General features: G+C 72.0%; 48 protein-coding genes and 1 pseudogene (1 of these 49 cut by a window edge). 22 read left to right on the top strand and 27 right to left on the bottom strand.

Annotated features, from left to right (window positions below; all coding sequences use genetic code 11):
* Window positions 1-743 carry the 3' portion of a substrate-binding domain-containing protein gene (locus ACIQCJ_RS17670; protein WP_355348987.1) on the top strand. It extends 343 nt beyond the left edge of the window, so only the last 743 of its 1,086 coding nucleotides appear in the window; its start codon lies off the left edge, out of view; it ends in the stop codon at window positions 741-743.
* A 127-nt stretch (window positions 744-870) separates the two neighbouring features.
* On the opposite strand, the gene ACIQCJ_RS17665 is transcribed toward ACIQCJ_RS17670, so the two are convergent.
* Complete coding sequence (locus ACIQCJ_RS17665) at window positions 871-1,266, bottom strand: YkvA family protein (protein ID WP_402711851.1); 396 nt, start codon at window positions 1,264-1,266, stop codon at window positions 871-873.
* Window positions 1,267-1,613: 347 nt separating this feature from the next.
* On the opposite strand from ACIQCJ_RS17665, the gene ACIQCJ_RS17660 reads away from it, so the two are divergent.
* Window positions 1,614-1,913 carry a WhiB family transcriptional regulator gene (locus ACIQCJ_RS17660; RefSeq protein ID WP_401858158.1) on the top strand — a complete coding sequence of 100 codons (300 nt, stop codon included), beginning with the start codon at window positions 1,614-1,616 and terminating at the stop codon, window positions 1,911-1,913.
* Here the strand turns inward: ACIQCJ_RS17660 and ACIQCJ_RS17655 are convergent.
* From ACIQCJ_RS17655 to ACIQCJ_RS17645, 3 genes are all read right to left on the bottom strand, one after another.
* Window positions 1,894-3,777, bottom strand: coding sequence for a RecQ family ATP-dependent DNA helicase (locus tag ACIQCJ_RS17655; RefSeq protein ID WP_402711850.1), 1,884 nt, complete (start codon window positions 3,775-3,777; stop codon window positions 1,894-1,896). The genes ACIQCJ_RS17660 and ACIQCJ_RS17655 overlap by 20 nt on opposite strands.
* Before the next feature lie 242 nt (window positions 3,778-4,019).
* The gene (locus tag ACIQCJ_RS17650) at window positions 4,020-4,286 is read right to left on the bottom strand and encodes a GlsB/YeaQ/YmgE family stress response membrane protein (RefSeq protein WP_355348999.1); all 267 of its coding nucleotides are present in this window, start codon (window positions 4,284-4,286) and stop codon (window positions 4,020-4,022) included.
* Between the two features lie 274 nt (window positions 4,287-4,560).
* Window positions 4,561-4,908 carry a chaplin family protein gene (locus ACIQCJ_RS17645; RefSeq protein WP_391049870.1) on the bottom strand — a complete coding sequence of 116 codons (348 nt, stop codon included), beginning with the start codon at window positions 4,906-4,908 and terminating at the stop codon, window positions 4,561-4,563.
* Between the two features lie 348 nt (window positions 4,909-5,256).
* On the opposite strand from ACIQCJ_RS17645, the gene ACIQCJ_RS17640 reads away from it, so the two are divergent.
* Window positions 5,257-5,448, top strand: coding sequence for a DUF4236 domain-containing protein (locus tag ACIQCJ_RS17640; RefSeq protein WP_188283018.1), 192 nt, complete (start codon window positions 5,257-5,259; stop codon window positions 5,446-5,448).
* A gap of 41 nt (window positions 5,449-5,489) precedes the next feature.
* On the opposite strand, the gene ACIQCJ_RS17635 is transcribed toward ACIQCJ_RS17640, so the two are convergent.
* Complete coding sequence (locus ACIQCJ_RS17635; RefSeq protein WP_391161838.1) at window positions 5,490-5,867, bottom strand: MmcQ/YjbR family DNA-binding protein; 378 nt, start codon at window positions 5,865-5,867, stop codon at window positions 5,490-5,492.
* 201 nt (window positions 5,868-6,068) lie between these two features.
* Here ACIQCJ_RS17635 and ACIQCJ_RS17630 point away from each other — a divergent pair, with 201 nt between their 5' ends.
* Entirely contained in the window at window positions 6,069-6,479 is a 411-nt protein-coding gene (locus ACIQCJ_RS17630; RefSeq protein ID WP_402711849.1) for an SsgA family sporulation/cell division regulator, read from the top strand.
* 14 nt (window positions 6,480-6,493) lie between these two features.
* On the opposite strand, the gene ACIQCJ_RS17625 is transcribed toward ACIQCJ_RS17630, so the two are convergent.
* Entirely contained in the window at window positions 6,494-7,516 is a 1,023-nt protein-coding gene (locus ACIQCJ_RS17625; RefSeq protein ID WP_355349114.1) for a DUF6745 domain-containing protein, read from the bottom strand.
* 91 nt (window positions 7,517-7,607) lie between these two features.
* On the bottom strand, window positions 7,608-7,934 hold the full coding sequence (locus tag ACIQCJ_RS17620; protein WP_402711848.1) for a hypothetical protein: 327 nt from the start codon (window positions 7,932-7,934) through the stop codon (window positions 7,608-7,610).
* Between the two features lie 195 nt (window positions 7,935-8,129).
* Here ACIQCJ_RS17620 and ACIQCJ_RS17615 point away from each other — a divergent pair, with 195 nt between their 5' ends.
* The 6 genes from ACIQCJ_RS17615 to ACIQCJ_RS17590 all read left to right on the top strand — a co-directional run bounded on the left by ACIQCJ_RS17615 (window position 8,130) and on the right by ACIQCJ_RS17590 (window position 14,304).
* Window positions 8,130-9,092, top strand: a complete 963-nt coding sequence (locus tag ACIQCJ_RS17615) for an STM4015 family protein (protein ID WP_391161836.1) — start codon at window positions 8,130-8,132, stop codon at window positions 9,090-9,092.
* A 130-nt stretch (window positions 9,093-9,222) separates the two neighbouring features.
* Window positions 9,223-10,539, top strand: coding sequence for an STM4014 family protein (locus tag ACIQCJ_RS17610; protein WP_402711847.1), 1,317 nt, complete (start codon window positions 9,223-9,225; stop codon window positions 10,537-10,539).
* Window positions 10,540-10,579: 40 nt separating this feature from the next.
* The gene (locus tag ACIQCJ_RS17605; RefSeq protein WP_391161835.1) at window positions 10,580-11,386 is read left to right on the top strand and encodes an STM4013/SEN3800 family hydrolase; all 807 of its coding nucleotides are present in this window, start codon (window positions 10,580-10,582) and stop codon (window positions 11,384-11,386) included.
* Complete coding sequence (locus tag ACIQCJ_RS17600) at window positions 11,383-12,852, top strand: STM4012 family radical SAM protein (RefSeq protein WP_402711846.1); 1,470 nt, start codon at window positions 11,383-11,385, stop codon at window positions 12,850-12,852. The genes ACIQCJ_RS17605 and ACIQCJ_RS17600 overlap by 4 nt, the downstream gene beginning before the upstream one ends.
* A 10-nt stretch (window positions 12,853-12,862) precedes the next feature.
* Window positions 12,863-13,765: an STM4011 family radical SAM protein gene (locus ACIQCJ_RS17595; protein ID WP_402711845.1), complete on the top strand. Its 903-nt coding sequence runs from the start codon at window positions 12,863-12,865 to the stop codon at window positions 13,763-13,765.
* Window positions 13,766-13,854: 89 nt separating this feature from the next.
* Complete coding sequence (locus ACIQCJ_RS17590) at window positions 13,855-14,304, top strand: MarR family transcriptional regulator (protein ID WP_391161832.1); 450 nt, start codon at window positions 13,855-13,857, stop codon at window positions 14,302-14,304.
* A gap of 21 nt (window positions 14,305-14,325) precedes the next feature.
* On the opposite strand, the gene ACIQCJ_RS17585 is transcribed toward ACIQCJ_RS17590, so the two are convergent.
* Window positions 14,326-15,894 (bottom strand): UxaA family hydrolase, encoded by a 1,569-nt coding sequence (locus ACIQCJ_RS17585; protein WP_402711844.1) that lies wholly within the window; start codon window positions 15,892-15,894, stop codon window positions 14,326-14,328.
* Window positions 15,895-16,275: 381 nt separating this feature from the next.
* A complete protein-coding gene (locus tag ACIQCJ_RS17580) occupies window positions 16,276-18,387 on the bottom strand; it encodes an MFS transporter (protein ID WP_402711843.1) in 2,112 nt (703 codons plus the stop codon).
* Window positions 18,388-18,900: 513 nt separating this feature from the next.
* Here ACIQCJ_RS17580 and ACIQCJ_RS17575 point away from each other — a divergent pair.
* Window positions 18,901-19,779 (top strand): SMP-30/gluconolactonase/LRE family protein, encoded by an 879-nt coding sequence (locus tag ACIQCJ_RS17575; protein WP_402711842.1) that lies wholly within the window; start codon window positions 18,901-18,903, stop codon window positions 19,777-19,779.
* A gap of 51 nt (window positions 19,780-19,830) precedes the next feature.
* Here the strand turns inward: ACIQCJ_RS17575 and ACIQCJ_RS17570 are convergent, their stop codons facing one another.
* The 7 genes from ACIQCJ_RS17570 to ACIQCJ_RS17540 all read right to left on the bottom strand — a co-directional run bounded on the left by ACIQCJ_RS17570 (window position 19,831) and on the right by ACIQCJ_RS17540 (window position 27,135).
* Complete coding sequence (locus tag ACIQCJ_RS17570; protein ID WP_401312504.1) at window positions 19,831-20,766, bottom strand: LysR family transcriptional regulator; 936 nt, start codon at window positions 20,764-20,766, stop codon at window positions 19,831-19,833.
* 268 nt (window positions 20,767-21,034) lie between these two features.
* On the bottom strand, window positions 21,035-21,799 hold the full coding sequence (locus ACIQCJ_RS17565) for an SDR family NAD(P)-dependent oxidoreductase (protein ID WP_402711841.1): 765 nt from the start codon (window positions 21,797-21,799) through the stop codon (window positions 21,035-21,037).
* Complete coding sequence (locus ACIQCJ_RS17560) at window positions 21,796-22,554, bottom strand: SDR family NAD(P)-dependent oxidoreductase (RefSeq protein ID WP_402711840.1); 759 nt, start codon at window positions 22,552-22,554, stop codon at window positions 21,796-21,798. Before ACIQCJ_RS17560 ends, ACIQCJ_RS17565 begins: the two co-directional genes overlap by 4 nt.
* Window positions 22,555-22,621: 67 nt before the next feature.
* Window positions 22,622-23,632 carry an ABC transporter permease gene (locus ACIQCJ_RS17555; RefSeq protein WP_391049893.1) on the bottom strand — a complete coding sequence of 337 codons (1,011 nt, stop codon included), beginning with the start codon at window positions 23,630-23,632 and terminating at the stop codon, window positions 22,622-22,624.
* Complete coding sequence (locus ACIQCJ_RS17550) at window positions 23,625-24,629, bottom strand: sugar ABC transporter substrate-binding protein (protein WP_402711839.1); 1,005 nt, start codon at window positions 24,627-24,629, stop codon at window positions 23,625-23,627. The genes ACIQCJ_RS17555 and ACIQCJ_RS17550 overlap by 8 nt, the downstream gene beginning before the upstream one ends.
* The gene (locus ACIQCJ_RS17545) at window positions 24,626-25,672 is read right to left on the bottom strand and encodes an ABC transporter permease (protein WP_402711838.1); all 1,047 of its coding nucleotides are present in this window, start codon (window positions 25,670-25,672) and stop codon (window positions 24,626-24,628) included. The genes ACIQCJ_RS17550 and ACIQCJ_RS17545 overlap by 4 nt, the downstream gene beginning before the upstream one ends.
* Complete coding sequence (locus ACIQCJ_RS17540) at window positions 25,669-27,135, bottom strand: sugar ABC transporter ATP-binding protein (protein WP_402712124.1); 1,467 nt, start codon at window positions 27,133-27,135, stop codon at window positions 25,669-25,671. Before ACIQCJ_RS17540 ends, ACIQCJ_RS17545 begins: the two co-directional genes overlap by 4 nt.
* Here ACIQCJ_RS17540 and ACIQCJ_RS17535 point away from each other — a divergent pair.
* Window positions 27,053-27,277 (top strand): hypothetical protein, encoded by a 225-nt coding sequence (locus ACIQCJ_RS17535; protein WP_402712145.1) that lies wholly within the window; start codon window positions 27,053-27,055, stop codon window positions 27,275-27,277. The two genes, ACIQCJ_RS17540 and ACIQCJ_RS17535, sit on opposite strands and share 83 nt — an antisense overlap.
* A gap of 251 nt (window positions 27,278-27,528) precedes the next feature.
* Here the strand turns inward: ACIQCJ_RS17535 and ACIQCJ_RS17530 are convergent, their stop codons facing one another.
* Complete coding sequence (locus ACIQCJ_RS17530; RefSeq protein ID WP_391161825.1) at window positions 27,529-28,983, bottom strand: ricin-type beta-trefoil lectin domain protein; 1,455 nt, start codon at window positions 28,981-28,983, stop codon at window positions 27,529-27,531.
* Between the two features lie 445 nt (window positions 28,984-29,428).
* Between ACIQCJ_RS17530 and ACIQCJ_RS17525 the strand changes: the two genes are divergently transcribed.
* Complete coding sequence (locus ACIQCJ_RS17525) at window positions 29,429-30,901, top strand: serine hydrolase domain-containing protein (RefSeq protein ID WP_402711837.1); 1,473 nt, start codon at window positions 29,429-29,431, stop codon at window positions 30,899-30,901.
* Window positions 30,902-30,937: 36 nt separating this feature from the next.
* On the opposite strand, the gene ACIQCJ_RS17520 is transcribed toward ACIQCJ_RS17525, so the two are convergent.
* The 4 genes from ACIQCJ_RS17520 to ACIQCJ_RS17505 form a co-directional block, all read right to left on the bottom strand.
* Window positions 30,938-32,224 (bottom strand): cation:proton antiporter, encoded by a 1,287-nt coding sequence (locus ACIQCJ_RS17520; RefSeq protein ID WP_355349063.1) that lies wholly within the window; start codon window positions 32,222-32,224, stop codon window positions 30,938-30,940.
* Window positions 32,225-32,286: 62 nt separating this feature from the next.
* Window positions 32,287-33,729, bottom strand: a complete 1,443-nt coding sequence (locus ACIQCJ_RS17515) for a cytochrome P450 (protein WP_402711836.1) — start codon at window positions 33,727-33,729, stop codon at window positions 32,287-32,289.
* Entirely contained in the window at window positions 33,723-34,802 is a 1,080-nt protein-coding gene (locus ACIQCJ_RS17510) for an alpha-hydroxy acid oxidase (protein ID WP_402711835.1), read from the bottom strand. The genes ACIQCJ_RS17515 and ACIQCJ_RS17510 overlap by 7 nt, the downstream gene beginning before the upstream one ends.
* Entirely contained in the window at window positions 34,799-36,502 is a 1,704-nt protein-coding gene (locus tag ACIQCJ_RS17505) for an NAD(P)-binding domain-containing protein (RefSeq protein ID WP_402711834.1), read from the bottom strand. The genes ACIQCJ_RS17510 and ACIQCJ_RS17505 overlap by 4 nt, the downstream gene beginning before the upstream one ends.
* 295 nt (window positions 36,503-36,797) lie before the next feature.
* On the opposite strand from ACIQCJ_RS17505, the gene ACIQCJ_RS17500 reads away from it, so the two are divergent.
* On the top strand, window positions 36,798-38,327 hold the full coding sequence (locus ACIQCJ_RS17500; RefSeq protein ID WP_402711833.1) for a class I adenylate-forming enzyme family protein: 1,530 nt from the start codon (window positions 36,798-36,800) through the stop codon (window positions 38,325-38,327).
* Window positions 38,328-38,428: 101 nt separating this feature from the next.
* On the opposite strand, the gene glgX is transcribed toward ACIQCJ_RS17500, so the two are convergent.
* The 6 genes and pseudogenes from glgX to ACIQCJ_RS17470 all read right to left on the bottom strand — a co-directional run bounded on the left by glgX (window position 38,429) and on the right by ACIQCJ_RS17470 (window position 48,102).
* Window positions 38,429-40,543 (bottom strand): glycogen debranching protein GlgX, encoded by a 2,115-nt coding sequence (glgX, locus tag ACIQCJ_RS17495; protein WP_402711832.1) that lies wholly within the window; start codon window positions 40,541-40,543, stop codon window positions 38,429-38,431.
* Between the two features lie 206 nt (window positions 40,544-40,749).
* Window positions 40,750-41,793, bottom strand: coding sequence for a zinc-dependent alcohol dehydrogenase family protein (locus ACIQCJ_RS17490; protein ID WP_402711831.1), 1,044 nt, complete (start codon window positions 41,791-41,793; stop codon window positions 40,750-40,752).
* A 103-nt stretch (window positions 41,794-41,896) separates the two neighbouring features.
* Complete coding sequence (locus ACIQCJ_RS17485; RefSeq protein ID WP_402711830.1) at window positions 41,897-45,604, bottom strand: alpha-N-acetylglucosaminidase TIM-barrel domain-containing protein; 3,708 nt, start codon at window positions 45,602-45,604, stop codon at window positions 41,897-41,899.
* A gap of 265 nt (window positions 45,605-45,869) precedes the next feature.
* Window positions 45,870-46,228 (bottom strand): annotated as a pseudogene (locus ACIQCJ_RS17480) (transcriptional regulator); the annotation flags it as partial.
* 313 nt (window positions 46,229-46,541) lie between these two features.
* Window positions 46,542-47,579 carry an alcohol dehydrogenase catalytic domain-containing protein gene (locus ACIQCJ_RS17475; RefSeq protein ID WP_402711829.1) on the bottom strand — a complete coding sequence of 346 codons (1,038 nt, stop codon included), beginning with the start codon at window positions 47,577-47,579 and terminating at the stop codon, window positions 46,542-46,544.
* Window positions 47,580-47,706: 127 nt separating this feature from the next.
* Window positions 47,707-48,102, bottom strand: a complete 396-nt coding sequence (locus ACIQCJ_RS17470; protein ID WP_402711828.1) for an alpha-L-rhamnosidase C-terminal domain-containing protein — start codon at window positions 48,100-48,102, stop codon at window positions 47,707-47,709.
* 172 nt (window positions 48,103-48,274) lie between these two features.
* On the opposite strand from ACIQCJ_RS17470, the gene ACIQCJ_RS17465 reads away from it, so the two are divergent.
* From ACIQCJ_RS17465 to ACIQCJ_RS17430, 8 genes are all read left to right on the top strand, one after another.
* On the top strand, window positions 48,275-48,553 hold the full coding sequence (locus ACIQCJ_RS17465; protein ID WP_355349093.1) for a hypothetical protein: 279 nt from the start codon (window positions 48,275-48,277) through the stop codon (window positions 48,551-48,553).
* 204 nt (window positions 48,554-48,757) lie between these two features.
* Entirely contained in the window at window positions 48,758-49,684 is a 927-nt protein-coding gene (locus ACIQCJ_RS17460; RefSeq protein ID WP_401858730.1) for a hypothetical protein, read from the top strand.
* A 563-nt stretch (window positions 49,685-50,247) separates the two neighbouring features.
* Window positions 50,248-50,988 (top strand): hypothetical protein, encoded by a 741-nt coding sequence (locus ACIQCJ_RS17455; protein WP_401725747.1) that lies wholly within the window; start codon window positions 50,248-50,250, stop codon window positions 50,986-50,988.
* Between the two features lie 247 nt (window positions 50,989-51,235).
* The gene (locus tag ACIQCJ_RS17450) at window positions 51,236-51,997 is read left to right on the top strand and encodes a GPP34 family phosphoprotein (protein WP_402711827.1); all 762 of its coding nucleotides are present in this window, start codon (window positions 51,236-51,238) and stop codon (window positions 51,995-51,997) included.
* Window positions 51,998-52,122: 125 nt separating this feature from the next.
* Window positions 52,123-52,383: a DUF5133 domain-containing protein gene (locus ACIQCJ_RS17445; RefSeq protein ID WP_391161810.1), complete on the top strand. Its 261-nt coding sequence runs from the start codon at window positions 52,123-52,125 to the stop codon at window positions 52,381-52,383.
* A gap of 131 nt (window positions 52,384-52,514) precedes the next feature.
* Window positions 52,515-52,697, top strand: a complete 183-nt coding sequence (locus ACIQCJ_RS17440; RefSeq protein WP_401725744.1) for a hypothetical protein — start codon at window positions 52,515-52,517, stop codon at window positions 52,695-52,697.
* Between the two features lie 333 nt (window positions 52,698-53,030).
* A complete protein-coding gene (locus ACIQCJ_RS17435; protein WP_402711826.1) occupies window positions 53,031-56,003 on the top strand; it encodes an MGH1-like glycoside hydrolase domain-containing protein in 2,973 nt (990 codons plus the stop codon).
* Window positions 56,004-56,267: 264 nt separating this feature from the next.
* On the top strand, window positions 56,268-57,524 hold the full coding sequence (locus ACIQCJ_RS17430; RefSeq protein ID WP_391049934.1) for a peptidase S8: 1,257 nt from the start codon (window positions 56,268-56,270) through the stop codon (window positions 57,522-57,524).
* Window positions 57,525-57,671 lie beyond the last annotated feature (147 nt).

The following is a 57,671-nucleotide window of genomic DNA, read 5'->3' as shown; positions in this document are numbered from 1 at the left end:
TGCAGGCCGCGGTCGACAAGGGCATCAAGGTCGTCGCGTACGACCGCCTCGCGCAGGGTCCGGTGTCCGCCTACGTCTCCTACGACAACGAGAAGGTCGGCGAGTTGCAGGGGCAGGCGCTGCTGGACGCCATGGGTCCCAAGGCCGTTCCCACCTCGAAGATCGTGATGATCGACGGCGACCCGGCCGACCCGAACGCCGCCGCCTTCAAGGAAGGCGCGCACAAGATCCTCGACGGCAAGGTGAACATCGCCTACGAGCAGTCGGGTCTGTGGAAGGACACCGTCGCCAACCAGAAGGTCACCGCGGCGATCACCCAGCTCGGCAAAGCCGCCATCGCCGGTGTCTACTCCGCCAACGACGCCATGGCGGGCGGCATCGCCACCGCCCTCAAGGGTGCGGGCATCAACCCGCCGCTGACCGGTCAGGACGCCGAACTCACCGCGATCCAGCGGATTCTGGCGGGCACTCAGACCAGCACCGTCTACAAGGCGTACAAGCCGGAGGCGGACGCCACCGCGCAGATCGCGATCGACCTGCTGAACGGCAAGGACGTCAAGTCCGTGGCCGACGGCACCGCCAAGAGCGGTTCCGGCCAGGACGTCCCGGCGAAGCTGCTGGACGCCATATCGGTGACCAAGGAGAACATCAAGGACACGGTCATCAAGGACGGTCTCTACACCACCGCCCAGATCTGCACCGCCGAATTCGCCCAGGCGTGCAAGGACGCCGGCATTCAGTAGGAGACGCCTCGAGCGGGACGCGCATCCGACGGATGGCGCGTCCGGCGAGAAACCTCCGGCAGCGGTTTCGACCGGCCGGGTCAGGGGCGCGTACCGCGTACGCCGTATCCCTCGGCCCGGCCGGTGGTCACACCGCCGAACCCTTCGGGGGCAGCACGCCGCCGCGCGGACCGTCGGACTCCCAGCTCACGAAGCGCCCCGACTCGCGGACCAGACCGGTCATGAACCACAGCACCACCGCCGAGTCGTCCGTCCACCCGAGAACCGGGATGACGTCCGGGATCGCGTCCAGCGGCGAGACCACGTAGATCGCCGCCAGGACCGTGAAGGCCAGCAGCTTGGCGCGCGACAGGCCCGGATAACGGCGGTGCAGTACCGCGCTGACCAGACGCGGTGTCGCCACCAGCCGCCGGAACAGGCCCGGTTCGCCCGGGCGGCGCGTTTCGCGGTACAGGCCCCACGCGGAGCGGCCGGTGCGCAGCGGCACGGGCGCCCTGCTCGGCTTGCGGTCGCTTCTGGCCATGGCGGCGGCTCCTTCAGCGTACGGACGGACATGGATACGGGGCGAGGCCGAGTGGAGACCTGACGGTTTCCGGTCCGGCGGAGACCTCACGGCCTCCGGTCGATCGGGAACCTCCCGGCCTCACTGTCACCGCCTACCCCCGATCCGGCCGTGCGTGACGCCGCCACGCCCGACGGGAGGCGTCCGAGAGCGAATCGGGTCATCGGGTTGTCGGATGTCCGTAAGGCTTCGGGCGCCGCCGCCCTCACAAACTCCTCACGTTGAGCGCCGACCGCCTGGGCAGGCGAGTACCCATGGGCCCGGTACGTGGGCCCGACACTCCGCACCCGACGAAAGGCGGTGTCTCCGTGAGCTGGCAACACCAGGCCGCATGCCGCACCGAGGACCCCGAACTCTTCTTCCCCGTGGGCAACGCCGGACCGGCCAAACTCCAGGTGCAGAAGGCCCAACGGGTCTGCGCGGACTGCCCGGTCAGGGAGACCTGCCTGAGCTACGCCCTCGACATGGGCGAAAGCCTCGGCGTGTGGGGCGGCACCAGCGAGGAGGAACGCCGCACCCTGAAACGTCGGAGGTCTCGGCAGCAGGCCGCGGTGGCCCGCGCGTCGTCGGGCACCGCGGAGCCGCATGTCACGCACCGCGCCCCTTGACCGGCGTCAGCAGATCCCGCTCCCGGACGACGGACAGCGACAGGGTCCGGTATCCGGCGGATTCGAAGAGCACGGTGACCGTGTCGTCCGCGACGCCCATCACCTCGCCCTGACCCCATTTGTCGTGCAGGACCCGGACGCCGGGCGCGTACCGGCCGTGCGAAGCGGCCGCGGCCCCGGCGTCCGGCCGTCCGCGGTCGCGGCGCCAGATACGTGCCCGGCTCCCGCCCCGCGCGGCTGCCGCGGCTGACTCCCGGCCGCCGGAACCGGACTCCGCGTCCTGTCGGGAGTCGCCCCGCGAGCCCGTACCGCGCAGGACACCCGCGTGACGGTCCCTTTCGGGGGCCGGGGCGCCGGGTCCGGTCGCCGAACCGCACGTGTCGCAGTTGCCGCAGCCTCCGGGGAGCGCCTCGCCGAAGTAACCCAGCAGGAACGCCCGCCGACAGCCGTCGGTCTCCGCGAAGCCGCGCATCATGTCCACGCGGGACTGCTCCAACTGCCGGTGGCTGTCGGCGGTTTCCAGCGCCCGCTCCACCGCGGCCTTCCGCGCCGAGGCCGCCGCGCACTCCGGCGTCAGCGACACCTTCCCGTCCGCCGCCGTACGGACCGCGCCCGCCTGCCCCAGCAGATTGAGGACACCCGTCAACCGGCTCGCCGTCAGGCCGGTGTCGCCGCGCAACGCCGTCACGGAGACCGCGGCGGGCTCCTCGGCAGCCTTCTTCCCGGCCGCCTTGCCCGTCGTCCGCCCGGCCGACCGCTCGGCGAGCTGGTCCGCGACCAGGGTGAGGGCCTCGGCGTCCGGGCGGCTGGAGGAGAAGAACCGCCGCAGCCCCAAGTCCTGCGGCCGGTAGGCCATGTATGCCCGCGCCGGTTCCCCGTCGCGGCCCGCGCGGCCGATCTCCTGGTAGTACGCGTCGAGCGATCCCGGCACCGAGGCGTGCACCACGAACCGCACATCGGGCTTGTCTATGCCCATGCCGAACGCCGAGGTGGCCACGACGACCGCCAACTCCCCGCGCTGGAAACGGTCCTGGACGGACGACCGCTCCGCGGCGCGCAACCCCGCGTGGTACGCGGCGGCGGACACCCCCGCCTCCCGCAACTCCTCGGCGTACGACTCGGATTCGCGCCGGGTCGCCGTATAGACGATGCCGGAGCCGGTCTCGGCGCCGACGCGGTCGAGGACCGCGCGCCGCTTGGCCTTCTCCTCCTGGAAGTAGCCGACCGCCAGATGGATGTTGGGCCGGTCGAACCCCGCGATGACCTCCTGGGCGCCGCGCATGCCCAGCAGTTGAAGGATCTCCGCGCGGACCGGCGCCGCCGCGCTCGCGGTGAGTGCCAGGACCGGCGGGCGGCCGATCCGTTCGCGTACGGCGCCCAACCGCAGGTAATCAGGGCGGAAGTCGTGGCCCCAGGAGGAAACGCAGTGCGCCTCGTCCACCACGAACAGCGCGGGACGGGCCTGCTTCAGCCGCAGGATGACGTCCTCCCTGGCCAGTTGCTCGGGCGCGAGGAAGATGAAGTCCAGGTCGCCGCTCTCCACCCGGTCCCAGGTCTGCGCGTTCTCCGCGTCGCGGTGCGTGGAATTGACCGATGCCGCGCCCGGTCCTTCGCGCTTGAGCAGCCCCTCGACCTGGTCGCGCTGGAGGGCGATCAGCGGGGACACCACGACCGTCGGGCCCTTCAGCAGGACGCCCGGCACCTGGTAGACCGCCGACTTCCCGGCACCGGTCGGCATCACGACGATGACGTCCTGGTGCCGCATCACCGCCTTCATCGCCTCCAGTTGCGGCGGGCGCAGGCTCGGCCAGCCGAACACGTCACGTGCGCAACGCCGTAGCCGACGGGCGGTCGATCCGAACATGCTGCTCCCTGCGGTCGTGGTGGTTGAGGCGGTCGGTCGATGAAGGTCGGCCGATGAAGGTCGGGCGTTGGAGGGGGAGGGCGCCGGGGCGGTGTCGTGGGTGCGGGTGACCGTCGGCGGCGCGATCGGGCAGACGGAAGGCGCCCTTCCCGGGGTCGGGTTCCATGCGGAACTCCTCAAGGAAAGGCGCCTGCGTTCATATCATCCGGATGCCGGGTGTGGCCGGGACCAGGACTCATGGATCACCGACGGCGCGGGCTCGACCTGTCGAGAGCGGCGATGCCGACAGCGGCCAGACCGATCTGGATGAGCCACTCGATCCAGTCGACTCCGCTGGTGTCGTCGACGTTGAGACCGTGGGCGATGGCGGCTCCGATGATGGCCGCCACGATGCCGATCAGGATGGTCCAGATGACGCCGATGTGCTGACGGCCGGGGACCACGAGCCGACCGAGCACGCCAATGATAATGCCGATGATGATGGCGCTGATGATGCCGGAGATCTCCATGACGTCCCTTCTTGTCGTACGTGGCCACCCACGTGCGTTCTCGGGGGTCGTCTGCCCTTGAAGGACGCGAACACGCATTCGGCCCCGGGCGAGGGGGAGTTGGGCCCAAAGGGGTGCTTCACGCGGCCGGGTCCGAGGGGTTCGGGCCCGCGGCCTCCCGGCGTGAAGCGTTCCGGCGTGCGGTGTTCCGGCATGGAGCGTCCCGGCATGGAGCGTCCCGGCCGCCGGCCCTTGCGGGCGGCGACCGGGACGGGGTGCTCAGGAAGCGGTCCGACTACTTGCAGTCGTCCTTGGCCTCGGGGTGCCAGACGTGACCCTCGTGGCCCCAGTGGCCCATGCCGTCGTGGTTCGCGCCGTCCCAGCCGGCGCTCTCGTGGTGACCGCCGCCGTTGTAACAGGTGTTGCCGAAGGCGGGGTTCAGCGCGCCGATCAGGTTGATCGAGTTGCCGCAGGCGTTGATCGGCACGTCGATCGGGACCTGGATCAGGTTGCCCGACAGGACGCCGGGCGAGCCGATGGCCGCGCCGGTGGCGTCGGCGTCAGCGGCGGCGACGCCGCCACCGGCAAGCACGATCCCGCCGACGAGCGCGGCCAGGACGGCGCCGTTGCGCATGAGCTTCATGGGTACTCCTTTGGTGCTGGTGGTCTGCACTGAGCCCACCGGCATGCGGAGTGTGATCATCCGCCTTACCGGTGTCCGCACTCAGAGTTCGCCACCCGTCGTCGGCCCGGTGGCTGCCGCGCCCGCAAGTCACTCGTCCGGACGGCAGCGAACACCGCTCCCCGAGTGAGCCCGCGGCCCGACTGCGCCGGACGGCTCTGCCGAACGCCTCTGCCGAACCCCTCGGCCCGGGGCCTCGGCGGTATCGAACGGTCGGAACGCGGGCGGACGGCGACGGTTCAGGAGTCGTCGGGGTGAGGCGGTGTCAGCTGGGCAGACGAGCCGACAGGCCAACCACCGGAGGACATCATGCCGCTGACGTTCCGTAAGTCGTTCCACATATTTCCCGGCGTACGTATCAACGTGAACCGGAAGTCGCTGTCCCTCACGCTCGGACGCAGAGGCGGCGCGCACCGCACCTGGTCGACCACGGGACGGCGGACGACCTCCGCGGACCTGCCGGGCCCCTTCGGCTACCGGCACACCGACCGGCGCAAGTGATCGGCGCGGGCGACCCGCCCCGCCGGTCTCGGAGACCCGTCTCAGAGACCGGATTCCCGCACGAGGGCTCGCGGCGCCTGGCAACGCCAGGCGCCGACGAGCAGCGCCCGCAGCTCGTCCTCGGCGACGGCCTTGAGCCGTACGAGCACGGCGGGGAATCCGTTGTAATGCGGCTCGGTGAAGAACTTCGCCGGGTCTGATGCGAGGAGCGCCTCCTTCTCCTCCTGGCCCGCGACCCGGACGGCCACCACGTCGGTCCGCGGTACGCGGGCCTGCTTCGGGTCGGTCCGCTCCAGCCACACCCAGGCGAATTTCTTGTGCCTGCCGCCGTTCGGCACCGATACGGACATCCCGTCGTCCGCCGCCACCGCCTCCGGCAGGGTCAACGCGATCCGGCGCACATCGTGATGATCAGCCATCTCCGCATCCTCCATGGAATGCGGGTGCCCGCGCCCGTGGTGGCCATGCCCCGCCGGGAAATCCGCCGGGCGGCGTACCGGCGGCCGGTATGTGAGCGGCATGTGATCCGCGGGCGGGGGCACACGGAGCCTCAGAGGTCGAGGACCTGTCCGGTAGTACCGCCACCGGCCGCGTCCCGTCGTTCGGCGAAAAGAGACTCGATGCCCGACTCCTGCTGCCACACGGTGACGGCGTCGATGCCGCTGCCCAGCGGCCACCGGCTGCGGATTCCGGCGTGGATGGCCTACGACCCGCAGGACTGCCTCGCCGTGCGGATGACCTTCGGCCTCGGCGGCCCCGAGACCGCCACCTGGATCTTCGCCTGGGACCTGCTGGCCAGGGGCCTGACCGGAGCCGTCGGCCTCGGCGACGTCCGGGTCACGCCCTCGGCCGGAACCGGCTCGCGGCTGCTGATCCGCCTCGGCCGTCCCGGCCAGGACGCCCGCGTCGAACTGGACGCCGCCCCCGTGCGCCGCTTCGTCTCCTTCGCCCGGGAGCGCGCCCCGCTCGACGCCCGGACCGTCCGGTCCGCCCTGGACGCCGAGCTCTCCCGCATCGTCGAACGCGCCTAGGGCCTGTCCGGCGGTCAGGTCTGGCGCAGCGGCACGTAGGTGTCGGCGGTCAGGCCGAAAGTCCAGGCCACGCCCTCCTTCGCCGTGCTGGTGCCGGGCGGCACCCGCAGCCAGTACGTACGGCTCGTGCCGTCCGGCTCCGGTGTGGAGTTGACGACCTCGACCATCGTCACGTCCTCGTCCCCGGTCAGCGCGATCCGCCAGAGGATGCCGGTCTCGTCCCGGTGCACGGGGACCGCGCCCGACTCGGTCAGATAGCGGTCGTAGCCGTAGTGCTCCAGCATGACGCGGCGCAGCTCCGCGTTCTCCTCGCCGCGTATCCGCTCCGGCGTGAGGGTGCCCAGCTCACGCAGGAACTCGGCGGGGACCGGCATGCCGCGCCAGGCGTGCAGCGCGAAGCCGTCGGGGAAGGCGAGCGCGGGACCGTCGGCCCGGTCGAGGCGGCCCGCCTCGTCGCGGTGCAGCTCGGCGGGGCGCTCGCAGACGATCGCGACCCGCTCGTACGGCCACCACCAGCCCGCCGAGCGGGCGACCGCCGCCAGCCCGTCCAGCGGGGAGCCCTCCCGCGTGTCGAACGCGCACAGCCAGGCCGCCTCGTGCTGACCGAGGACCGCGTCGAGCAGCAGCAGCCGGATCTCCGGCTCCTCCTTCCGCCCCCGCGCCAACTCCTCGACCACACCGGCCCTGATCCGGCCCGCCAGCGCCTGCGTCCCCTCCCACAGCCGCGCCCCGGTCGCGTTCCACCGCTCGCTCCAGCCCGCGGGGCCGAGCGCCGCGTGCAGCCGGGCCCGCTCCGCGGCCCACGGCCGCCCGCGCACCTCGTCCCGCACGCTGTGACCCTTGCCGCGCGTCCCCTGAAGCGCGGCCTCCGCGCGCAGCATCGCCACGGCCGCGCGCGGCGATCCGGCCCAGCGGACGCGCTCCGGCTCCGCGAGCCCCGCGCGCCGGTACGCCAGCCGCACCCCCGCCTCGGCCGCCGCGCGGTCCGCGGATCCGGTGGCCACGGCGGCCTGCCTCCACTGCTCGACGGTCGACATGCCGTCCCCTCCCATGAGTTCTGCTCCCTGCCCTCGACGTGCTGTCCTGCCGTGCCCGCGTGCCCGGACCCCGGGCGCCACCGCGGGACGCTCAGTCGGCGACCACGCGGACCGAGCCCGGTACGTACTCCCGCTGCCGCACCACGCGGTACCAGCCCTTGGGCAGCGATATCGCCGCGTGCTCCTCGTGCAGGACCCGTCCGCCGTCCGGCAGATGCAGCAGCATCGGCGCGAACGGGGCCGGCGGGCTGAAGAGCCGTCCCGGTCCCATGACGGCGTGCGCGTGACCTGTCACCTCGCCCAGCGCGAGGACGAGCCGGCCGCGCGCGTCCCGCGGCTCCTGCGGCGCGTCGTCCATGTGCGGCGGCAGCGCCGACTCCTCGGTCGGCGCGATGAGCACATCACCCTGCCGGTACATCGCTCTCCCTCCGCGCGGCGCTCCGTGCACCGCGTCGACACCGACCGTAGGCGCGGGGTCTGACAACGGCTCAGAGTCGGCCCGGCCGCAGCCGTTGTCAGTGCGGCTTGGTAGAACTTGCTCACACATCGGCCGGTGATCGCCGCGGCCGAATTCGTACGGCCGTCGAATGTCGAACGTCAGGAGCAGGCGGACATGACCATCGGGAACCACATGCGGGAGCTGCACGGCCTGCCCGCCTTCGACTTCCCCGGACCCGACGACAAGGGCACCGACCTGCCGGAAGCGGACGCCGCCGCCTGGCGGATCGGCGTCGACTCCTACGACAGCGAGGAGAAGTGGGAGGACGCCTTCGCCCGGTTCACCCAGGCCGTCGACATCACGCGGGTGCGCGCGCTGATCGTCGGTTCCTGGAGCGAAGCCTACGAGAGCGGACCGGAACCGCTGATCGCGGCCATCTTGTCCGTGAAGGACCGACTGCCCGCGCTGCGGGCCCTGTTCCTCGGCGACATCGTGGGCGAGGAGTGCGAGATCTCCTGGATCAACCAGGGCGATGTCACCCCGCTGCTCGACGGCTTTCCCGAACTGGAGTCGTTCGGGGTACGCGGCGGACAGGACCTGGCCTTCCCCGCCGTGACGCACGCCCGGCTGCGCTCGCTCACCGTCGAGACCGGCGGCATGCCCGCGCAGGCCGTCCGCGGCATCGCCGCCAGCGACCTGCCCGCGCTGGAACACCTCGACCTGTGGCTCGGCACCTCCGAGTATGGCGGGGACAGCGAGATCACCGACCTGGCACCGTTCCTCACCGGCGCGCTGCTGCCCAAGCTCCGCTCGCTGGCCCTGCGCAACAGCGAGATGCAGGACGAGATCGCCGCGGCCCTCGCCTCCGCGCCCGTCGTGGCCCGGCTGGAGACCCTCGATCTGTCGATGGGCGTGCTGACCGACGAGGGCGCCACGGCGCTGCTCGCGGGCCAGCCCCTCACCCACCTCAAGACCCTCGACCTGCACCACAACTACCTCACCTCGCCGGTCGCCCGGCGCCTGCGGGAAGCCCTCGAACCGTCGGGCGTCCACGTCGAACTGGACCGCGACGACGCCGACGAGGAGGTCGATGACGACGACGAGACCGTGTGGCGTTTCGTCGCCGTCGGCGAGTAGCCGGTCGTTCCGTCAGTCGTCCAGCCGGTCGCCGACCGGCCGATGACCACCGTCGGGCGGCGGACCGGTGACCGGTGACCGTCCATCAGCGCCGGGCACGTGGGCGACCAGGGGAGAGGGGGAAGGTGACGTGAGAGACGAACCGCGCTTCGCGGTCGTCGGCAACCCGGAGAACCGGCGGGTCGGTCTCTTCGCGCGCGCCGCGACCGAGGCCGGGCTGCCCGCGCCCCGCGTCGTGCCCTGGCGCGACGTCCTGCGCGAGGGCGGCGCGACCTTCGCGGCGGACGAGGTCGTACGGCTCGACTCGCCCGGTGAGGACGCCGAAGTGGACTGCGCGCTGCGGGACATGGACGACCCCACGCGGGTGGAGGGCAGCGCCCGCTGGTACGCCCGATTCACCGCCGTCGTCCGCACCCTGGACGGCGGCAGGCGGCTGGACGACCCGGACGAACTGGCGGTGCTGTTCGACAAGCGGTGCTGCCACCGGAGGCTGGCCGAGGCCGGGGTGCCCGTGCCCGCCTCGCCCACCTCGGGTGCCGCCGCCCCCGCGGTGCGCGGCTGGGCCGACGTACGGGCGCTGATGCGCGAGCACGCCATGCCGCGCGCCTTCGTCAAACTCGCGCACGGATCGTCGGCCTCCGGGGTGCTCGCCGTGGAGACGGCGGCCGGCGGGCGCGTCCAGGCCACCACGTCCGTCGAGTCGGCGGACGGACGTCTGCACAATTCGCTGCGGGTGCGCCGTATCACCCGCGAGACCGAGATCGCCGCGCTGGTCGACGCGCTCGCACCGGACGGCCTGCACATCGAGCGCTGGCTGCCCAAGGCGTCGCTGCACGGGCGCGTCGCCGACCTGCGGATCGTGGTCGTCGACGGCCGCGCCACGCACGCCGTGGTGCGCACCAGCCGCTCGCCGCTCACCAACCTCCACCTGGGCGGCGCGCGCGGCGACCTCGGCGCCGCGATCGAAGCCGCGGGCGTCCGGTGGGAGCAGGCGCTGGAGATCTGCGAGCGGGCCGCCGCCTGCTTCCCCGGCACGCTGTGCGTCGGCGTCGACCTGCTCCCCGCGATCGGCTGGCGGCGCTTCGCGGTCGGCGAGGTCAACGCCTTCGGCGACCTGCTGCCGAGGCTCACCGGACTGCCGGGCAGCGGAGCGGAGGGCCTGGACACCTACGCCGCCCAGATCGCCGCCGTACGCGCCCGCGCCGCGTCGCCGACCGGAGTCCGGCCACCGTACGCACCGGCCGCGTACGAACGGAGCGCGTACGAACCGGTCGCGTACGAACGGAGCGCGTACGAACCGGCCGCCGATGCATCCGCCGCGCCCGTACCGGCGCCGCACGAACCAGCCCCACCCGTACCGGCACCGCGCGGCGCGGCGCGGCACGTACCAGCAGGCCACGAACCGTCGCACCACCAAGCGCCGAGGACCCGACATGCGACCCTCTGACGCGTCCGCGCCCGCCCTCCTGGACGGCGGAGGCCCGGACATGAACGAGGTCGTGGGCCGCGACGACCTCCTCCTGATCACCCTCGACACGCTCCGCCACGACGTCGCGGCCGAGTTGGCCGCGGCCGGCCGCATCCCGCATCTGGCGCGCCATCTGCCGGGCGGGCGCTGGGAGGAGCGGCACGCGCCCGGCAGCTTCACCTACGCCTCGCACCAGGCGATCTTCGCCGGATTCCTGCCGACCCCGGCGGCGCCCGGACCGCACCCCCGGCTGTTCGCCGCGCGCTTCGCCGGGAGCGAGACCACCGAGGCGGGCACGTACGTCTTCGACACGCCCGACCTGGTGTCCGGGCTCGCGGCGGCCGGATACCGCACCGTCTGCATCGGCGGCGTCGGCTTCTTCAACAAGCGCGGCGCGCTGGGCGACGTCCTGCCGGGACTGTTCCAGGAGAGTTACTGGGAGCCGGAGTTCGGCGTCGCCTCGCCCACCTCCTTCGAGGCGCAGGTCGCGCGCGCGGAGCAGGTCGTCGCCGAACTGCCCGCCGACCAGCGGCTGTTCCTCTTCCTCAACGCGTCCGCGCTGCACCAGCCCAACTGGTTCCACACACCGGGCGCCACCCGCGAGGCCGGTGACACCCGCGCTACGCACGCGGCGGCGCTGGAGTACATCGACCGGCACATCGGACGTCTCTTCCACGCCATGGCGGCCCGCCGCCGCTGCTTCGCCATCGTCTGCTCCGACCACGGCACCACCTACGGAGACGACGGCTACACAGGTCACCGCCTCGGCCACGAGGCGGTCTGGACGGTGCCCTACGCCCACTTCTTCCTGGAGCCGTCCTCATGAACGCGCCGATCACCACGACCACACCGACCAGCACGACCACCACGACCACACCGACCAGTACGACTACACCGACCGGCACGACCACACCGGTCTCCACGGCGACGCCCGCCGACGCGCCGTCCCCTGACCAGCCCGCGCCCCCCGCCGACAGTCCCTACCAGAGCTACGTCTACGCGTATCCGCACAAGACCGCCTACCGCCCGCTGCCCGACCGGCCCGCGCTGAGCGGCCTGTGGCAGGCGGAGCCCAAGGACGCGCTCTCGCTCTATCTGCACATCCCGTTCTGCGAGGTCCGCTGCGGATTCTGCAACCTCTTCACCCGCATCGGCGCGCCCGGCGAGCTGACCACCCGCTATCTCGACGCGCTCGACCGGCAGGCCACCGCCGTCCGGGACGCGCTCGGCGACAGCGAGCCGCTACGGTTCGCCACCGCGGCCTTCGGCGGCGGCACCCCCACCTTCCTGACGGCCGCCGAACTGGAACGGCTCTGCGACATCGCCGAGCGCCGGATGGGCGCCGACCTGCGCGCGATCCCGCTCTCCGTCGAGGCGTCGCCCGCGACCGCCACCGCCGACCGGCTCGCCGTCCTCGCCGACCGCGGCGCCACCCGGCTCAGCCTCGGTGTCCAGAGCTTCGTGGACGACGAGGCGAAAGCCGCCGTACGGCCCCAGCGCCGCGCCGACGTCGAAGCCGCGCTCGCCCGCGTCCGCGACGCCGGTATCCCGGTCCTCAACATCGACCTCATCTACGGCATCGACGGCCAGACCCCGGCCAGTTGGCGCACCTCGCTGGAGGCCGCGCTGCGCTGGCGGCCGGAGGAGCTGTACCTCTACCCGCTGTACGTACGGCCGAAGACCGGCCTGGAGAGCCGCACCGCCGTCAGCGACCCGGCCTGGGACGAGCAGCGGCTGCGGCTGTACCGACAGGGCCGCGACCACCTCCTGACGCACGGCTACGAGCAGGTCTCCATGCGGATGTTCCGCCGGGCCGACGCCGCGCCCCAAGGGCCCGACGACCACGCCTGCCAGACCGACGGCATGATCGGCCTCGGCTGCGGCGCCCGCTCCTACACCTCCACGCTGCACTACTCCTTCGACTACGCCGTCGACATGCGCGAGATCCGCGCGATCATCGACGAGTACACCACCACCGACGACTTCACCCGCGCCGCCCACGGCCGCCGGGTCGACGCCGACGAGGCCCGCCGCCGACACCTGCTCCAGTCGCTGCTGCAAGCCGACGGCATGCCCCTGGCCGACTACCGCGACCGCTTCGGCACCGACGCCCACGCCGACTTCGCCGCCGAGATCGACCGCTTCGCGGCCCGAGGCTGGCTCGACGACGAGGCCCCCGCGACCGGCCGCATACGGCTGTCCCCCGAAGGACTCGCCCACTCCGACGCCCTCGGCCCCGAACTGTTCTCACCCCGGGTCCGGGCGGCGATGGCCGCGTACGAGCTGAAGTGAGGACGCCGCCATGGATCTGACGCTGCTCTACCGCGGCCCGCTCGCCTCGTGCGACTACGACTGCCCGTACTGCCCCTTCGCCAAGCGCCGCGACAGCCCCGCGCAACTGCGCGCCGACCGCGCCGCGCTCGCCCGCTTCGCGCACTGGGCGCGAGAGCAGCGGGGCGACCGGCTGTCCGTGCTGTTCACCCCGTGGGGCGAGGGCCTGGTCCGCTCCTGGTACCGGAACACCCTGGCCGAGCTGTCGCACGAGCCGCACATCGACCGGGTCGCCATCCAGACGAATCTGAGCTGCCGCACCGACTGGCTCGCGGACGCCGACCCCGGCACCCTCGCCCTGTGGTGCACCTACCACCCCGGCCAGACCCCGTACGACCGCTTCCTGCGCAAGACCCGCGAAGTGGCCGACCGCGGCGTCCGGTTCAGCGTCGGCGTCGTCGGGCTGCCGGAACACCTCGCGGACGCGGCCCGGCTGCGCGCCGCGCTGCCCGGCCACGTCTACCTGTGGGTGAACGCCGCCGAGGGCCACACCTACACCGACGCGGAAGCCGACGCCTGGACGGCCCTCGACCCGCTCTTCCCCTACAGCCGCCACCCGCACCGCTCGGCCGGCCTGCCCTGCCGCACCGGCGAGTCCGTCCTGTCGGTGGACGGCGACGGCACGGTCCGCCGCTGCCACTTCGTCCGCGCCGAACTGGGCAATCTCTACGACGGCTCCTACCGGGCCGCCCTGGCCCCCCGCCCCTGCCCGCTGGCCGTCTGCGACTGCCACATCGGCTATGTCCACCTGGAGTCGCTGCCGCTCTACGACGTCTTCGCGGGCGGAGTCCTGGAGCGCGTCCCCGCGGACCGCACGGCCACCGCGCCGGAAGCGGGCGCCGCGGGCGGCAGGGCCCTGCCGCCGCTGATCTGACCCGCCGTCACCCTCGGAGGCCGCGGGGGACGGCGGCGGACCCACGGGGAGAACGGGCAGGTGGGCCGCGCGCCGGATAGTCTTGGGCGGTGGACAGCGAACCGAGACCGCAGGCCGGAACGGCCGCTGAGCTGATGAAGGCCATGACCCGGCTCCGGGCCCGGCTGCGGGCCGAGTCGGCGACGGACGACATGCGGTGGACCTGGTCGCAGATCACCACGCTCGGGCGCATCGTGGACGAGGGCCCCACCACGGCGAGCGATCTGGCCGCGGCCGAACACGTACGGCGGCAGTCGATGGCCGAGACGCTCGCGGCGCTGCGCGACGGCGGGCTGATCACCTCGGGCAAGGACCCCGCCGACGGCCGCAAGACGCTCCTGCACGCGACGGCCGAGGGCCGGGCGCTGGTCGAGACCATCCCCGCCGTCCGGGAAGCCTGGCTGGAGGCGGCGGTACGCGATCTGCTCCGGGCCGACGAGCGCAGGACGCTGCTGAAGGCGGCCGAGATCATGAACCGCCTGGCGGACAGCGACCGTTGACCCGCCGTCGGGGTCCGGCTCCTACAGCACGGCCCCCATGCGCCACGGCACGATCTCCTCGGCCCCGAAGCCGAGCGCCTCGGACTTGCTCGGCGTGCCGGAGGCCATGTCCACCAGCGTCTCGAAGAGCCGGGTGCCGTACCGCACATGCTCGTCGCGGGACATCGCCGGGCCGGCGTCGAAGTCCATGTCGCCGCTCATGTGCTGGTAGAGCCGGCTGGTGGTGCTGATCTTCAGACAGGGCACGGGCCGTGAGCCGAACAGCGAGCCGCGACCGGTGGTGAAGGCCAGCAGATTCGCCCCGCCCGCGACCATGCCGGTGGCCGACACGGGGTCGTATCCGGGCGTGTCCATGAACGTCAGACCGGGCGCCGTGACCGGCTCCGCGTAGCCGACGACTCCGTTGAGCGGACTGCTCCCGCTCTTGAGTACCGCACCGAGCGACTTCTCCCAGATGGTGGTGATGCCCCCGGCCCTGTTGCCCTTGGAGGGATTGTTGTCCAGCGCGGCGCCGTGCCGGGTGACGTACCGCTGCCACCACGCGATCAACTCGTCGAGCCGTTCGGCGATCGCGGGCGTGGCGGCGCGGTCGCGCAGCAGGTGCTCGGCGCCGTAGATCTCCGGGGTCTCGCCCAGGACGACCCGCCCGCCCGCGGCGGCCAGCAGATCGGCGGCGACGCCCAGCGTCGGATTGGCCGTCAGCCCCGAATAGGCGTCGCTGCCGCCGCACTGGAGTCCGAGGGTGAGTTCGTGCAGGCCGACCGGCTCGCGGGCCAGCGTCGCCAGGCCGCCGACCATCTCGGCGACGCGGTCGAGGGCGGCGTTCACGGTCGCCGCGGTGCCGCCGAGCGCCTGGATGGTGAGCGTGCGCACGGCCGGATCGTCGCCGAAGACGTTCTCCGGCTGGTTCACCTCGCAGCCGAGACTGACCGTCAGCACACCGGCGATGTTCACATGGCGCGCGTAGCCGCGCAGGGTGCGCCGCAGCAGGTCGTCGCCCTCGGTGCCCTCGGCCATGCCGCAGCCGAGGTCGTGGGTCAGGGCGATGACGCCGTCCAGGCCCGGCGCCCCGGCGTGGCGGTCGTTGGCGGCCTGGGCGATCATCCGGGCCACGGTCGCCGAGCAGTTCACCGTCGGGAGCACGGCCAGGTAATTGCGGGTGGCGGCACGGCCGTCGGCGCGCCGGTAACCGAGGAAGTGGTCACGGGCGGCCTCGGCCGGGGGCCGCCAGGCCGGGGGAGCGGGCCGCGGCGCCCCGGCGCGGGCGGTGGCGTCGCCGAGGCCGAGATTGTGGACGTGTACGTGTTCGCCGGGCCGGATGTCGCGGGCGGCGATACCGATGACCTCCCCGTACTTGCGGACCTCGGCGCCCGCGGCGATGGGGGAGACAGCCACCTTGTGGCCCGCGGGGATGTCGTTGGCGGCGGGGACCACACCCCGCGCGACCCGTACGGGCGTGCCCGCCGCCACGTCCGTCCGCACCAGCCCGATGTTGTCAATGCCGGGCCGTGCGACCAGCGGGACGGCCGGTTCACCGGCCGTCCGCGCGGGCGCCGCCGCGCCGGTGTCCGTTCCGCGCACGTTCGTCATGCGCACACCGGCCGGACGGAGTTCGGAAGGAGACCCGCGCCGGAATCCGGCGGCAGATCCCCGAACACCGAGGGAAAGCTCACCCACTCATCCGTTGTGTGCGCTGATTCAGGGTCCCGTTCCGTGAATCCACCGCGGCGGATTTCCGGCAACTCTTCAATTGCGCACAGGGGACTGGAAAGTGGGATGTCCATACCTCAGGACGATACGTGCGCACCGCGGCGACAGTGAAGCGTGGATGTCGGAACAGCCCTATTCGGAAAGCGGATCGGACCAGTTCAGAGCCGGGAGGCGGGGCACTGCCCGGACAACACCGCCGACCCGTATCGCATATGGGCCCGATCCGAATTCCGGATCCCGACTTCACGTCGGGAGCGGGGCTCAAGCCTGCTTGCCGAGCGCGGACAGATCATCGGTGGTGATGACGTCCGCCTGGCTCGGGAACACCTTCTCGGTCAGCACGCGGTGGACCTCCGGATCGGGGTCGCCGGTCGCGTCCTTGAGGACGTAGAGCCGGTAGTCCTCGTCGGCGGCGTGCCGCACGGTCGAGAGCACCACGCCCGAGGTGGAGAGCCCGGCGAGGACGAGGGTGTCGATCTCCTGGCCGAGCAGCGTCGGGTGGAGTCCGGTGGCGGCGGAGAACGCGCCGACCCTGACCTTGCGCACCACGATGTCGCCCTCCCGTACGTCGAGCGCGTCGTGCAGGTCCGCCTCCGGGCTGCCGTCGGCGAGGAACCCCTGCCGGGCGACGGGGGCGAAGGACTTGTTGCGGTCGGGCACGGCGGCGAAGTCCTCCGGCGCGAAGGCGACGCGGACGTGGACGACGCGGATGTCCAGCGAACGTGCCCAGGCCAGGGCCTGTTGGGCGCGGGCGAGCACGGCCTCGCCGTCGGGAACGGCGGCCAGGACCGCGGGCTGGAAGTCCATCAGCAACAGGGCGGTACGGGAGGCGACGACGGGCTGGGCGGGGGTGGTCATGTCGGTACTTTCTGAGAGACGCGGATCACCTGAGCGGTGCGGTTCAGCGGTGTGGTCGTGTCGGACGGGGGGATCGACCGCCGCCGCGGAGCCCTGTCGGACACCGGCCAGGTGGCGGTCGAAGACGGTCATGAGGAGGACGACGGCGCCGATGGCGACCAGCGACCACGAGATGCGGTGCAGGCCGGTGTCGTCGACGCGGCTGTGGAAGGCGATCCCGGTGATGGCCGCCGAGGCGATCGAGCCGATGTACCCGAAGGTGCGCAGCAGCCCCGAGGCCGTGCCGACGCTCTCGGGCGGGGACTCGCGGTAGAGGACCGTCTGGTTGGCCACGGTGCTCGCCCCCGAGGTGAGGCCGAACAGCGCGGTGACGGCGACGACGGCGGCGACCGGTGTGTGCGCCGTGAGCGGCAGGGCGGCCGCCGCGCCGAGCAGCAGCAGGACCGCGGAGCCGATCAGCACGCCCCGCACCGATGTGCGGCGCGAGGCGATCCGGGCCGTGACGGCCGACAGGGCGCCCATCGGGACGAGGACCAGGCCCGCCTGGTACGCGGACAGCCCGTGCGCGACCTCCAGCCACTGGGTCAGACCGTAGAGGATCACATAGGTGCCCATCAGCGTCAGCCCGTTGCGCAGATACGTGCGGGTCAGCGCGGGCTTCGAGGCGAGCAGCCGCACATCGAGGAACGGACGGGCGGCCCGCAGTTCCCAGGCGACGAGTGCTCCCGCCAGGACGACCGCGGCCGCCAGCGCGGTCCAGTCCGGCGTGGGCAGCCCGGTCAGGAAGACCAGGAGCGAGGTGAGGGCGCCCGCGAAGCCCGCCATGCCGACGACGTCGATGCGTACGGCCAGCTCGCGGGGTGAGCGGCCCCCGGCGCGGGCGGGGTCCTTGTCGATCCACAGCAGCGCCATCGCGAAGGCGGCACCGGCGGCCGGGACGTTGACCAGGAACGCGGTCTGCCACCCGAGCCCGCCGACGAGCAGCCCGCCCACGGCCGGCCCGATCGCCACGGTGGCCGCACCGGCGACCGCCAGACCGCCGAGGACGTTGCCCGGCGGATCCTGGAGACCGACCGCGGTCGCCCGGCGGCGGATCAGCAGCATCGCGGAGGGGTAGGCGGCGGACGTGCCCGCGCCGATCAGGACCCGGGAGAGCACCAGGACGGGCAGATTCCAGGCGATCGCGCCGATCACGCCCGCGGCGAGCACGATGAGCGTGCCGGTCAGGAACACCCGGCGCGGGCCGAACACCTCCGCCAGCCGTCCGGCCGCGGGCTGCGCTATCGCACTGGTCAGATAGAGGCTCGAAATCAGGATCGCGGTCCGCCCGACCGGTATGTCCAGCGAGGCGGCGATGGGGACCAGAGCCGTCGCGATCACCGAGCTGTTGACCGGATTGAGCGCGGCCCCCGTGTACAGCGGGGTCACGAAGCGCGCGCCGAAGGGCTTTCGCCGCCCGTCGCCGTGCGCCCCGCTGACGGGTACCGGTACGGCACCGCGTGCGATGACCTTCACCGCGTGACTCCTCTCGCTTCCCGCGCCCGCCGGTCCCCTGCCGCCCGCGTTCGGGCGTGGTCCAGGGCGGATCACAGCGGCCCCGAATAGGCAGGCTGCCTGTCGAATAGATTAGCAGGTTGCCTGCCTATCTGTGAGGGGTCCCCGTGCAGGGTCCTGCTCGGGTTCTCGTGCGAGGTCCCCGTGCGGGCTCAGGACCTGGCGAGGGCCCTGGTGGCATTCCGAACGGCCGCTGGGCGCGGCGGCCCGCGCCTTCATCAGGGCGGTGCTGCACGCACCCCGGCCGGAGGGACTCCTTCCCACCGCTGTGAATTGGGCCGTGCGCGACCACGGGAAACGGCCCATTCGCAGCCCGGATCCCCACTATCCGCTATCCGCCGTTGACAGTGGCCACAGCCGCGGGCGAGGTTGTCCGGCAGGGGCCGCCGCGACTGCCCGGAACAGCACGCAGAAGAGGCACGCGGCCGAAGAACACGCGGGAAAACGTGGACGTCACGCGGAAACGGAGTCGTCATGGGCAGTGTGCGGACCTACACCGATCTGGATGTCGCGGTGCGCAGCGACACCTCCGAGGTGGGGGAGGGCCCTGTCTTTGACCCCAGGACCGGCCGGCTGGTGTGGGTCGACATCTACGGCGGCACGGTCTACGAGGACGACCTGGCCACCGGGCGGCAGACCGTGACGGAGGTCGGTGTCATGGTGGGCGCGGTCGCGCCGCGGGCCCACGACGACGGGTTCGCCGCCGCCGTGGCCGGCGGATTCGGCTTCGTCGTCGACGGCGTGACCACCGTCGTCGACCCGGTCCTGCCGGAGCCGAACCTGCGGATGAACGACGGCAAGGTGGACGCCCGCGGACGGTTCTGGGCGGGCAGCAACGACATGCGGTTCGCCCCCGGCCAGGGACGGCTCCACCGCTGGGACGCAGACACCCCGAGCGTCGTCGTCGCGGACGGGCTGGTCCTGCCGAACGGACTGGGCTGGAACGCCGACAACACCGTGATGTACCTGGCCGACAGCTACGCCCGACTGCTCTACCGCAGCGCGTTCGACGCCGACTCCGGGGAACTGGGCGGCCTTGAGGTCCTGACGACGACCGAGGGCTCCGGGGTCCCCGACGGCCTGGCGGTCGACGTCGACGGCTGCTTCTGGACAGCCATGCACGGCGGCGCCGAGGTACGGCGCTACGACCCGGCGGGCCGCGTGATCGGACGCGTACCGGTGCCCGTCCCGCAGCCCACGAGCTGTGCCTTCGGCGCCGACGGCAGGCTGTACGTCACCTCGGCCCGCGAGGGCCTGTCCGCCGAGGATCTGGAGCGCTCCCCGCTGTCCGGCTCCGTCTTCGTCGTCGCCACGGACACGCGCGGCGTCCCCGTGGCGGCCTTCCGCGGCTGAGACGGGAAGGCCGCTCCGGGCGCGTACGGCGGCGGCTTCCGGGCGACCGGCTCAGGCCGTCGGCGGAAGGGGCCGTACGCTCGCCGGGAGCGGCGTGCGGCCCTGCGCGTTGAGGAAGGCGCAGACGGCCGCGTTGCTCGAACGCCGGCGGGGCCAGAACAGCGCGACGTCCCGGTGGGCGGTGGGCGACTCGATACGGCGGACGGTGAGACCGTCCGTCGTCGTTGTCTCCACGGCCAGTTGGTTGATGATCCCGATGCCGAACGCCGACCGGACAAGGGCGATGAGCGTGGCGGGATGATCGGTGAGATAGGCGATGTCCGCCTTCGACTCGTACTCCCCGAGCATGTGCCGCAGGTCGTAGCCGCCGCCCTCCTCCTCGGAACCGGCCGGATTGCCGATGAGGGGCCGGGAGAGGATGTCGTCCACGCGGACGGTCGCCTTGGTCGCCAGCGGATCGTTGTCCCGCATGACCGCGACGATGTCCTCCCGCCAGATCGTCCGGTGGCACAGCGTGGGCTCGCGCATCTTCGGCAGCGTCGGCCGGAAGGCGATGTCCACCGTGCCCGTCGCGACGGCCTCCTCCAACGTGGCCGCGGTCCCTTCCCAGAGCTCGACGGTGAGACCGGGATGGTCCGCCTTGAGGACCTGGAGGAGCGTCGGGAGATAGGTGGAGCTGACCGACGGGTAGCTGGCCACGGTGAGGTGGGCGACGATCTGGTCCTGCGTACTGCGGGCGGCGTCGACACCGCGCTGGAGTTCCTGGAGCGCCGCCCGCGCGTGACCGTAGAAGAGGTCACCCGCCTGCGTGGTGCAGACCGGGCGGGCCTTGCGGTCGAAGAGCGTGACCCCCAGGGCGTGTTCCAGCGCCGCTATGTGCGCGCTGACCCGCGACTGCGAGAGGTGCAGAGTATGCGTGGCGGTGCCGAATCCGCCCCGGTCGGCGACCGCGAGGAAGCTGCGCAGCCACGCTGTCTGCAGAGACATCGCGTCGCGGGGAACCGTCGTCCCCTGCTCGGACGGGACGTCGTTGTCACCTGTGGACAGGGTCACTGACGGTTCCTTTCGTGTGCGGCCAAATTACCCGATCGCCCCCCGGGCCACTACGGGCGTGCAGGACATCAATGCCTGATCAGCGCGGTCCGGCCGGGTACCGGGGCCGCCTCTCTCGGACGGCGTCGTCCGCGAGAGGCGGCCCCGGCGGACCCCGGACCGTCACTCCCCGGCGTACGGCCGGTCCCCTTCCGAGGACGGCTCACGCCGCGGTCAGGCCGCCGTCGACGATCAGCGCCGCGCCGTTGATGAAGCGGCCGTCCGGGCCCGCGACGAAGGCGATCGTGGCGGCGATCTCCTCGGGCGAGCCCAGCCGTCCGTCCAGTTGGCGGGCGGCCATCGCCTGCCGGGCCGCGAGCGGATCGGGGGCGTTCGCGACGATCTTGTCGATCCACTCGGTCGCGACGGTGCCGGGGCAGACCGCGACGCACCGGATGCCGTCCTTGGCGTGGTCCACCGCGATGGCCCGGGTCAGCCCGACCAGCCCCGCCTTGGAGGCGCAGTACGCGGCCCGCCGGGCGAGGCCGACCTGGCCCGCGACCGAGGCGACGTTGACGACCACGCCACCGCCGTTGTCGAGCATGAGCGGCAGCATCGCGCGGGTGGTGAGGAAGGGCCCGGTGAGATTGACCGACAGGACGCGGTCCCAGTCCTCGTCGCTGGTCTCCAGCACCGTCGCGGCGAGTCCGGTGCCCGCGACATTCACCAGCAGCGCGGGCGTCCCCAGCGTGACGGCGACTTCCCTGGTGACCGAGCCGACCGCGTCGGGATCGCGCAGGTCGACGGGGAAGGCGCGGGCCGTACCCCCCGCCTTCTCGATCTCCGCGCAGGTCCGCGCCAGGCCGTCGGCGTCGATGTCCAGCACCGCCAGGTCGTATCCCGTGCCCGCCAACCGGAGCGCCGTGGCCCGGCCGATGCCGGATGCCGCCCCGGTGACCACCGCGACCCGCTGCTCCCGGGCGCTCACGAGTACGCCAATCCGGGAAGCGCGCCGTCCATCGCGTACCCTCCGTCGACATCGAGACCGGCCCCGGTGGTGTAGCACGCCTCGTCGGACGCCAGGTAGCAGATGGCCGCCGCGATCCACTCGGGCGGCGCGATGCCCAGCGGCACGCGGGACTCCAGCGCCCGCTCGACGGCGGGTGTGTAGATCGGGTCGCTCATGCCGGTACGCACCGGCCCCGGCCGTACGCAGTTGACCGTGATGCGGTGCGGGGCGAGTTCGGACGCCATGGTCCGCGTCATCGCCTCGAGACCGCCCTTGGTCGCGGTGTACGGCGCGGCGCCCGGCTCGGAGACGACGGCGTGCACCGACGAGACGTTGACGACGCGTCCGGGAGTCTTCGTGTCGACCATCATCCGCGCCACCGCCTGGGCGAGGAAGAACGGCGCCGTCAGGTTCACCGCGAGGACGCGGTCCCAGTCGGCGCGGCTCACGTCGAGGAAGGGCGCGATGCGCAGGATGCCCGCCACATTGGCGAGCACGTCGACGCGCCCGAAGCGCGACCGCAGGGTATCGGTCAGGACGTCGGCGGCGTCCGCCGCCGCGACATCGAGCGTGAGCGTGCTCAGCCGGTCGCGGTCGGGCTCGGGCCACGGTGCGTCATGGCGGAGGTCGACCGCGAGCACCTGGGCGCCTTCGGCCAGCAGCCGCACGGCGGTGGCCCGGCCGATACCGGAGTTGGCGCCGGTGACCACCGCGACTTTGTGGGTGAATCTCATTGATTGCCTGCTTCTTCGTCCATGGGTCGAGTTGTTGAGTGAGGTACGGCGGCGGCGACGGCGGCGGTCAGGCGGTGGCCGACCGTGGGCGTACCCAGCGCACCAGACCGTCCCCGCAGGCGGCGACAAAGATGAGCGCGCCGGTCACCATCTGCTGGTCGTAGGAGGCCAGTCCGAGCAGGCTCATGCCGTTGGAGAGGAAGCCGAGGAACAGCACCCCTGTCGCGGTGCGCAGCAGGCTGCCCCGACCGCCGAACAGACTGGTGCCGCCGAGGACCACGCCGCCGACGACGTTGAGCAGCAGGGGGCTGCCCATGCTCGCTCCCGCCCCGGCCAGTTCCGAGGTCAGCACGACACCGGCCAGCGCCGAGAACAGACCGGCCACCGCGTACACGCTGGTCTTCATGAGGGGGACGTTGACCCCGTTGATCCGGGCGACCTCCTCGCTGGCTCCCAGCAGCAGGACCCGGCGGCCCCACGCCGTGCGCGTCAGGGCGACCTGTGCGACCACGTACAGCCCGACCGTCATCCACACGGCGTACGGCACACCGCCGGGCCCGTCGATGCTGAAGTCGACGAAACCGGTCGGGACGGGGGCGATCGTCCTGCCGTGGCTGAGCAGCGTCGTGGCGCCGCTGACGACGTACAGCGCCGCGAGCGTCACCGCGAACGGCACGACGGGCAGCCTGGCGACCAGCAGTCCGACCAGCACACCGATGGCCGCCCCGGTCAGCAGCGCGAATGTGATGCCCGCCGCGACACTGTCGGTCGTGGTGATGACCCACGCCCCCGCGACGCCGCTGGCGCCGATCACGCTCCCGGTGGACAGGTCGATGCCGCCGGTGAGGATCACGAAGGTCGCGCCGATGGCGGCGATCGCGACGACGGCCGACTGGCTGAACACATTGGTGATGTTCGACGACGTCAGCAGGCCGTCGGTGGTCAGGCTCAGGACGGCGATCAGCACGGCGAGGGCCGGCAGCATCGACAGATCGCCGAACCAGGCGGGACGACGGGCCGGATCACGCAGCCACGACAGGCGGCCCGGACGCGATCCGGTGTCGGCGGTCTCAGGCACCGCAACCCCACACCTGAGAGCTGACGGCCGCGAAGTTGGCCTGGTCGAGGGTCACGCCCGCGCTCTGGACCGTCTTGGGGTTGACGGGCCGCTTGGCCAGCGCCGTGGCGATCGACGCGACGGCCTCCTTGCCGAACTGGTCGACGCGGGTGGCTATGTCGGCGTCGAGGGTCTTGTCCTTGATGGCCTTGCAGCCGTTCTCGTCACCGTCGATCGTCACCAGGAACACATGCTTGGGGTCGCCGATCGGAGCCAGCCGCTTGGCGGTGGTGAGCGCCGACTGCACCGACGGCAGAAGGAAGTCCGACGGAACGAAGATCGCGTTGATGCCGGAGTCCTTCTGCAGCGCGTTGGAGGTGCCGTCCAGTGCCTGGGACGGGTCCCAGTTGGTGGGGACCCGGCTGACCACCGTGACGTCGGGGTTGCCGTCCAGCGTGTGGTCGAAGCCGTCCCTGCGGCCGATCGCGTTCTGGTCGGTGAGCGCGCCCACCAGCTCCAGCACCTTCAACGGCTTGGACTTGCCCGCCACGGCGAACTCGTCCGCCGCCAGCTTGCCGTCCGCCTTGGGGTCGCCGGTGATCTGGAACGTGACGTCCTGTACGTCGGCGACCGCCCGGTCGATGGTCACGAAGGGAACGCGGCGGGCCTTGGCCAGGCTGATCGAGGAGGCGATCTGCTTCCCGTCCTGCGCGATGACGATGAGCGCGTCGACCTTGCGGGTCTGGATCAGATCCTGGATCTGCGACGCCTGCTTCTGCGCGTCCTGGTCCGCGACGGAGAAGACGACCTTGTAACCGGCCGCTGCCGCCGCCTTCTCGATGGAGACCTTCTCCGAGGTGCGGATCGCGTTGAGCAGATCGAAACTGACCCCGATCGTGCCGTGCTTGCCCCCGGACGTCGATCCCGCCCCGGACTTCGAGGACGAGCCACAGGCCGTCAGCGCCAGGCAGGCCACGGCCGCGACGGCCGCGCATCTTGTGATCAGGTTCGGCTTCATCTGAGCTCCTTCAGTTTCGTTGCGCCGGCCTCCGCGGGCACGGTCCGGGGGCCGTCCGACGGAGAGGTACGGGTCGGACCGAACAGCCGGACCGGATTGCGCCACCGGACGGCGGCGGCGAGAACAGCGACGAGCAGAACGGCGCCCCGGACGATGTCGAAGACATAGGGAGAGGCCCCGGAGAACACCAGTCCGGTCTGCGCGGTCGTGAGGACGAGGGCGCCCAGGACGGTGCCGGTGATGCTGCCGCGGCCACCGAACAGACTCGTCCCGCCGAGGACGACGGCCGTGATGACCGTCAGTTCGTAGCCCTGGCCGATGGACGGCTGAACGGCGCCGAGGCGGCCGGTCTGGGTGAGGGACGCGAGCGCGGCCAGCAGCCCGGCCAGCGCGTACGCCCCGACGGTCACCCATTTCACCGGCAGGCCCGCGTTGACGGCGGCGTCGCGGTGGGAACCCACCGCCTGGAGATACCGGCCGAACAGCGTGCGGCTGAACACCCAGCCCCCGCCGAGCGCCGCGGCCGCGGCCAGCCAGACCGGCGCGGGAACCCCCAGCACCGCCGATGTGCCGATGTCCCGCAGATTCGCCGGGAGGTTGATGTTCTGCTGGCCGGTGATATGACCCCCGGCGCCGCGGAACACCTGGAGAGTGGCGAGGGTGACGATGAGGGCGGGCACCCGGCTCGTCGCGACCGCGGCGCCGTTGAGCAGCCCCATGCACACCCCCGCCGCGGCGACGGCGAGGAACACCACGCCCGCGGGCCTGCCGATCAGGGCGTCGCTGGACTCGACGGCGGCGGCCAGGAACAGCATCGAGCCGACGGACAGGTCGATTCCCGACGTGATGACCACGTAGGTCGCGCCGACCGCGGCGATGGTCAGGGGACTCGCCTGTACGGCGATGTTGCGGAAGTTCGCCGTACCGGCGAAGCCGTCGTAGGACACCGACAGAACGATCAGCAGCACCGCCAGCACGGGCAGCAGCGGCTGTCGCCGCACCAGCGTGCGGGGGCCGTCGTACAGCCACGAAGGGGTTCTCATCGGACGCCGCCCGTGGCGAGCCTGATCACCGTTTCCTGAGTGGCCTGGGACCTGTCGAGAATGTCAACCAATCTGCCGTCGTGCATGACCCCGACACGGTGGCTGAGGCCGAGCACTTCCTCCATTTCCGAACTGATGAGCAGGATGGACGATCCGCTGTCGGCCAGATCGATGAGAAGACGGTAGATTTCCGCCTTGGCGCCGACGTCGATTCCCCGGGTCGGCTCGTCCAGAATGATCAGACGTGGTTTCCTGGCAAGCCACTTGCCGATGACGACTTTCTGCTGGTTTCCGCCGCTGAGTGAATTCCCGCCGGATTCCAGGCCGCCGCGGGCGACGAGCCCGACCTTGGCGGCGAGTTCCTGGGCCAGACGCCGTTCGGCCCGGTGGTCCAGCCAGCCGCCCTTTCGCGCGGCGGAGACCGAGCCGAGGTCGACATGGGAGAGACTTTCCCGAATGGGCCGCTCCAGAAAGAGCCCTTCGTGCGCGCGGTCCTCGGTGACGAACGCGATTCCGGCCGCGATGGCCGCGCGGACGTCGCCGCGGCGCAGCGGCTGCCCCGCGATCTTGATGCGCCCGGTCCTGCCGCCGAGCCCGAAGACGGCCCTGGCGACCTCGGTGCGACCGGAGCCCATCAGCCCCGCGAGCCCGAAGATCTCGCCCTTGGCGATGTCGAACGAGACCCCGCTGACGCGTGCGTCGTCGTCGAGGTCCCGCACCGAGAGCATGGTCTCGGACCGCGGACGCGGCAGCGCCGGGTATCCCCGGGCGAGTTCGCGTCCCACCATGAGGGCTTCGAGCGCGCTGCGGTCCAGTTCGCTCGTCGGGCGGTCGCCGACGACCTGTCCGTCCCGCATCACCACGATGCGCTGGCTGAGCCGCGCGATCTCCTCCAGGTAGTGCGAGATGTAGAGAACCGCCACTCCGTCGGCGCGCAACTGCTCGATGATCCGCATGATCAGTTCGCGTTCCGCGAGGTTGAGCGAAGCGGTCGGCTCGTCGAAGACGATGGCCCGCGGTTCGGTGGCCAGCGCCTTGGCGATCTCCACCAACTGCCGCTGCCCGGCGGACAGGTCCCGTACGAGCGCCTCCGGGCCGAAGCGCGCGCCGACGCGGTGCAGGACGGGGGCCGCGAGCCGCTTGAGGCGTCCTGGCCTGACGGTCAGCGAGCGGCCGTCGCGCAGCCGGCCGATGAGGATGTTCTCGGCGACCGTGAGATCCGGGAAGAGACTGGTCTCCTGGTGCACCGTGGCAACACCTGAGCGCTTTCTCGCAGCGCCCGTTCCGGCCGCCGCACCGCCCGCCGCACCCGCCTTGTCGGCGTCGGCGCCGGGCCCGCCGAAGTCGACCCGCCCGGTGTCGGGACGCAGGATGCCGCCGATGATGTTCTTCACCGTGGATTTCCCCGCACCGTTTTCACCCGCCAATGCGACGACTTCGCCGCCCGATACGGTGAAGGACACATTGCGGACCGCCGCGACACCGCCGAACGACTTCGACACATTGCGCACCACGATCGCCGGCGCCCCGCCCGTCATCCTCGGCTCGCAATTCCGGCAGACATGTTTCCTCCGTGAAGTGATGGGGACGTCCCGGTACACCTGATCTGACGCCCCGGTACACCTGATCTCCGGACGCCGTATATCGGCCTGTCAGGATGCGGATGACGCTAAGGCCAAGAGTCGTGCGTGTGAAGTTCGTGTTTCGGGAGGCGTCAATCCGTTAAGCGAATGGCCCGGAGCGGCGGCTTCCGCCGTCCCCCGGGCGGTGCCGCCGCCCGCCGGCTCGGCGAGCGCCGCCGGCCACGGGGTGGAGTCTCCGCGACCGGCGGCGCATGTGCCCGGCAGGCGTCCTCGTCACAGGAGCTGCCATTTCTGGTTGGTGCCGTTCCCGCAGGACCAGAGCTGGACGTTCTGGGCGCTGTAGAGGTCGGCGTCCAGGCAGAGGTGCGAGTCGACGCCGCGGACCGTGCCGTCGGAGAAGAACAGCCACTGCTGGTTGGCGGTGCCCAGACAGTCATGGCTGATGACATGAGTGCCGTTGGTCTTGCCGAAGCCCTGGGCGTCCAGGCACTTCGTCCCGTTGTAGACGCTGATCGCGCCGTTGGACTGGCGCGTCCACTGCTGGTTGTCGCCGGCGCCGCAGCCCGCCACCTGGAGCTGGACGTCATTGACGTGGGACGCGCCGGGGACGTCGAGGCACGCGGTGTACCCGACATCGCGCAGCCGGGTCGTGCTCGCGCCGGACGCGCCCCAGGCGTATTCGAGGCGGTTGACGGCCGTCTGGTTCGGGACCCACAGCGGCAGATTCTGGGTGCCGCCGCCGTACGCGCTGTAGAGCCTGAGGATGTTCAGCGAGTCGTGGTCGGAACTGGTGGTCCTGCCGCCGATGCCGTGGCACCAGATCGTGCCCAGGTTGTACTGGCGGGCGACATCGGTGACGGCCCGCAGGAAGGCGACTTCCTTGGGCGTGGTGCTGCTGGGCGTGGCGTCGTAGTTGATGCCGTTGTCGGCGTCGGCGCCGAACTCCTCGATGACGGTGCGCGAGGAGCAGTTGCCCATGTAGGTCTTGATGTCGTTGACCCAGTCGCTGTACGACCGCGCGCCGTAGGGGAAGGCGTAGCGGTGCATCGCGAGATAAACCCCGTTGAAACGGGAGTCGTTGCACAGCGGCCTGAGGTCGCTTCCCCAGCCGCCGCCGTCGGCCTGGGCGCCCTCGATGAACATCCGGCTCCTGGGCAGCCCGGCCGCGCTCGCCCGGGCGATCCAGTTGGCGGCGAAGTCGAGCCACTGGGGCGTGGTCATGCCGACGGGCTCGTTCATCGGGTCGAAGGAGATGAGCGGATTGCTCAGATACCGGGCGATCTCCGTGTCCCACATCTGATTCCAGGTGGGCAGATAAGCGCTGGTTATCGTGTTGCTGCCGTCCTCCGACCAGTAACAGAGAATGACCTTGAAGCCCTTGGCCGTCGCCGCGTCGATCACGGCGTTGTAGGTGTTCCAGTTGACCGTGGCGGGATTCATCGGCAGCCGCACCGTGTTGGCGCCCAGAGTGCTCTGGAACGCGGCGAACATACCGTCGGCCTTGGTCCTGGCGGAGTTGTAGTCGTCGTTGGCCGACAGGCCCTGGAGCACGAGCCTGTCGAAGGTGAAGTTGTCCCCGAGGCGCGACCAGTGCACGCCGTGGAACTGGCTGGGGTTCAGGGGGGTTTCGGCGGCGGTGGCCGATGTCGCGGCGGTCACCGTCATCAGCGGGACCACGGTGAGCATGGCCAGGGCGGTCAGCACCCAGGTCAGCAGACGGCGGCTCATACGGGGTGGAGCGGGTGCGATCACCATGGGGTGGGGGGGTGACATGACGTCCTCTCCGGCGTGGCGCGAATTGCTGAACACGGCCCGACGTGGGCGGCAACGCGCCGTCGACAAGTTGGGGATGAACGTATCGACGCCTCCCATCTGCGTCGATCGCGTCTTTCGGAAGGCGGTCATCCGCGGGACGAATAGCGGGAGTTCTCGACGGTCGGGCCTCCGATAAATCCGCACCCGTTATGCGAATGGCGGCCATTCGGAATGCGAAATGCCCGCTATTCGGCGCGACCGCGCCGCGTCACCGGGGCCGTACGGGACCCGGCGGAGGGGACGCGGCGGCCCCGCGCGCGGATCTGTCCGGCGGCCCGCCGACGACACCCCCCCTGGACACCCGTGCCGGGGCGCGGCGAGGATGGCCGTCGAAGATCCAGCAGCAGGAGGAAGCCCGATGACCGCTCACCCGCTGCCCGTCAGCAGCCCGGCCGCGCAAGGCGTCGACGCCCGCGCAGTCCAGGCGTTCCTCGACGCGATCGAGGCGGCGCCCGGTGTCGAACCGCACGGCCTGATGATCCTGCGGCACGGCCGCGTGGTCGCCTCCGGCTGGTGGGCTCCCTTCACCGCCGACCGGCCGCACCGGCTCTACTCGATCAGCAAGAGCTTCACCGGATCGGCCGTCGGCTTCGCCATCGACGAGGGACTGCTGGACCTGGACGCCCGGGTCATCTCCTACTTCCCCGAATTCGACGCCGACATCACCGATCCCGGAAGCCGCGCCATGAAGGTGCGGCACATCGCCTCCATGGCCAGCGGTCACCTGTCCGAGACCGTGGTCCAGGCGCACGCGATCGACGCGGAAGAGCCCGTCCGCGGCTTCCTGCTGATCCCGCCGGACCGCGAGCCGGGCTCGGTCTTCGCGTACAACCAGCCCACCACGTACACCCTCGGCGCCATCATCCAGCGCGCCACCGGACAGACGCTGACCGAGTACCTGCGGCCCCGGCTGCTCGATCCGCTCGGCATCGGCGAGACGCTGTGGGAGCGCGACAGGGCGGGCCGCGAGCTGGGCTACAGCGGGCTGCACGCCGCCACCGACGCGGTCGCCCGGCTCGGCCAGCTCTACCTCGACAAGGGCGTGTGGGAGGGCGAGCAGCTCCTTCCGGCGTCCTGGGTCGCGCAGGCGACCCGCGCGCACGTCGACAACGGCGACGGCTCGCCCGAGGCGCGGAACTCCGACTGGGCGCAGGGATACGGCTTCCAGTTCTGGATGTCGCGCCACGGCTACCGCGGTGACGGGGCGGTCGGGCAGTTCTGCGTCGTGCTGCCCGAGCAGGACGTGGTGATCGCGATCACCGCGAACACCGATCTCATGCAGTCCGTGATGGACATGATCTGGGAGCACCTGCTGCCCGCCTTCGGGCCGGAGCCGGTGAGCGCCGCGGGGCAGGACGCGGAGGAGAGCGCCGAGGACGCGGCGCTGCGCGAGCGGCTGTCCCGGCTCGTCCTCCCGACGGTCGAGGGGGAGGCGGCGCCCGCCGACACCGAGGCGTGGTCCGGGGTGCGGTTCGCGCCGCGCGACGGCGAGGCCGAGGCCCAACCGAGCCTGACGGCGGTGGAGTTGACAGCCGACGCCGACGGCTGGATCCTCACGCTCGACCAGGCGAAGAACGACAAAGAGCCGCCGTTCGCGCTGCGCTTCGCCGGGACCGGCTGGGCGGTCGCCGAACGGCCCGCCGTCCCCGTACCGACCGCGGTCAGCGCGGGCTGGACCGACGCCGACACCTTCGTCGCCGAGCTGGGATTCCTGGAGACCCCGCATCACTTGACGCTCACGTGCTCGCTCGCCGCCCGCGACTTCACGGCGGCCTGGCACGGGAAGCCGCTTCGTCCGACACCGCTCAGCTCGTTCGGCGCGCCCCGCTGACCGCGCCGCGTCCGGCCCGGCGGCGAGGCCGCGTCCTCACTCGCTGACGGCGGAGACCTTCGACGGAGGCGGTGCGGCGGGGACGGCGGGCGCGTCCGGAACGCCGCCGTCCCGCCGGTCCCACAGCGCCAGCAGCGGCGTGGCCATCACCGTGGTCACCAGCGCGACCAGGACGAGCACGGTGAACATCGACCGCGTCACCACGCCCTCCGCCAGCCCGACGTTGATGGCGATGAGCTGCATCAGCCCGCGCGCGTTCATCAGCGTGCCGACCCGCAGCGCCACGGGACCGCTCTGCCCGGCGAGCCTGGCGGCCAGCCAGCACGCGCCGAACTTCCCGACCACGGCGGCCAGCGTGCAGCCCGCGGCGAACAGCAGCAGCGTCGGGTCGGTCAGCAGCCCGGTGTCGGTGTTCAGCCCGGAGTACGTGAAGAACAGCGGCAGCAGCAGGACGCGGCTGACCGGCGCCGCGGCCTCCAGCGTACGGTCGATCCTCGGCGCCCTCGGATACGCGACGCCCAGGCTGAAAGCGCCGAAGACCGCGTAGAGGCCGATCCGGTCGGTGTACCAGGCCGCCAGGCACAGCAACAGCAAGGTCACCAGCAGCAGTTGATCCGAGGGCAGCCGCTCCGCGATCCGGATCGCGGGACCGCGCAGCCGCACCAGTGCGAACAGCACCACCGCGAGACCGGCCGCGCCCGCCACCGCGAGCACGACGGGCCCGGAGGTGCCGCGCGACAGGCTGAGGACGCCCGCCAGCAGAATCCACGCGACGACGTCGTCCAGCGCGCCGGCCGCGAGCGAGATGGTGCCGAACGCCGTGTCGGTCAGGCCGCGTTCGGTGATGATCCTGGCCAGCATGGGGAACGCGGTGATCGACAGTGTGACGCCGACGAAGGGCGCGGCCACGTACATCGGCACACCGGCGGGAGCGGTGTGCACTGAATCGCGCACGGCCCACACCAGCGCGGTGCCCAGTGCCAGCGGTACGAGAATCCCGGCCGTCGAGATCAGCGCGGCGGGTCTGGCCACCGGTTTGATCCGGTCGACGCGGAATTCGTACCCCGCCTGGAACATGAAGAGCACCAGACCGAGTTGCCCGGCCACGTACAGCACGGGCCGCAGGTCGGCGGGGAAGACGGCGTGCTCCCACGAGGGGGCGACGAGGCCGAGTACGGAGGGACCGAGGAGCACGCCCGCGATCATCTCGGCCACGACGGGCGGCTGGGCGAGCGGGCGCAGCGCCCAGGCGGCGATCCGGCAGGTGAGGAGGATGACGACGACGGCGAGCAGGAAGGCGGGGCCGAGCGCGGTCGCGGACATGGCGGGCTGCCCTTCGGCGGGTGCGGATTCATGGGGGGAGGCAGTGCCTGTGACTGCCGGGGTCAGTGGGGGTGAGGACAGCGGTCCGCGGGCCCGCCGGACGCGTCGTCGTCCGGGCCGTGACCGCCCGGACGCGCGCCGGTCAGCGGGCGGCCCTGCGTGTCGTGCGCGGCGAACCACCGCTCTGTCGGCCGCTGCCGCCGCGCGTCCAGCACCATCCAGGTGCCGAAGGCCAGTTGGAGCAGACTGCGGCCGACGTCCTCCCAGCGGTCGCGGACCCGCAGGAACGCTCGGACGGCGAAGATCCGGTACCGCGGCAGCGGCCGGTCGCGGCGCACCAGCAGGCAGGGCGCGCGGTGCGGGATGGAGCGGGTGTGCGACACCGCGGTGTGCAGGGTGAAGCGGGCCAGCACCTCGCGGGTCGCGGCCCGCATGATCAGCGGGGCGAGCCGCCAGGCGGGACACGGCCGGTTCGCGGCCACCCCGAAGGGGATGTGGTGCGCGTGCTTGGCGGACGTCCGATTCCACCGCTCCGGGTCGAACGTGTCCGGATCGGCGTACCCCGTCGCGTGGTAGGCGGGATAGTCGAAGCACAGCACCGTGCCCGCCGGATAGCGCGCGCCGCCGCCGAGGTCGATCTCCTCGGCCGTGACGCGGTGCGCGATGCCGAACAGCGGGTACATCCGCAGCGTCTCGTTCATCACGTGGGACAGGTACCGGTCGTCCTCGGGGTGGTCCGCCAGCCGCTGCTGGACGTCGGATTCCGCGGCGAGCATCAGCAGCAGATGCGCCATCGCCTCCGACATCTGCACGACCGCGGTGTTGAAGAAGGTGCCCTGGAGGTAGTGCGCGCGGTCCTTCGGCGACGCCAACTCCGCGGGCAGCGCGTGCGGTACGTCCCCCGCGGCCAGCCTGCGCAGCAGGTAGCGGGTCAGCCGCTCGCGCCGCCGCATGTGCCGAAGGCGGGTGTTCTTCAGGGAGTTGATGACGTCCTCGGCATTGGCCACGATGAGCCGGCGCGCGTGCGGCGGGCACGGCTCGCGGAAGACCAGCCCGTAGAAGAACTCCGCCCAGACCGGCATCATCAGATCCCGCAGCCGCACCAACGCGGCGTCGCCCGGCACGAGTTCGTCCAGCACCCGCGCCGTCCGCCGGGCCGCGGCCGCGGCGAGTTCGGCGCTGGTCCCGGCGAGGATCGCGGCGGTGGTCCGGGCGACGGCGTCGTAGCGGGGCCCCGGCTCCAGATGCTCCTGGTGGACCTCGGGACCGGGGGAGAGCCAGTACCAGAACAGATCGGACAGTGCCGCGCCCTTGCTGCGACCGCTGGCGGCCGGATGCTCGTACAACTCGGTGAAGCGGTCAGCGGCCACCTCCGGGTTGGGGACGACCACGCCCTCCGGGCCGTTGATCCGGGCGAAGACCCTCACCCGCAGGGCGATGACGGTCCGCGGCAGCCAATAGGGGACGGACAGCGCGAGCGCCGCCGCCCCGGCGCGCCTCAGCACGCCCTCGCCCCCCGCGCCACGACCTGATCGCGTGCCGGGCCGCGGCAGTCGGCGCTGCCGCAGAGCGTCAGCACATGCGCCAACTCGGCCCGCAACTCCTCCAGTACGGCGGTCACGCCCGCCTCGCCGTCCGCCGCGAGGCCCCACAGCACGGGCCTGCCGATGCCGACCGCCGCCGCGCCGAGCGCCAGCGCGACCACCACGTCGCAGCCGCCGCGCACTCCGCCGTCCAGCAGCACGGGGACGCGCCCGCCGACCGCGTCGGCCACCGCGGGCAGCGCCTCGACGGTGGCCGGTGCCGCGTCGAGCTGACGGCCGCCATGGTTGGAGACGATCAGCGCCTGTACGCCCTCGTCGACCGCGCGCCGGGCGTCGGCGGGGTGCAGAACGCCCTTCAGCACGACCGGCAGGCCGGTGACGTCCCGCAGGCGGCGCAGGTCGTCCCAGGACAGGGCCGGTGACATCGCGATGTCGCGGGTGCGACCGGGCGGCGTGCCGGGCAGATCCCGCATGTTCTCGGCGGCCAGTCCCGGCGGCAGGTCGTGGAAGCCGTTGCGCTCGTCCCGGCCGCGGCGGCCGAAGACCGGCGAGTCCGCCGTGACGACCAGCGCCGTACAGCCCGCCTTCTCCGCGCGCCGGACGAGCGCGGTGGTGACCTCGGCCTCCGGCTGGAGGTAGAGCTGGAACCACACCACGGCGTCGGACCGCACCGAGCGGGCGGCGGCGGTGACCTCGTCCACGGCGGTGGTGGCCGCCTGCGAGGTGATCAGTACGGTGTCGGCCGCCGCGGCAGCGCGCGCCGTGGCGCGTTCGCCGTCCGGATGGGCCAGCCGGTGGAAGGCGGTGGGGGAGACCACCACCGGCATCGACGCCCGGCCGCCGGGCAGCGACACGTTGGTGTCCGGGTGGCCCGTGCCGGTCAGCACGCGGGGCAGCAGGGCCAGCCGGGCGAAGGCGCGTTCGTTCTCGGCCAGGGCGGTCTCGGTGCCCGCGCCGCCCTCGTAGAAGTCCCAGTGGACCGGGTCGAGTCGGGCACGGGCTCTGTCCCGCAGCGCCGACAGCACCCCGTTCACGACGGGTCGGCGGCGGGGACGGGGGCGTCACCCGTGACGGGATGGTCCGTCAGAAAGCGGACGAGCGGGGCGCGGTGGACCTCCTCGCTGTCCCACTCGTTCTCCAGATTCTCCGTGATGTGGTGCTCCGCGACCGGCTTGCCGTTCTCGAACAGCCGCACCACCGGGTGGAGATAGCGGCCGTCGAGCCCGGCGGTCGCCTGCTGCGACACCCGGCCCACGGAGATGTCGAACGGATTCACCTTGTCGTGGTCGGCGCCGTATTCGAGGGTGACCGTCAGATAGCGGCCGACGTCTCCGAAGACGCCGTCGCCGACCGCCTGGTGGAGATGGTCGACCGGCACTTCCTCGTGATAGCCGACCGATTCGCCCGACGGTCCTCGGGAGGCGATGACCGCGTCGCCGAGGAAACCGAAGAGCTGCCACAGGGCGGAGCTGCGGTTCACCCGCTCGATCACCGCTTCGGCGATCGTCCCGGGGAGTCCGGCGGGGTCGGCGGGGTCGGTGCGGTCGGTGCGATCGGTGCGGTCGCCGGGACCGGCGGGATCGGCGGCCAGTTCCCGGCGCGGCCACGGCCGGTCGTGGTAACGCTGTTCCAGGATGCGGTGCAGCGCGCGGACACCGTAGCGGAAGCCGTGAATGAAACCGCTGGTGGACTTCTTGAAATCCCGCACCTGGGTGATCGTGCCAGCGAAATACAGATCGGGTACGTTCGGGGATTCCCAGGCGTCCGTCTGCGCCGGGAATCTGTCCTTGATGGTCAGTTCCGGGCGGCATTCCTCGGCGAAGACCGAGGCGTCGAAGCGGAAACCGGTGGCAAGGATAACCCGGTCGTAGGTGATCTCCTTGACCACCTCGTTCACCCGCGCGAATTTCACCGGGACCCGGTAGGGGCCGTCCTCGCCGTCCCTGCTGATGCGCATGATCTCCCCGTCGAGCAGGGCATTTTGCGACTTGAGCTGATACGTGTCCAGGAAATTGTTGTTCACCGCCCGCAGATGCCCCACGAAATGGGTCTGCCAGGCGAGCCGCAGCGAGCCGGGTCCCGCCACATGGATGACCGAGGCCGTCTCGATGAGGTTGTCGGCGGTCTCGAAGGCCGAATTGCCCCGCCCGATGATCAGTACCCGCTGCCCGGTGAACCCGGCCGGGTCGACCGGCATCAGGTCGTACCGCTCGGCCAGTTCCACGCCCTCGATGGGCGGGATGTAGGGACGGGACACGCCGGTCGCCATGATCAGCCGCCGGGCCCTGCGGACGGTGCCGTCCTGGTCCACGGTCTCGAAGTCCCCGCGCGGACCGCCGCCCTGCGCCGGTCGCCGGGAGATACGGGTGATCCGCGTGCCGTAGCGGATTCGCAGGCGGTGGGTGTCGGCGAAGTCGGCGAGATAGCCGACCATGTCGTCGGCGTCGGGGAAGTACCGGGGCGTGACCGCGGTGAACAGCGGCGAGCCCTCGTCGGACAGCAGTGAGTTCCAGTCGGTGCGCAGATTCAGCTCGGGATCGTCCCAGCCGGTGTGCACCTTGTTGATGGATATGAGTTTCCTGTGTCTGGGAAACCTCGTGAAGAAGGTGCCGGGAGCCGCGCCCGCCTCGACGACCAGATAGTCGCGTCCCGCGCGTTCCAGGAAATATGCCGCCTGGATTCCCGCGGGTCCCGCACCGACGACGAGGTAATCGATCCGCTCTTCTCCGGACACTGGGCCTCCCGGCTCCTGAGATGGACGGAGTCACCGTAGTTGAGAGTTAAAGGAGACATCTATAGGCAGGGATGTGATCCATATCACATGCCGGTCCTTGGTCTTCGGGCGGATAATTTCAGCTTCGGCGCAAGTGCCCGACGTGTGCCGTGCGAGCCGTGCATACATATGCCCGCCGAGGTTTCCCTCCCGGCATTTCAGTTGTCCGCGGCCGAAACGCGACCCCCGTGACCGCCCCACCGGATCGGAGAGCGCCGTGAACAATCCGGCCGAATCGGTATTTCCCCAGCCACTCGTGGACGCTTTCCTGCGCGATCCGGGCACCCCGGCCTTCGAATTCCGGTCACATCCCGTCAGCCGCGGCGAGGTGCTCGACCTCGTACGCCGCTGCGTCGCGGGACTGCGGGCGGCCGGACTCGGACCCGGCGGGGGAGTGGCCGTCACCACCGCCGTCACCCCGCGCGGCTTCGCCGCCCAGATCGCCGCCCACCTGCTGGGATGCCGCGTCACAGGGCTGCGCCCCGGACTGACGCCGAGCCAGCTCGCCCATGTGCTGTCCACCGGAATCGACGCGGTCGTCGCCGACGACTCGACCGCGACCCCCGCGCTCCTGGCGGCGGCGGGCACCCGCCCCGTACTCGACGTGGACCGCGACCTGTCGGCCGCACCGGCGGACACATCGCCCGACGCCCTGACCGCGCACGGCCGCCCCGACGACATCGGCCTCATCACCCTGACCAGCGGCAGCACCGGCCACCCCAAGGGCTGCGCCCAGACCTACCGCGCGCTCAGCGAACACTGGTCGTGGCAGCCCGCGCGGTGGAGCGCGACCACCGCCCGACTCGCCGCCGGTTACCGCCGCTACCTCGTCTTCGGCACCCTCACCAGCGCCGTCATGCTCGAACACCTCTCCCTGTGTCTGCTCGACGGCGGCACCGCCGTGATCCCCGAACCCCCGCTCACCTTCCCGGAGATCTGGCAGCGCCACCGCATCACCGCCTGCCTGTGCACCGTCCCCCGGCTCTACCAGATCCTCGACACCCTGCGCACCGAGGACATCGACACCAGCAGCCTGCGCGTCCTGCTCGTCGCGGGCTCACCGCTGCCGCCGCACCGGCTCGCCGAGGCCGCCGACCGGCTCGGCCCCGCCGTCCACCAGGGGTACGGGCAGACCGAGACGGGCATGCTCGCGCTCCTCACCCCCGAGGATGTGGCCGAGCGGCCGGAGCAAGTGACGGACTCGGTCGGCCGGCCGATGCCCGGCGTCGATGTCAGCGTGCGCGATCCCCAGGGGCGCCCCGTGCGGCCGGGCACACCCGGCGAGATCTGGGTCCGCAGCGCGGGCGCCATGTCGCGCTACTGGCAGGACGAGGAACAGACCCGCGAGGTGGTGAGCGACGGCTGGATCCGCACCCGCGACCTCGGCACCCTCGCGGACGACGGCTATCTGCGGCTGGTCGGCCGCGCCCGCGACGTCATCTTCGTCAACGCGATCCTGCACTACGCGGGAGCGATCGAGTCCGCGCTCGCCGCCCACCCGGACGTCGACCAGGCTTATGTGGTCGGGGCACCCGACGAGACGACCGGTGAGGCCGCCCACGCCTTCGTCGTACCCGTCGTGGGACGCACGCCGACCGCCGACGTCCTGCGCGGCGCCGTGCGCGCCGAGTTGGGCGAGGCGGCCGTGCCCGCCACCGTCACCGTGCTGGACGCGATGCCGGTCGCCCCCAGCGGCAAGCCCGACAAGCGGGCCCTGCTGGCGCTCCTCCCCGGTGCGCACGGTGTCCCGGGTCCGCCCGGCGCCCCGGTGACGACGACCGGCTGAGCGGACTCGCGCCCGCCCGGCCGTCAGTCCACCCGGCCGTCAGCCCGCCCGGCCGGCCGTCAGTCCACCGGGCCGGGCGTTCGGCTCGCCGCTCAGTCGGTTCAGTCGGTGCGCGGACGGATCAGTACGGTCATCGACTGCGCGTGCACCGGCACCACCGCGTTGGCCTGGATGCCCGGTCCGTCCGGGCCGCCCGTGTCGGATTCGACGGCGGTGTCCACGACGATCTGCCAGCCGTCGCCGAAGGCACCTGCGGGGACGGTGAAGTCCACTTGCTCGTCATGGCTGTTGACCAGGACGAGGAAGGAGTCGTCGGTGACGCGCTCGCCGTGCGGGCCGGGCTCGGGGATGCTGTCGCCGTTGAGGAAGGCGCCCACCGCGTGCGCGTCCTCACGCAGCCAGTTGGCCTCCTCCATCTCGCGGCCGTCCGGGCGGAACCAGACCAGATCCGGCGTGCCCTTGCCGTCCCCGCCGCGGAAGAAGCGCCGTCGGCGCAGCACCGGATGCCGGGAGCGCAGGGCGATGACGCGCTGGGTGAACGCCAGTAGATTGCGCCGGGGTTCGTCCAGGTCCCAGTCCACCCAGGCGATCTCGTTGTCCTGGCAGTAGACGTTGTTGTTGCCGAGCTGGGTGCGGCCCAACTCGTCGCCGTGGGCCAGCATCGGCACGCCCTGGGACACGAAGAGCGTGGCGAGGAAATTGCGCTGCTGCCGGGCCCGCAGGGCCAGGATCTCCTTGTCCTCCGTCCGGCCCTCGGCGCCGCAGTTCCACGAACGGTTGTTGCTGTCCCCGTCGTTGCCGTTCTCGCCGTTGGCCTCATTGTGCTTGTCGTTGTACGAGACCAGGTCGCGGAGGGTGAAACCGTCGTGGGCGGTGACGAAGTTGACGCTGGCGCGCGGGCGACGGCGGCTGCCCTCGTACAGGTCGGAGGAGCCGGTCAGCCGGGAGGCGAACTCCGGCAGGGTGGAAGGGGCGCCACGCCAGAAGTCCCGTACCGAGTCACGGTACTTGCCGTTCCACTCACTCCACAGAGCGGGGAAGTTGCCCACCTGGTACCCGCCGTCGCCGACGTCCCAGGGCTCGGCGATGAGCTTGACGCGGCTGATCACCGGGTCCTGCTGCACCAGGTCGAAGAAGGCGGACAGCCGGTCCACCTCGTGGAACTGCCGGGCCAGCGCGGACGCCAGGTCGAACCGGAAACCGTCGACATGCATCTCGGTCACCCAGTAGCGCAGCGAGTCCATGATGAGTTGCAGCACGTTGGGGTGCCGCATCAGCAGGCTGTTGCCGGTGCCGGTGGTGTCGAAGCAGTGCCGCGGGTCGTCGTCCACCAGCCGGTAGTACGAGGCGTTGTCGATACCGCGGAAGGAGAGCGTCGGGCCGAGCTCGCTGCCCTCCGCGGTGTGGTTGTACACCACGTCGAGGATCACCTCGATGCCCGCCTGGTGCAGGGCCTTGACCATCTCCTTGAATTCGGTGACCTGTTGACCGCGCGTGCCACTGGAGGAGTACGCGTTGTGCGGCGCGAAGAAACCGATGGTGTTGTAGCCCCAGTAGTTCGACAGACCACGGTCGCGCAGATGGCCGTCCTGCACGAATTGGTGCACCGGCATCAATTCGACGGCGGTGACGCCCAGTTCGGTCAGGTGCTCCACGATCGCCGGATGCGCCATTCCCGCGTAGGTGCCGCGCAGCTTCTCCGGCAACGCCGGGTGACGTACCGTCAGGCCCTTGACGTGCGCCTCGTACAGTACCGACTCGTGGTACGGCCGCTTCGGCAGATGGTCCTCGCCCCAGTCGAACGCCGGGTCGGCGACCACCGAGAGCATGGTGTGGCCGAGGCTGTCGGCGGTGTCGGGCTCGTCCGAGCCGTCGTCGCGGTAACCGAGCAGCGACCGGTGGCTGTCGGGCTGGCCGTCGATGGCCTTCGCGTACGGGTCCACCAGCAGCTTCGCCGGATTGCACCGGTGCCCGCTGTCCGGCCGGTACGGGCCGTGCACGCGATATCCGTACGCCTGGCCGGGACCGACGCCCGGAAGATACGCGTGCCAGACCGATCCGTCCACCGACGCCAGCGGGGTGCGTTGTTCACGCCCGCGCGCGTCGATGACGGCCAGATCGACTTTCTCCGCCACTTCCGAGAAGAGGGCGAAATTGGTGCCTGAGCCGTCATAGGTCGCGCCCAGGGGATACGGAAGTCCGGACCATTTCTGCATTCGCCGAAGCTAACCGCTCCGCGGCACGACGGCGCCGACGCACGCCGCGTCCGTACGGGTGACACCGCGCCCGCGCCCCTAACGTCGAGCCCGCGCCTATGAGCGCGCGCCCGCGTCTATGAGACCGCGCCCGTGCCTATTCCGCCGAGGCCGCGCCTACAACGTCGTGCCCTTGACCGCCGGGCCCGGGCCCACCACGCCCGCGCTCACTTCTTCTGCGGCGTGATCACGGTGACGCCGCCGGCCGACCCGTCGCTGAGGGCGGCCAGCGCGCCCGGCGCCGCGTCCAGGCCGATGACCGAGCCGACCAGCAGATCGGGGCGGAGCGTCCCGGCCGCGACCAGCCGCATCATCTCCGGATACGCGTGCGCGGCCATGCCGTGGCTGCCCAGAATCTCCAGTTCGAGCGCGAGCACCCGGTCCATGGGGACGGCGACACCGCCCGACGGCAGCAGCCCGACCTGCACATGCCTGCCCCGCCGCCGCAGCCCCGCCACGGAGGCCGCACAGGTGGCGGGGGAGCCGAGCGCGTCGACCGAGACATGCGGCCCGCCGTCGGTCGCCGCGCGGACCGCCTCCGCCGTGTCGACATCGGCCCGCGAGACGTCGACCCCCACCGAGGCGCCGAACTTCCTTGCCAGGCCGAGGGCTTGGGCCGAGGTGTCCACCGCCACCACGCGTGCCCCGCAGGCCACCGCGATCATCACCGCCGACAGGCCGACCCCGCCGCAGCCGATCACCGCCACCCACTCGCCCGGCCGCGTACGGCCTTGCGCGACCACCGCGCGGTACGCGGTGGCGAAGCGGCAGCCGAGCGACGCGGCGGTCGCGTACGGCATGGCGTCGGGCAGCCCCACCAGGTTGACGTCCGCGTGCGGGACGGCGACGTGCTCCGCGAAGGAGCCCCAGTAGGTGAAGCCCGGCTGCTCCTGCCGCTCGCACACTTGCTGGTCGCCGCGGGCGCAGGCGGCGCAGCTCCCGCAGGCGCAGACGAACGGCACGGTCACCCGGTCGCCGACCCGCCACCGGCTGACCCCGGGACCCACCTCCTCGATCCGGCCCGCGAATTCATGACCCGGCACATGCGGCAGCGTGATCCCGTCGTCATGCCCGAGCCACCCGTGCCAGTCGCTGCGGCACAGCCCGGTCGCCTCCACCCGTACGACCACCCCGTCGGGCGGACATCCCGGATCGGCCACCTCCCGAACCTCCGGCACCCGCCCGAATTCCTCGAACACCACAGCCCGCACGTCCGCCACCACCTTGCCGTCACATCAGTCGTCCCGCCCTGCCGTTGCGCCCCACCCTCGCGCACGGCCGCACTTCGCCGCACCCCGCCGCACCCCGTGGGCGTCAGGCCGCGCCCGTGACGGTGACCTCGGTGAGGTGGAAGGAGGTGTTGGCGGTGTTGCTGAGGCCGTCGACACGGATGTAGCGCGCCACGGCCGTGAGAGAGAACGTGTCCCCGGCGTCCGTGGCGACCGCTGCGGTGTTCTTGCCGCCTAGGGCGAACCAGTGGACGCCGTCGAGACTGCCGGTCAACGTATAGGTGTAGGCGCGCCTGCCGTCCACGTAATTGCGGACGTTGACCGCCGACAGGTCGTGGGCCGCGCCGAGGTCGACCTGCCACCAGGTGTCGCCGCCGGCCATCGCGCTCGCCCAGTACGTCTTGTTGGTGCGGTCGCCGTCGACCGCCGCGGAGGGCGGGCTGCCCGCCTCGTAGGACAGGGCGGTCGTCGGCCTGCCGAGGCTCAGTACGGTGTCGCCCGAGGTGTCCCGCGCGGTGAACGGTGCCAACGTCAGCCCGTCGAACCGCGCGGCGCCCTGACGGTGGGTGGACGCGTTGACCGCGGAGAAGAGCAGACCGGCGTCCTCGGCGGGCGCGGCGCCGGGCAGCGGCGCCGACCCCACCCGGGTCCAGTCGGTGCCGTCCTGGCTGCACCAGCCGGTGAAGGTGTCGCCGTCGCGGCTGATCCGCAGGTGGACAGGACCGGTGAATCCGCCGCTCGACGCGGAGTGCTCAAGGGTTCCGTTGCCGTCGGCGTCCCACATGAACACGCAGCCGTGCTCCGGCGTGACGGCCAGATCGGCGTAACCGGGGCTTCCCGGCCGCGCGAGGTCCGCGCGCACGACGAGTCCGGCGCGCGCCCAGGGGCCGCTGTCGTCCTGCTCCAGCACCTCCGTGCCGACGGCCTGCCCGGAGGTCAGCCACCGCGGCCGGTAGACGGCGCCGTACTGGTCGGTGGACGCGCCGATGTCCGCGCCGCCCCCTGCCATGCCGAAGACGTCGCCGTGCTGGGCGAAGGCGATCGACGCGGGGGAAGCGGAGGACGCCGTGCGATAGGGCTCGGCCACCGGTCCTGACACCAGGACGTCGGTCGTGTCGGCCGCGGTCGCCGACACCGCGTCGTCGGCTCCGCCCGACGACCAGCGCACGGTCGCCGTCAGACGCGCCAGGCCGGCGGGTGCGGCGCCGCTCGGAATCGTCACGTCCCAGGCGGCGGTGGCCGTCCCGCCCGCGGGCACCGACGGCGTGGCACCGCCGACCGGGCGGACGGTGTAGCCGCCCGGCGCGGTCAGCGCGAAGCTCGCGGCGCCGGTGGGCCACAGGGCGTTGTCGTTGGTGAAGACCGCGGTCAGCCGTACGGTCGCGCCGGGCGGCCCGGCCTTGGGGTCCGCGGCCAGGTCCACGTGCCCCGCCGGGTACGCGGCGACCTTCCGCGCCTGCTGATAGGCGTCGTCGGTGGGCGTGCTCCGATAGCGCGCCACCTTGTGGACCCATGTCGAGGCGACCGCGCGCCAGTCGACGGCCCGCGGCGGACCGCCGGTGCTGAGCGCGGTGCGGAGCGAGTCGAAGAACGTCCGCCAGCGCGCCCCGTAGTAGTCCCCGACCAGGCCGTTCCACTCGCGCCCCGCGTAGTCCTGGATCGGATGGGTCTCCGTCCAGTCGCTGACCAGCGTGCGCAGGTCGTACTCGAGGCGCCTGGCCTCCGCGGGAGTCGGCGCCTGCGCGGCGGCCTCCTTCTGCCAGACGCCGAACAGCGACGTGCCGTCGGCGCCCAGGAGCGTGTCCAGCAGATTCAGCTTGGTCATCCACTGCCCGCTGAGCGCGTCGAAGGCGGCGGTGTCGCGGGCGGTGTACGCCTGGCGGATGCGCGGCAGCAGGGTCCGGGTGTCGTTGGACAGCACCTGACGGCCGAGGTCCACGAGGTCGTACGTGTACGCGGTGCTGCCGCGCGACGGCTGTCCCACCTGGAGGAGTTCGCCGAACGCCCGCTGGACGTCCTTCGGGTCGTACGGGACCGAACCGGCCGTCGCGGACAGACCGGGCTGGATCGAGAAGATGCTGCTGGTGTGCCTGGTCCCGGTGTCGCCCGGCCACGCGTACGCCGTACGGCCCAGGATCTGCCAGGCCGCCACCGCGTGCGGGTCGGCGGCCCCGTAGCGCGCCGTGGCGTACGCGGCCATCCAGGTGTCCATGTCGACCGCCGACGACTCCCACGCCAGATCGGCGAAGAACTCCACGGCCACCGGATTGTTGTCGATCGCCTCCGGCATCAACGCGATACCGCTCAGGGCCGTGCCGGGCTTGGCGAGCCACGCATGGAACTTCGTGTTCCACAGCGCCATGCTCGCGCCCATGTTGGTGTTGCCGCCGAAGTTCCAGATCGTGCCGAAGGCGTACGGGGTCCCGAGGTAGTCCTGGTCGCGGTCGGTCGCGCCCGTGGTGTCGGAGTTGCCGTCGAGGACGAGCATGCGGGAGGTGTCGACGGCCCGGAGGGTCTCCTCGCGCGGGTTGCTCTCCCAGCCGAGGATGGCCCAGATCGCTCCGGGGTGGGCCCGGTCGAGGGCGTTGTGTACGGCCCGGGAGGCGTCGCCGACGTTGACGTCGCCCGCCTGGCCGCCCTCGTGCAGCAGGTCCATCTTGTACATCGAGCTGTCGCCGAACAGCTTGCTCTGCTCGCCGTAGAACGCGTCGGCGACCTGGCCGAACAGCGCCGTCGTCGGGTCCAGCCAGTCGGACCGGGGAAAGCCGTTCCAGGTTCCCTGCGCGATCACATGGGCTCCCGCGTTCTTCGCGGCGAAGCCCGGCGGGACGGTGCCGAAGTAGCCGGGCAGCACCGGAGTGAGGCCGAGCTGCCGCAGATAGCCGGTCATCCGGCGGCCGAGCGTCACCCGCTGGTCGAGGAGTTGCGCGCTGATCGGGCCGTTCTCGCAGCACATGTTCTGGAGCAGCCACCACGGCTGGTGGCCGGGCTGCGGGATCCAGGCGCGCATCTCGGCGTCGGAGTAGCCGAAGCGCTGGAAGGTCTTGTCGTAGACGGCCTCCTGCCCCTCGTAGACCAGCATCTCGTTGATGCCGTCGAGCGCCAGCACGTCGATCCGCCGCTGCCACTGCTGCCAGGTCAGATACGCGCCCGCGTACCCCTCGTCGGTGTCGTTGAGGGCGAAACGGTGGGCGACGTTCGCGGACCGGCCGATGGGGGAGGACGGCAGGGGCAGCCGGTCGGGCAGCCGCAGTTGCTCCCCGTTGAGTGAGATGTCGGCGTGGGCGACGACGCGCAGGTACTGGCCGAGTCCCGCGAGGAGCGTGCCGGGTGTGGTGCCGCTGATCCGCACCCGCCCGCCCGCCGCCTCGATCAGATAGCGGTCCTGGCCCGATCCGGCGGCGATGCCCCGCAGGTCGATCTGGCGCGCGTGATCGGGGCCGAGCAGGCGCGTGACGGCGGCTTCGGCGACCGAGGTGTCGACGGCGGAGGGCGCGGCGAGGGTCGCCGTGCGGGCTTTGCCCGTCGTCGCGTCATTCCCGGCGGGAAGCTCCCTCGGCCCGCTCGGCCCGCTCGGCCCGCTCGGCCCGCTCGGCCCGCTCGGCCCGCTCGGCCCGCTCGGCCCGCTCGGCCCGCTCGACCTGTTCGACCCGCTCGTCCCGGCGGACGCGGCGGGTCCTGCCACGACGGCGCCCGTCACGAGGGCCAGGAGAGTCGCCAGGACGGTGAGGAACGCCCTGACGCGTAAGGATCGGCCGCTGACGGCACGCGGGGCGAAGAGACGTGTGGACACGGATCTCTTTCCTGTCGAGGACCGGAACCGTAGGCAAACCGCTCGCAGAGTGAACTCCCCACCCGACCGTCCGTCAACAGGTACCACTCCCGTCACAGGGAGCTGATCTGACGCGCCGTAGGCGACGGCCACCACGGTGACCGGGATGTCCCGGCCAGGACCGCATCCGGCGGCGAGCCGCGCGGCGCACCACCGCGCGCGTGCCCGGCAGGGCCGTACGGTCGCTCAGCGCTCCTGCCGGGACGGCGTCGACGCGGTACGGGTGGGCGGTCATGTCGAGCAGGAGCGTCGCGTCGTTGCCGGGGGTGCCGGGGGCGGCGGTGTAGATGCCCATGCGCTGGCCCGCGGTGCCTTCGAGGGCCATGCCCTGGCACGCGAGGGTGATCCTGCCGACCTGGGGGTGCTGGAAGGTCTTGGTGGCGGCCTTGCAGCCGGTGACGTCGTAGCGCTCCCACAGGCTCGCGAAGTCCGTTCTCTTGAGCAGGAGTTCGCCGACGAGCCGGGTGAGGTCGGGGCGTCGGGGTCGGTACCGGCCAGGGCGCGCAGCCGGGCGAGACAGCCGCGGATCTGGTCCGCCCAGTCGGGGAAGACCTCGCGGGCGGCCGGGTGTAGTAGTCGATGCTGACCCCGGAGAGCGTGGCCAGTTCCTCGCGGCGCAGGCCGGGCGTGCGGCGGACCCCCGGACCGGGGGGTGGTCTGGGTGCGACGGGCGCGCAGGAAAGAGCGGTTCGGCCTCGGGGCCGTCCAACGCCCAGCCGCGGCCGGTGCCCGACCGCCCGAAGCTCATGCACCCCAGGGTGATACGGCTGATCTCGAGTCCTGAGCTTCCCAGGTTGGGGTACTCCATGGGTTCATGGAATACCCGGAGCACGCGAAGAGGGAGGCCGTGACACGGCCTCCCTCCGTCCCTCACCGCGTCGGTCCCGCGGGGGAGCGGCTACGGAATGACGAGCGTTTTGAGCGCGGTGCGCTCGTCCATGGCCCGGTACCCCTCGGGTACGTCCTCCAGCGACACGGTCTGGTCGAAGACCCGGCCGGGGTCGACCGTGCCGTCCAGCACCCCGGGCAGCAGCTCCTCGATGTAGGCGCGCACGGGAGCCGGGCCACCGGTCAGGGTGACATTCGGGCCGAAGAGGCTGCCGAAACCGACCGGCGCGTTCGCGTACTGCGGGACGCCCACCCGGCTGATCACTCCGCCGGGGCGGACGACCCCGACGGCCGTCTCGTACGCGGGCATGTGGCCGACCGCCTCCAGGACGGCGCGGGTGCCGTGTCCGCCGGTCAGTTCGCGGACCTTGGCGATCCCCTCCTCGCCGCGCTCGGCGACGACGTCGGTGGCACCGAATTCACGGCCCAGGTCGGTGCGGACCTTGTGGCGGCCCATGAGGATGACGCGCTCGGCGCCGAGCCGCCTGGCGGACAGCACCGCGAGCAGGCCCACGGCCCCGTCACCGATGACGGTGACGCTGTCGCCGGGACGTACCCGCGCCTGCTTGGCGGCGTGATGGCCGGTGCCGTACACGTCGGCCAGCGTCAGCAGCGACGGCAGCAGCGCGGTGTCGACTCCGGTGGGCAGCTTCACCAGGGTGCCCTGGGCCTGCGGGACGCGGACCGCCTCGGCCTGGGTGCCGCCGACGCCGCCCGCCGCGAAGAAGCCGCCGTGCGGGCACGAGGTGTGCAGGCCCGCGCGGCAGAATTCGCAGGTGTTGTCGGCGAAGGCGAACGGGGAGACCACCAGGTCGCCCACGCTCAGTCCCGAGACCTCGGCGCCCAGGTCCTCGACGACGCCCAGGAACTCGTGCCCCATGGGGACCGGGCCGTCCGTGGCGGACATGCTGTGGAAGGGGTGCAGGTCACTGCCGCACACACAGGAACGGACGACGCGTACGACCGCGTCGGTGGGCTGCTCGATCGTCGGGTCCGGCGCGTCCTGCACGCGCACGTCCCCGGCCTTGTACATGAACGTTGCCCGCATGGGGGTACGTCTCGCTCTCTGCCTGGAAGGGTGCATTCGCAGACCTGCTGATCAGGTCTCTTTCAGCGTGGCACCCACGCGCGGACGGGCCCAGGGAGAGATCTCTCCCCCCTAGGGCCGGACGCGGTCATGGCCGGGGCGCGGGGGAGGACGGGAGCGAGAACGCATGGCGTCCCGAGCCCACGCCGAAGGGCGCCCGGCCGTCGGGGAGGCGCACCTCGGCGCGGGTGTTCGGCGGGACCACGGCCGTGACGGAGAGGGTGCCGCCCTCGGTCCGCCAGCCGGCCTCCGCCCTGCCGTACGGCGTCTCGTGCGCCGGGCGGGCCCGGGTGAGACCGGCGCCGGGCACGGGCGCGACGCGGATGTGCCGCCGGCCGGGGGAGGCGGCGGCGAGCCCGGCGACCGTGCGGTGCAGCCAGTGGGCGGGCGGTGGGGAATCGGGCCCTCCTCGGCTGGCTCTGGCGCGCGAGCCCGGCCGGTGGGGCGGCTCGCAGGGGCGCGCGCTCCATGGTGACGGGAACACCCGCCCGCGGGCGGTGCGGAACGGGAAGCGGCGGCGGCCGGGTCCGGCAAGGGCACTCGCCGCCGACCGGCGCCGTCGCGCCGCGCTCGCGGATTCGCACGCCGGACGCGGTCAGGGGACACCGACCTGGAAAACGTGCGCGAGCCGCGGTGCGGAACGTAGTCTCGAACACGTGAGTCGGCTGACGGGTGTTGAGCAAGAAGAGTGCGTGCGGTGCGCGGAGCTGGAGGCCCGGTTCAGGGATCCGTCGACCGTCAACCCCGGTGCGTATCTTTACGGTTGGGCCACCCACCAGCTCGACGACCACGACGCCGAGCCGGAACCCCTGCCCGACTGCCCCGAATGCGGCAAGTACGCGGCGGGACCCGGCACCGTCCACGCGCGGGTGTGGCAGCGCTGGGCGCGGACGCACTACATGCAGTGCACGCTCGCCCCGTACTGGAAGCCGTAGCGGGAGTCCGGCGGAAACCGTTCGCACCGCCACTGAGCTGGGAGAACAGTGTGCTGAGAGTCGGCTGCCGCAGGCTCCGGAACGGTCCCGAATGGCGCAATATGGACATATCGGATGTCATGGTACTAAGCGTGTGTCTCTCGTGACGCACAGCGACCGCCGGGGAAGTCTCACCCCTGGTAGTTCGGCAAAGGAATACGCACCATGTCATCTGATCCCAGCTCATCCCCCGACGAGCGATCCCCCATAGCCACGCGCGACGAGCCCAGGCACACCCTGCTCCGCACCGCGGCGACCACCCGCCCGCTGGCCGAAGTGGCCAGTCTGGTCAACCTCCTCAAGCAGAACGGCGAGTCGCCGAGTCCGGCCGACGAGGCACTACGGCTGGCCGCCGTGTCCCGACCGGTCGACGAGGTACGGCAGTTGGTCGTCCTGCTCAACGAACCGCCGCACGCGGACGGCGAGGCCGGTACGACCCTGCGCGCGGCGGCGATGGGCCGTCCCATCGAGGACGTCGCCCACCTGGTCACCATCTTCGGCCCGGAGAGCGACGGCTCGCCGATCCGCGGCCCGGAGCCGACCGGCCCCGACACGTCAGGGCACGCCTGGCCGGAACAGCGACCCGAGGGGGAGGGGCGGGGCACCGACGAGCCGCCCGCCACGGGCGGCGGCGCGGGCCGCCTCGCCGGGCGCCGCCCCGGCTCGGGCCCCGCGCGGACCCGCCGCGCGGCGCCCGCCCTGGCCTCCGTCCTGCGCTGGCCCGCCGCCGTCGCGCTCCTCGCGGTCGCCGCGATCCACCTGCCCACCGACATCGCGGGCCTGCGCGCCGGCGACCTCGCGGCGGGTGTGTCCCTGGCCATCACCGTCCTCTGCCTGGTCCTGGCGGTCATGCTGACCGTGCAGGACACGGTCTGGACGTGGGCGGCCAGCGCGACCGCGGCCGTGGGCACGCTGGTGCTGCACTCGCTCGCCGCCGGCTTCGGGCCCGTGCACCTGCTCAGGGACAGCCTCGGCCGCTCCTTCGCCGGGTCCACCACAACGGTGCTGGCCTGCGCCGCGGTGGCGGCGGCCCTGGCGGGCTCCGCGCTGCTCCGCAGGCACAAGCCCGCGGTCGCCGCGACCGACGCCTGACGGCCCACAGGCGGTGCCAGCGGGCTGACGCTGACGGCCCGCAGGCGGTGCCAGCGGGCTGACGCCCGGCCGGTGCCGCCACGAATGGCGGTGGTCATTCGCCCGTCGGCGTGCGTGCGGCCGCCACGTGTGCCAAGGTAGAAGAGGTCCCGCAGCCACCCCCCCCGGCTGCGGGACCTTCGCTTGTCCGTTCCGCGGGTCCCGCGACGCGACACCACGGCCCTCGGACGCGCCCTGTGCGGACGCACGTCCTCCGCATACGGTACGAACCGACACACCCCCTGCCCCGGCCCCCGCGCCGGGGCATCGTGCTGCCGCCCGGGCCCCGCCGGGCCCCGACACGCGCCCCCGCCGCGCCCCGTCCTCCCCTTCCCGCCCGTCCCTCCCGGGCGGCCTGGACGATTCGGGCGTTGCCGGGGCACGACAGGGCGTACGGTCACTGGTGCGCCGAGCGGGGCGGCGGCGACAATCTGCTGACCAGGCGATCGACGTGTGCAGCGCACGACGGGCCACACCAACGCGCACCGCCGGACGCACGACCGGGCGCACCGCGAGGAGCAGCCGTGATATCCGAGCCGGAACTGACGGGCGGACTCGACGAGCCCACGCCCGCGGACATGGTCTCCGACGGGGACCCCGCCCCCCGACCGGCCGCCTTCGGCCCGGGCGGCAGGCGCCTGTGGGCGGTCGGCCTCGGCGGCGCCATCGTAGCGTCCGCCGCGTGGGCGGGCGGCCTGTACGCGTACGGCCCGCGGCACAGCGGCGCACCGGACATGCACGGCTACGTCCTGCACGGCAGCCCGTGCGCGGGACTCACCCTCAAGCCGCTCACCGACGCGCTCAAGGCCACCGACACCCAGACCGTCTCACCCGCGGTGGTCCACCTCGGCCCCGCGCTCGACCAGATCCGCTGCACGATCGAGACCACGTCACCGATCCCGCTGCGCGGCGGCACGGCGCGTTACGAGGTGGTCGTCGGCGTCGACCTGCACAAGGCGACCGACCCCGCCGCCGAATTCGAGGACCAGCGCGATCTCGACACCGCCGACCTCATCCCCGTCACGACCACCGAATCCGTCCCCGACCTCGGGGACAAGGCGTACTTCCTCACCATCAACGCGGGGTCGCAGCAGCTCAAAGTCCTCGACGGCGGCGCGGTGTTCACCCTCACCCTCAACGGCTACAACTACCTCGCCACCAGCGTGGACGGGCAGCAGGGCGACAGCACCTCCGAGACCGACCTGCGGGCGTACCAGCCCGCTCTGATCGCCACGGTGCGCAACGTGATGAAGGGGCAGAAGTAGCGGGCACGGCGGCGGTGACGTCCCGGACGGGCATGACAGTCGGGGCGGAGGCGGCGGTCACGCCGACGCGGGCCCGCGCCCCTATCGGGTGTCCTTGAGAGCCCCGCCGCGGGAGTACCCGCCGGGTCGCGGTCGCGTTGGGTAGTTTTGTGGCACGTCCTTCACAGCGGTCCAGGCCGGACCGCCTCCAGGCCGGCGACCGCCGTCCGGCGGCCCGGCCGGGCCGCCCACGATGCGGAGCAGCGCGATGACCACACCACGAGACCTGATCGTCGTCGCCATGGACGTGCCGCCCGACCTCCTCGTGGACCGCGGCGACCTCTCACTCGCCCTGGCCGGGGCCGAACTGATCGACCTCATCGCGGCGAAGGAGTTGACGCTGCGCGGCGACCGCGTGGTGCCCGTACCCCGGCCGGAAGGCGAGCGGCGCACCGCGGACCGGCTGCTGGGGGAGGCGCTGACGGCGTACGAGACGGCGACGCGCTCCGCGGAGGCCGCCGACCGCGACCCGGGCAGGGCGACGGACAAGGCGACGCAAAGAGCGGCGGGCGAGGCGGCGGACAGGCCGACGGGCAAGCGGGCGGAACCGGCCGCGGAGAGCGGCGCGGACGACAATCCGGGGGAGCGCGTCGAGGACTGGCTGTGGCGCCGGGGCCGGGACCTGCCGACCGCCTACATCGCCGCGCTCGAAGAGGACGGCACGCTGGTCCCCGAGCGGCACCGGCGCTGGGGCCTGCTCCCCACCAGCCGACGCGTCCTCGCCGACACGCCGGGTCGGCGCCGAGCGGCCCAGCACTGGGCGTCGGACGCGCCGGTCCTCAGGGCGCTCGCCACCCTCATCGGGGTCAAGGGCGACGAGCCGCCGCCGGACGAGGTCCCCACGGGCAGCCCGTCGCGGGTGGTGCTGCGCGCACTCCGGCACGCCGTCGAGGAGTTGGCCGAGGAGCGCCGTCTGCGCACCACCCGGCTCGACCGCGCCAACGCCACCTACCGCAGCCGCGGTTACTGACGGTCTGACGGTCGGTCACCCGCTCCCGATCAATCACGATTTAGGGGAGTGGACGGCCTGTTACGGGGTAGGCGACTCTTGCCCCGTGACACGGGGTGAGCAATTTTCCACGAGAGGCTGTGACGATGTCGGCCCACCCTGCCGCGCTGCGTGAACTGGTCGAGCGGTACGAGCACTTGAATTCCCAGAGCCCCGAGGTCCGCTCCGAGCCGCGGATCCGCGACCTCCTGCGTGACACCGCCTACACACTGTGCGTGGCGACCGGCACCGGCGAGATCGGCGCCGCGCTGGCCGCCGCCCGCGCCCTGCTCGCCGAAGCCGGGGACGCCGAGGCGCTGGACGACGAGGCCGGAGACGCGACCACCGCCCTCGAAGCGGCGGCTTAGGGCCCCTCCCGAACCTCACGTTACCTCCAGAACCTCACGTCACCTCCCGCGCCCACGGGCGGCGGTACGCGGACCGGCACATATCAGCTCCAAACCCGTTGTGAACCGGCCCGACGGGGCACACTCACCGCATGGCTGATCTTGACGACGACCCGGTGATGGTCTGCGCCGAATGCGGGCGCACCAGCGACTGGAACCCCACGACCTTCTGCTCGTGGGCGTGCTTCGACACCGAGCCGCGGCCGGGCGCACCCGAGGCGATGGCGTACTTCACCGGCACGGCCCCCGAGGACCCGGCCGACAGCGAGGAGTGAAGGGCCGCTTACGCGCTGCCCCCCTCGCGTCCCGGCGTGCCGACAAGTCGGTTTCAGGCCGCTGCCCGCGCGTCCCGGCGTGCCGACAAGGCGGTCCCAGCCCGCCGCCAGCCCGCCCCGCCATGCCGTCCTGCCCGCCGCGATACGAGCCCGGCCCGCCCCTGGCGTGACGCTCGCGGTCACCCCTCGACGCGACGGCCGCGCCCGCCCCCCTGTCCGATCCCTTGACGCGCGGGAGAGCGCTCTCATATGTTCCCCACGCACCGTATGAATGAAACGATTCACTCGCGTCTGCCGTTGAGTCACCCCCCACCTCGCACGGAGGCCGGAGCCATGTCCTTCCCCCACCCGCCGGGGCGACGATCGCCCTTATCCGCTTCCCGCCGCTTCAGGGTCGCGCTGTTCCTCGCGACCCTGTGCGCCGCCGTCGGCCTGTCGACCACGCCGCCCGCGTCCGCCGATGCCCGCAGCTCCGAAGCCCGTACTGCCGCGGCCCCCGCGGTTCCGGCCGCCGCCCCCACCGGGCTCGCCGGCCGGTCGGCGGGCGACGCGTACATCTACGCCCCGCACAGCAGGACGCTCGCCCCGGTCGCGGTCAAGGGCACGTCCGGGTCCGTCACCTCACCGGGGAACGTGCTGTCGGGCGCCTCGACCCGCATCTCCGGGACGAACGCGTATCTGGTCCTCGACTTCGGCAAGGAGGTCGGCGGGCTGGTGACGCTGAGATTCGCAGGGGCGAGCGGCAGCGGGCAGCGGGTCGGCCTGGCCTTCAGCGAGTCGTCGCTGTACGTCGGCCCGGTCAGCGACTTGAGCAGCGGCACCGTGTACTCCGGTTCCGGCACCGACGGCGCGCTGACCGCGACCGTCGACGGCGCGGGCACGTACACCATGCCGACCGACAAACTGCGCGGCGGCTTCCGCTACTTGACGGTCTTCATGGGGACGTCCGGCTGGGTGGACCTCAACGGGGTCTCGCTGGCGTTCACCGGCGCGGCCGGGATGAGCGACCCCGCCGCGTACGCCAACTACTTCTATTCGAGCGACCCGCTGCTGAACAAGATCTGGTACGCCGGGGCCTACACCGTCCAGATGGACACGATCGCGCCCGACACCGGCCGCGCCTATCCGCCGCCCGCCTCCGGGTGGGAGAACAACGCCGTGATCGGCACGGGAGCGGGCATCCTCAGCGACGGTGCCAAGCGCGACCGCGCCGTCTGGCCCGGCGACCTCGGTGTGTCGACACCCACCGAATACGTCTCGACCCATGACATCGCGTCCACCAAGAACGCCCTCAACAGCCTCTACCAGCACCAGAATTCCTCGACCGGTGAGCTGGAGTACGGCGGTCCGGCCGTCAACTTCTACGGCTCCGACACCTATCACACGTGGACGCTCATCGGGTCGGCGTCGTACTACACCTACTCCGCCTGCAAGGCGTGGCTGGACTCGGTGTGGAGCCGCTATCGGCTCGGCATGTCCTTCATCACCGCGAAGATCGACGGCAACGGCCTGCTGAACGTCACCGGGACCAACGACTGGGCGCGCGGCGGCCAGGGCGGCGAGAACATCGAGGCCAACGCACTGCTCTACGCGGCCCTCACCAGCGGTGCGACGCTCGCGGCCGTCGAGGGGGACACGGCGGACGCCACCGCCTGGCGTCAGCGCGCGGCCACCGTGAAGTCCGCCGTCAACCAGCGGCTCTGGAACGGCGCGGTCGGCCTCTACCGGGACAACCCGACCAGCACGCTCTATCCGCAGGACGGCAACTCGCTCGCGGTCTGGTACGGGCTGACCGACAGTGCGGACAAGGACACCGCCATCGCGCACGCGCTCGCCGCCCGGTGGAACGACCACGGCGCGGCCAGCCCCGAGAAGGACGGCGGCGCCATCGGCACCTTCCCCGGATCGATGGAGGTCCAGGCCCACTTCGCGGCCGACGACGACATCAACGCGCTGGCCCTGATCCGCCGCGAGTGGGGCTACATGCTGGGCAGCCCCACGGGCACGGGAAGTACGTTCTGGGAGGGGTTCCGCTCCGACGGGTCCTTCGACTACGGCGGCACGTACATGAGCCTGGCGCACGGCTGGGGGACCGGACCGACCTCCGCCCTCACCTTCTACCTGCTGGGCCTGTCCCCGACCGGCACCGCGGCCTACGACTTCGTGCCGCACCCCGGCGACCTCGCCCACACCGAGGGCACCCTCACCATGCCGCAGGGCACGGTGACCGGCTCCTGGGACCGGGACACGGCCGCGGGCACCCTCACCGAGTCGCTGACGAGCCCGGCGGGGACCACCGGCCGGATCGGCGTACCCACCAACGGCTCCGCCGACGCCACCGTCACCGTCAACGGCGCCACCGTGTGGAGCGGCGGCGCCTTCCATCCGGGCGCGGGCATCAACGGCGGGTCGAGCGACGACCGTTACGTCTACCTCACCGGCGTCCCCGCCGGGACGTACGCGGTGTCCGCCACCGGCCTCGGCGCCCCCGTGCCCTTCGCCACCTCGGTCGCGGGCACGACGCTGCCGACCGGCTACACCCTGTGCGCCGTCGAGGGCGGCACCTGCACCCCGTCCGGCAGCCAGGTCATGGCCTACGGCGCGGGCGCGTACGCCTACCGGTCCGTGAGCGGCGCGACGCTCTGCGCGGCCTCCGCCTTCGGCGGCGCCGACCCGGCGTACGGCGTACTGAAATCCTGCTATCTCGCCCCGTCCGGCGGCCCCGCGGGCTACACCTCGTGCGCGGCGGAGAAGGGGACCTGCACGGTCAGCGGCACCCGGGAGGTCGCCTACGGCGCGAACGGCGCCTTCCGCTTCCAGGTGGTCACCGGCAGCGTCGCCTGCACCAACGACGCCTTCGGCACCGACCCGTTGTACAACACGGCCAAGAGCTGCTGGGCCGCCCCGAACGGGCCGCCCGCGGGCAACTGGACGCAGTGCGCGGCCGAGAAGTCCGTCTGCGCGGCCACCGGATCGCAACCCGTCGCGTACGGCGCCGCGGGCGCGTTCTGGACCGGCCACTCCAACGGCCCGACGACCTGCGGCAACGACACGATGGGGGTCGACCCGGTCTTCGGCGTGGCCAAGAGCTGCTCCACGTACGCGGGCGCCCCGCCCGGCTTTCCGGCGACCTGCTCGGCGGAGAACGGCAGTTGCGCCTTCACCGGCCGCAGGACCGTGGCGTACGGGGCGGCGGGCGACTACCGCTACGCGACGTTCACCGGGGGCACGCCCTGCACCACCGCGGCCTTCGGCGGCGGTGACCCGATCCCGAACGTCGCCAAATCCTGCTACCTGACGTCGTAGGGCGGACCCAAGCGGCGGACCGCGCAGGGGAGTTGCGAAACCACGCAAGTGGAATCCATGCATCCTGCGCGGTCATTTCTCGACCACGTCTTCCCCAAGGCGAACTGACGAAGGCAAAGCGGAGGTAGAGACTTCGCCCGGTCCCTGTATTGACGTGACCGCGTCACCCATAGTGGCGGTTCGGTGCCTCAGTCACCCCACCTGGCACCACAGGCACCACTGCATCCGCAGGCCCCCAGGTAACCCACCACAGGAGGCAGTTCGTTGCGCATCACCCTGAATCCGGCGATACGTCGCGCCGGTCTACCCCTCACAGCGGTCGCCGCTCTGGCCGCTTCCGCACTGGCCCTCACCCCGTCCGCCGTCGCGCAGACGCCGGCCGCCGCGCAGCCCGTCCACACCGCGCGGGCCTGTGCCACGCCCGCCAAGGCGGGCGACATGGCCTGTAAGGCGCTGCGCGTCACCAGCGGCACCGTGCACGCCGCGCGGACCACCACGGTCTCGCCGGACGCGGCCACCGCCGCCACGCCGTCCGGCTACGGCCCCACCGACCTGCGCGCCGCCTACGGCCTCACCTCGGCGGCGTCCACCAACGGCAGCGGCGAGACGGTCGCGATCGTCGACGCGTACGACGACCCCAACGCCGCCAGTGACCTGGCCGCCTACCGGTCGTACTACGGTCTGCCCGCATGCACGGTGGCCAGCGGCTGCTTCAAGAAGGTGAGCCAGACCGGCTCCACCACGTCCCTGCCCAGCGCCGACTCGGGCTGGGCCGAGGAGATCTCCCTCGACCTGGACATGGCCAGCGCCATCTGCCCGAAGTGCAACATCCTCCTGGTCGAGGCCAGTTCCGCCTCCATGGCCAACCTCGGCAAGTCGGTCAACGAGGCCGTCGCCCTGGGCGCGAAGTTCGTCTCGAACAGCTACGGCGGTTCCGAGTCGTCCTCCGACACCAGCTACGACTCCTCGTACTTCAACCACCCCGGTGTCGCGATCACCGTCAGCGCCGGTGACTCCGGCTACGGCGCCGAGTACCCCGCGGCCTCGAAGTACGTGACCGCGGTCGGCGGCACCAACCTCAAGAAGTCGTCCACGACCCGCGGTTGGACGGAGACGGTCTGGTCCGGCTCCGGGTCCGGCTGCTCGGCCTACGACGCCAAGCAGTCCTGGCAGAAGGACACCGGCTGCTCCAAGCGGACCATCGCCGATGTCTCGGCGGTCGCCGACCCGGCCACCGGTGTCGCGGTCTACGACTCCTACGGCGTCACGGCCGGCTGGTACACCTTCGGCGGCACCAGCGTCTCCTCGCCGATCATCGCCTCGGTCTACGCGCTGGCGGGCAACCCGTCCTCCGGCTCGTACCCGACGTCCTTCCCGTACGCCCACACCACGGCGCTCAACGACGTGACCAGCGGTTCCAACGGAAGCTGCTCCGGCAGCTACCTGTGCACCGGCAAGGCCGGTTACGACGGTCCGACCGGTCTCGGCACCCCGGCCGGGACGACGGCCTTCGCGGGCTGACCTCCCGTTCCTCGCGGGCGGGGGGGGGCCCCCCCCCGGCCCCCCCCCCCCGCGGGGGGGCCGCCCCCCCCCCCCCCCCCGAAAAGACCCCCCCCGGCCCCCCCCCCGGGCCCCCCCGCCCCCCCCCCCCCCCGAGTCCACGTGAGA

The sequence above is a fragment of the Streptomyces sp. NPDC093221 genome (assembly GCF_044753885.1).
Taxonomy (GTDB): Bacteria; Actinomycetota; Actinomycetes; order Streptomycetales; family Streptomycetaceae; genus Actinacidiphila.
This window is presented reverse-complemented; position numbering and strand designations above follow the sequence as displayed.

Excerpts from the sequence above, each read along its gene's own strand:
- ACIQCJ_RS17665 (WP_402711851.1), bottom strand. The coding sequence starts at position 1,266 with ATGGCCAGAAGCGACCGCAAGCCGAGCAGGGCGCCCGTGCCGCTGCGC.
- ACIQCJ_RS17655 (WP_402711850.1), bottom strand. The coding sequence starts at position 3,777 with ATGTTCGGATCGACCGCCCGTCGGCTACGGCGTTGCGCACGTGACGTG.
- ACIQCJ_RS17650 (WP_355348999.1), bottom strand. The coding sequence starts at position 4,286 with ATGGAGATCTCCGGCATCATCAGCGCCATCATCATCGGCATTATCATT.
- ACIQCJ_RS17645 (WP_391049870.1), bottom strand. The coding sequence starts at position 4,908 with ATGAAGCTCATGCGCAACGGCGCCGTCCTGGCCGCGCTCGTCGGCGGG.
- ACIQCJ_RS17640 (WP_188283018.1), top strand. The coding sequence starts at position 5,257 with ATGCCGCTGACGTTCCGTAAGTCGTTCCACATATTTCCCGGCGTACGT.
- ACIQCJ_RS17635 (WP_391161838.1), bottom strand. The coding sequence starts at position 5,867 with ATGGCTGATCATCACGATGTGCGCCGGATCGCGTTGACCCTGCCGGAG.
- ACIQCJ_RS17630 (WP_402711849.1), top strand. The coding sequence starts at position 6,069 with ATGCCCGACTCCTGCTGCCACACGGTGACGGCGTCGATGCCGCTGCCC.
- ACIQCJ_RS17625 (WP_355349114.1), bottom strand. The coding sequence starts at position 7,516 with ATGTCGACCGTCGAGCAGTGGAGGCAGGCCGCCGTGGCCACCGGATCC.
- ACIQCJ_RS17620 (WP_402711848.1), bottom strand. The coding sequence starts at position 7,934 with ATGTACCGGCAGGGTGATGTGCTCATCGCGCCGACCGAGGAGTCGGCG.
- ACIQCJ_RS17615 (WP_391161836.1), top strand. The coding sequence starts at position 8,130 with ATGACCATCGGGAACCACATGCGGGAGCTGCACGGCCTGCCCGCCTTC.
- ACIQCJ_RS17605 (WP_391161835.1), top strand. The coding sequence starts at position 10,580 with ATGAACGAGGTCGTGGGCCGCGACGACCTCCTCCTGATCACCCTCGAC.
- ACIQCJ_RS17600 (WP_402711846.1), top strand. The coding sequence starts at position 11,383 with ATGAACGCGCCGATCACCACGACCACACCGACCAGCACGACCACCACG.
- ACIQCJ_RS17595 (WP_402711845.1), top strand. The coding sequence starts at position 12,863 with ATGGATCTGACGCTGCTCTACCGCGGCCCGCTCGCCTCGTGCGACTAC.
- ACIQCJ_RS17585 (WP_402711844.1), bottom strand. The coding sequence starts at position 15,894 with ATGACGAACGTGCGCGGAACGGACACCGGCGCGGCGGCGCCCGCGCGG.
- ACIQCJ_RS17575 (WP_402711842.1), top strand. The coding sequence starts at position 18,901 with ATGGGCAGTGTGCGGACCTACACCGATCTGGATGTCGCGGTGCGCAGC.
- ACIQCJ_RS17570 (WP_401312504.1), bottom strand. The coding sequence starts at position 20,766 with ATGTCTCTGCAGACAGCGTGGCTGCGCAGCTTCCTCGCGGTCGCCGAC.
- ACIQCJ_RS17560 (WP_402711840.1), bottom strand. The coding sequence starts at position 22,554 with ATGAGATTCACCCACAAAGTCGCGGTGGTCACCGGCGCCAACTCCGGT.
- ACIQCJ_RS17550 (WP_402711839.1), bottom strand. The coding sequence starts at position 24,629 with ATGAAGCCGAACCTGATCACAAGATGCGCGGCCGTCGCGGCCGTGGCC.
- ACIQCJ_RS17545 (WP_402711838.1), bottom strand. The coding sequence starts at position 25,672 with ATGAGAACCCCTTCGTGGCTGTACGACGGCCCCCGCACGCTGGTGCGG.
- ACIQCJ_RS17535 (WP_402712145.1), top strand. The coding sequence starts at position 27,053 with ATGATGTTCTTCACCGTGGATTTCCCCGCACCGTTTTCACCCGCCAAT.
- ACIQCJ_RS17530 (WP_391161825.1), bottom strand. The coding sequence starts at position 28,983 with ATGAGCCGCCGTCTGCTGACCTGGGTGCTGACCGCCCTGGCCATGCTC.
- ACIQCJ_RS17525 (WP_402711837.1), top strand. The coding sequence starts at position 29,429 with ATGACCGCTCACCCGCTGCCCGTCAGCAGCCCGGCCGCGCAAGGCGTC.
- ACIQCJ_RS17520 (WP_355349063.1), bottom strand. The coding sequence starts at position 32,224 with ATGTCCGCGACCGCGCTCGGCCCCGCCTTCCTGCTCGCCGTCGTCGTC.
- glgX (WP_402711832.1), bottom strand. The coding sequence starts at position 40,543 with ATGCAGAAATGGTCCGGACTTCCGTATCCCCTGGGCGCGACCTATGAC.
- ACIQCJ_RS17475 (WP_402711829.1), bottom strand. The coding sequence starts at position 47,579 with ATGCGGGCAACGTTCATGTACAAGGCCGGGGACGTGCGCGTGCAGGAC.
- ACIQCJ_RS17460 (WP_401858730.1), top strand. The coding sequence starts at position 48,758 with ATGTCATCTGATCCCAGCTCATCCCCCGACGAGCGATCCCCCATAGCC.
- ACIQCJ_RS17450 (WP_402711827.1), top strand. The coding sequence starts at position 51,236 with ATGACCACACCACGAGACCTGATCGTCGTCGCCATGGACGTGCCGCCC.
- ACIQCJ_RS17445 (WP_391161810.1), top strand. The coding sequence starts at position 52,123 with ATGTCGGCCCACCCTGCCGCGCTGCGTGAACTGGTCGAGCGGTACGAG.
- ACIQCJ_RS17440 (WP_401725744.1), top strand. The coding sequence starts at position 52,515 with ATGGCTGATCTTGACGACGACCCGGTGATGGTCTGCGCCGAATGCGGG.
- ACIQCJ_RS17435 (WP_402711826.1), top strand. The coding sequence starts at position 53,031 with ATGTCCTTCCCCCACCCGCCGGGGCGACGATCGCCCTTATCCGCTTCC.